Raw genomic sequence first — 57,671 nt, forward strand, 5'->3', positions numbered from 1 at the left:
CACTACCGCAGGCTCTGTCGCATTTAATCAGAACTATCCGGAAGGTATTCCGTCTCAGTATTGCGGCCAAGGTTCAGCACTCGCCGACAACGGTGTTTATTACTTCTCCTGGTCCGGTTCCAGTCAGTTCACCCATGCATTAGATGTCAGTGATTATCCGTTGAGCCTAACAGGTTTACTTTTTGATGAACCTAATGACGGTCTGGTTTCAACTTGTAGCTCTCATTTAGGTCTAGTCATCAAAGATAACTATAAAATGAACCACTTAGATGAGGTGAATCAGACTTTCGGCTTGGTAAGCTGGTTTGAAACGAACCCTGTCACAGTATACAGACAGCACTTAAGCCGTTTAGCCCAGCTAGGACTCTAATCATGAATAACAGAACTAAGCCAAGCCAACGATTCACTAAGCCCATAGGTATATTTGTGCTGATATCGTTAATTTTACTCACCCTTGGCTTGGTTCTGTATCCAGCTTTCACTGCAGAACATCGAAGCTCGTCACCAAAATTAACCAGTAAAACAGGGCAAGAAACCCCATCACTTAAATCACACTCAAGAGATGTTAAACCATCACTGCCGCCTCAAGATATTAGGCATCCATTGATATTGGAGCTGGCGCTAAGATGGACCTTTGATGACATCATCCTAGAGTATCAACAGACTCAAATCCCCCTAGAGCCTAGGCTCATTCAGCTAGCTCAAAGTCTAGCGTTAAACTCGACAGATCAAGCCTATCTTTTAGCCCTATTTTGGCGTTATCGTGACTATCAACTGGCTCTGGTCGAGATAAAAAATCTCAGCCCCAGCATAGATGAAGATATGCAGATTTCCCAGAGCTATGACTTTATTGAACTAACTCATGATAGCCAGTATCGATTTTTCAATGACGAGGAGATTAATGCCTTCTTCGCACAAGACAATGCTTACGACCGACAAGCCATAGCCAGAGTGGCTATCAGGCAAGATACCTCTCTAACCTCGGAGCAAAAAAAGCAATTGCTAGCCCATCAAATCAGTCAGTTAGATGCGTCTGAGCAACAAGCATTACTCCCCAGTCTCCAAGCCGATAAAATTGTCGCATTACTCAATAACAATCAAGTTCAACCACTGGAGATGACACCGGAAGTTTCAGCCAGAGTAGAGAAAGTAAAAATCACAGAAAAGCAATGGAAAGCCCGAGTCAAAAACTATCAAAATTTTCAGCAGACATTAAAGAAAGACTATGAGAATGTGGATGTAAATGCAGAGGAAGATGAGATAAAGATTGAAGCATATCTTAAGCAACATTTTACTTCACAAGAGATAAAACGATTGCAGGTTTTTTTAAGACACCCCAGTCTTCTTGATGCCAGCTAAGCATTTGGTCTGCCCAATATGAAACAAGCCCTTGCGGGCTTGTTTTGCGCTAACAGAGATAACTTATGATTGGTATTAGTCTTTGTCGGCAGGTTTCTTGCCCATTATATCCAGTTTACCTTTCTTGGAGAGTCCGGCAACAGCCATGGTCTGACTACCGACGCTGTCATAGGTAAAATCGATAGACTCGAGCTTAGTATCACCTTTAGGCACACTGATACTGCGACTCGACAGTCCTTTGGTCAATATACCTAAATTGTCCACGGTCTTGCTGGTACCATCACTCATTTTTAATACGACTTTATGCAGGTTCACCGAACCTTGAGTGCATTTTAGCTTGATATGAGTGACGCTTTTCTCACTATAATGAGGAGTAACCGTATCGGTTTCAGTCTTATAATCGACTGTCTTATCTGCAATTTTAACCCACTCTGCAGATGCTAAGCCTTGAAACGAAATCAGCGCTAATGCTAATACTAAGATTCGTGTCATTGAAAATTTCAAAATCCTTCTCCTAAACTTCTATCTTTAAAATTAAACGTTAGGAACGCTTCCCAACATTAAAGAAATAAGTTCATCAAAACGTTGCTGCCTCTGTTCACCAGACTGTTTAAAATCAGTAAAGCCCTGGGCTAATACCCGCCAAACCGGCTGTAACTGATTAGGCTTGAAAAGTGCCACCAGCACGGAACCTTTCTCATACTGTTCGGTGTCGATACCAGTAGTCGATAAGCCAGCCACTAAACCGGCTTTCTTCAAAATTTCGGCATCACTCATATCGGACTCGAGTGCTAAACCAAAACCTAACAGCAAATCTGGAGACTCATCAATAGACACGAGTCGATAACCTTTAGACTCCATCATTTGAGTGATCGCAGTTCGCATATGACGAACGACTTCTTCACTGTCAATTCTCTCATCCGCAACCACATTTTCCAATGAAGGATGCCAGGCAAAACGAGAAGTTTTGTCAGAAATGAAACCGAGATCACCCGTTGTCACCATAGTCGTGCGCATTGGGCTAGTTTCAACGTGGTCAACAGTGACGCAGGCCGTCAAAAATGTGATTAAAAATAAGCAAATTAGTTTTTTGATAGTGAGGTTCCTTTTCGATATCAGCGCTAGGCACTCAACAATTTTTCAATGCCTCAACAATAACCTAGCAAAGGTTAACCTAACCTGACTCATAAGTAACCAAAATTGAAAACATTTGCCCATGGCCTATCTAGAATAATAATCTTAAAATACTGGGCTTAGGATGCTTCACTATAAACCAGATTAAGAAAATGAGTCCCAGTTGCAAGTTTAGCTTCACTGTCTCACCAATTTAGCTAATATAGTTTCCCTGTTTACCCTACAGGTCATATATGGAACTCATTTTAGCTATTGCTCTGTTTGCCTTTTCGTCCGGAATAACCCCGGGCCCAAACAACGTCATGTTGATGAGCTCAGGGGTCAACTTTGGTATAAAACGTAGCTTGCCGCATTTAATTGGCATCTGCCTCGGCTTCCCTTGTATGGTACTCGCCATAGGTTTAGGCATGAGCGCCCTATTCCAGACCTATCCGGTGATTCACTTAGTCATCAAATATATAGGGATAACTTACCTGCTCTACCTCTCATGGCTAATCGCCAATAGCAGCAGTAAAATGGAAGGGAAAGAGACATCGAATCCATTGAGCTTTATACAAGCGGCCGCCTTTCAATGGGTCAATCCAAAAGGCTGGATCATGGCCGTGGGTGCTGTAGCGACCTTCACCAATCTTGATACGTCCTTAACCCCTCAAGTATTAACTATCGCAGCCGTCTTCCTCGGCGCCGCCTTTCCTTGCGCCATCACTTGGCTAGGTTTTGGGGTCGCCCTTAAACGTCTACTCAAAAATGAACGACAACAGAAAATGTTCAACATCTCCATGGCACTCTTACTCGTGGCATCAATTATCCCTATGATCATGCCATAACTGCATGGTGCCTTTAAAAGGGAGATGAAAAGCAAGCTTGCACCTGGCAAGTTTCCTCCTTATCCTTGCCCATCGATGCATCATCAAAACAGATTAAGGCAAGCCCCATGTCACAGCACGAACAAGACAAAGAACTTCAGCTCATCGCTCAACAGACTCAGAATTGGGTAGAGCGGGTAATAATGAAGTACAACATCTGTCCGTTCGCTCGCCGGGAAGTCGAACGGGGCAGCATACGCTACTCGGTCATAGACGAGTCCAAGATGCATAATGTGCTCGAAGCCTTAATAAAAGAGTGTAAGCGGTTAGATGACAATCCAGAATTAGAGACCACACTATTTATCGTCCCCCGTGGTTTCGAAGGCTTCTACCCTTACCTGGATCTGGTCGATGTCGCCAATGACCTACTCATAGAGCAAGGCTATGAAGGTGTTTATCAACTGGCCAGCATGCATCCGGATTACTGTTTCGATGGGGAGCCTATGGATGAGCCATCTAACTATACCAATCGCTCTCCCTACCCCTTGTTGCATATCATTCGAGAATCTAGCATGGAGCAAGCACTAGCCAGCTATGACGATCCGGAATCCATTCCCGAACGAAATATCGAATTTACCCAGCGTAAAGGCAGTGATTTTTTTGCCAAGCTGCTCTCCCAATGCATGGAAAAGTAAGTTTCACAGAGATTCACCAATGAGCGCATAATCTGCTGATAAAATATGCGCTCAAAACCTCTTAATTTAAAAAGTTAGCCGAGTGAAGACTATTTATTGTAAGCCTGCAAGCATTCGACGATAAGCTCCACAAAACCGTCACGATCCACATCGAACAGCACCTTGGCATTAGGCTTATTGCCCGTTAACTGATATCTGTCCACCACTGTCATGCCTTGGGTATACTCTCCCTTAGTCTCTATACCGACCCACACATCTTGGGCAGTAAACAGCTCAGGTTTCAGCAGCCAGGCTATGGTGCAAGGGTCGTGCAGAGGTGCGCCCTTGAGTCCCCACTTAGGATCCTGATGATAGATCATGAAGAAATCCAATAGACCCGCGACGCACTGAGCCACCGGATTATCTATGGCGCGAATTCGTTCTATATCTTGATCCACGATATAAGCTTGGTGAGTCACATCCAGCCCACACATGACGATGGGAATACCTGATTTAAACACCATATCGGCCGCTTCAGGGTCGACAAAAATATTAAACTCGGCGGCCGGCGTCCAGTTACCCGCAGCCGCAGCGCCCCCCATCAAGACAATGCTGTCTATCTTAGCGTGCAATTCGGGGTGGCTGGCTAACAGCAAGGCGATATTGGTCAAAGGGCCCGTAGGATTGAGGATCACCGGCACCTTAGTGGCGCGAATTTTCTGCGCCATTAACTCCACCGCATTGAGCTCAACCGGAGCAAAACCAGGATCAGGTAACTTAGGGCCATCTAGGCCTGACTCGCCGTGCACATTGTCGGCAATGATCAACTCCCTCGCCAAAGGTTTAAGCGCGCCACCAGCCACGGGCACCTCATATTGCCCCAGTAAAGTCAGTATGCGCAGCGCATTATTGAGTGTCTTATCTGGTGTCTGATTGCCGGCACTCGTGGTCACTGCCAACACATCCAAGGCTCTAGTACTGAAAGCAAGAATAAGGGAGATGGCATCATCATGGCCTGGATCGCAATCACAGATAATGGGACGACTCGTCATATTATTTACTCCTGAAAAATCAAAGTGAATCTAGCTGAACGAATAGTAACATTTTAAGAGTTTACCTAAGGTTAAAGATAATTCAGTGAGTCAGCCAGCAACCTAAAGAGATATGAACTAATCCGAGTCATAATGATTTAGTCATAGGAATACACATAAGGTCGATACCACTAGGATGTCGCCATTGAGTCTCATCTCCGGCGATATAGCCTAAATTTTGATAAAAACCAGCTGCATTTAATGAAGAGGATAACGATAAAGTCTTCACGCCCGCTTTTTTAGCCTGCACTTCAAGCTTGGCGGCGAGTAACTTACCTATGCCCATACCGACGGCCTCCGCGTCAACAAAAACAGCCTCTAATCGACATTGGGCAGCATCGACAAAGCCAAACCCAAGAACCCTCTCTTGAGTCTCTGCCTGAGTACCACTAACACTTTTACCCAGACACTCAGCGCCTTGTTCTCCGTTTGATGAGTCAAGCGTTTCAATAGCAACTATTCCGCCGAGAGATAACAAGATCTCAGTGAAGGTTTCCGGCATAGATGAACTGGCCCAAGTTTCACATTCAAACTTGGTATAGTGGCTCGCGCAGCCCACTAAGATTGCGCTGGTCCTTAGTTGCCATATACGCTGTATGTCATTTTTGGTCACGGCTCGCGTGGTGATCATGGCTTCTCCTTTAGTTGACTGCTTTTTAACTGAATATAAAAAGCTTAGGAGCTTAATTTCACAGCTATTCTCATCTGAGTCAATCTAGCGCCTAGTGAACTCGCCCATTAAAATGCAGTAAGATTGCGCAAACTATCTCAGTCTTATGGCTTCTTGCCTCTGATTAGGTGACTTTTGCGCTGGGTAACCGTAGTATTTGCCACAATATATTTTCTTCTGTTCAACAACTTCTTTGATTAAAAAAATAGAGTATCAAATGGCTAAAAAGTTTTATGTGGTATGGGTAGGACGTGAAACAGGGATTTTTACTACTTGGGATGAAGCCAAGCGCCAGGTCGATAAATTTCCTAAGGCTAAGTACAAATCCTTTAAAACAAAAGCCGAAGCCGATGCCGCATTTTCAAAAGGTGCATCGAGCACCTATGCTGCTAAACCAGCTAATACCTCTAGCCCAAGTAAGAGTCACAGTGCACCAACAAGCAAAACATCAGCCTCTAACGCTGACTATGATGTGGTTATCTACACCGATGGTGGCTGTGAGCCCAACCCAGGTAAAGCAGGCTCTGGCGTTGCTGTGTATAAAAATAATGAATTATCTGAACTTTGGTACGGTTTATATAATAGCTATGGCACCAATAATTCCGCCGAACTCAACGCACTGCATCAAGCACTATTAATTGCAAAAGAGAACTTGGCAGCAGGTAAGTCAGTGCATATCCGTAGTGACTCCCAATACTCAATCAATTGCATCACTAACTGGGCCTATGGCTGGAAAACCAAAGGCTGGAAGCGTAAGACTGCCGGGGACATTAAGAACCTGGAGATCATTCAGGCATCACATGCCCTGTATGAAGAGCTTAAAGAAAAGCTGGTGATCTCCCATGTGGCGGCCCATATTGGCATCGAAGGTAACGAACTAGCCGATAGAATGTCTATCTATGCCATAGATAAAAAAGATGTTGAGTTTTGCCGCTATCCAGAGCCAATAGAACTTACTGGGATCCTAAGTTTACGCGCGGGTTAATCCTCGCCACTTTAAAATACAAAGTTAATCCAAAAGAGCCCAATCAAGTGACAGAGCAAAAAGTTTTTATCATAGGCCTACCAAGAACGGCCACCACCAGCGCCTGTGTCGCCACCCTTTCTTTAGGGTTTAAGACCGCGCACACGGCCTATACCCAAAGGGCCATGGATGAGGCTCAGATCATCGCCGATACTCCGGTATTTTGTGATTATCAGCAACTCGATAAAACCTATCCAGATGCTAAGTTTGTGTACCTTACCCGTGAGTCTGATAAGTGGCTGCCTTCTATTCGTCAGCTTTTAGAACGCATGCATAACAATTTACAGCGCAGCGATGGTGGATTTAACCCAGTATTAAAACGTTGCTATAACGAGACTTTTACTCCGCTGACCTTAGATAATATTGCCAAAGACAGTTTTCTGCTTGAATGTTATCGGCGCCATTTCCAAGGCGCTTTGGATTATTTTAAAGGCCGTGAGCAAGATCTGCTGATGATAGATGTCGCCGATGCTGGAAGCTTTCAACGACTAGCCCACTTTTTAAGCATCACAGATATCGACCCCTCGCAGAATTTTGAACACATCAATATTGGCGGTAAGGTCACTGCCTGGAAAAAGATAAAACACCCGTTGAAAATAGAAGCGACCGAGAAGGGTAAAATCGACAGCGTTAAGCGATGAGGCAGCTTCTAATGAAACAGTCACTAGGTTAGTGCTTTGCTACTTGGCCTAACTTAGGTAAAATGCCGTTTTTTCTCGCCGAGAGCACTTATGTTTGATTTGAAATACCACACGCCGTTTACGTGGACCGAAAAGGTATTAGCCGATTTCGATACCTTTTTACAAGATCATGCTTCGGCAGAAAAGAAAGCCTCTGGCATGGCCATGTCTATGTTGTCTCATTATCCCCAGCATAAGAAACTGGCACGTGCGATGACAGAGCTAGCTCTCGAGGAGCTGATCCATTTCAAGCAGGTATTAAAGCTTATTCATGGCCGTGATAATGAACTCGGCCGCGATCAGAAAGATGAGTACATCACTCAAGTTCGCAAGCTTCACAGGCACCCAAGCGATCAACTGTTTTTAGACCGCATGCTTATCGCCGGCGTTATCGAAGCCCGCGGTTATGAACGTTTCTCTCTCGTTGCCGAGGCGCTTGAGCCGGGTAAAGAGAAAGACTTCTATGAAGCCATCGCCAAATCGGAAGAGAAACATAAAGAGATGTTTGTCGAACTGGCCTATGAATATTTCGATAAAGAGGTCGTCGACACGCGCCTGGAAGAGCTGCTTATCGATGAAGCCAAGATTTGTGAGAGCATCCCTTTCACCTCTGCACTGCATTAATTCATCATGATGACAACAAGCCCATTTTTAGGGGCTTGTTGTCAGCACTTAACCAACAAACATTAATGAATAGGGCTAATCCACGGGCACTAAGCGTTTGATATCCTCTTGCCATTGCTCTGCGATAAAGTCGATAAACTGTCTCACCAAAGGTAACTGATAACTGCGGGACAGATAGACGGCCCATAGTGCGCTCGCTGAAGTATGATAATCCAGAAGTATAGGGCGTAGCTGTTTAGCTGCAATGGCAGGATTGGCCAGATCGCAGGGTAACCTGACAACGCCTTTTCCTCGACTGGCTGAGCGAAGCAACAAGCCCACATCATTACCTTGAATATTACCTTTCACCGTCACCGAAATTTGTTGGTTATCACGAATAAAGCGCCACTCAGACATGCCAAGATGCACTAAACAGTTGTGCTTTGTTAGCTCAGCGGGTGATACAGGCTCTCCATGCTGTTTAAGGTACTCATCGGACGCGCACAACACAGAATCTATCGAAAACAATTTACGGGCAATAAGGTTATCATCGGGTTGCTCGGTATATCTAAGGGCTATATCTATGCGCTCATCCACTAATTGCGAGTAAGTATCCGAGGCCAGAATATCAATATTGACCCATGGGTGACGCTCGGTAAAATCTTCCACCAGGTCAATCAACATGTTTTGTGAGAGCCCGATTGGTGCGGCAATCCGAATCGTTCCCGATAGCTTATCAGCCTGAGATAACGCCTCGACCTCTAACGCTGCGGTTTCATCTAAAATTCGCTCACAACGCTTGATTGCAGCTTCACCAGCATGGGTCAAACTCACCTTTCTTGTGGTGCGATGCAACAATCTCTGCTTCAACCAGGACTCAAGATCTTGTACATGCCGAGACACCTGCAATCGGCTCAGGCTCAAATTATCCGCAGCCTTAGTGAAACTGGCAGTATTTGCCACCTCGACGAAACTTCGCATCGCAGTAAACCTATCCATTGCACTCACCATTAGCATCCTAGATAGATACAATCTACATCACTAATCGATATTTATCCCGAATTACCTGACTAGTAGACTGTAATGGTTATCAAAACTGAATACTTATACCGATTGGTATTAGATTAAAAAGAGGGTTTAACATGAAAATTGCAGTCATAGGCGCATCGGGTTGGATTGGCAGCCATATCGTTACAGAAGCTAAAAGCCGAGGCCATCAAGTTATCGCCTTAGTACGAGATCCAGCTAAGATCACTGATATCGACGTTGAAGTTCGCCGCTTCGATCTACTCGACAACCAAGCAGATTTAGTCACAGCAGTAAACGGCGCCGATGTGGTCATATCCGCTATCGGCGGCAGAGCCGCCGGCAATCATGGGATAGTTTCAAAAACGGCTGAGAAGCTGCTGGCCGAGCTAGCTAAAACCCAGGTTGAGCGACTCTTATGGGTTGGCGGCGCAGGCTCATTGGAAGTCGCTCCTAATATGCAGCTTGTCGATACGCCGGAGTTTCCAGCAGAATATCACACTGAGTCAATAGAGATGGGTAAGGCACTGGAGGTATTTCGTCAAAGTACCAGCCCCATTAACTGGACGTTTATCAGTCCAGCGGCGCTGATTTTTCCCGGTGAAAAACAAGCCAAGTATCGTGTTGGCGCAGAGCAGTTACTCGTCGATTCAGAGGGAAATAGCAAGATATCGGTTAGTGACTATGCACTCGCCATGATCGATGAGCTAGAAGCCGCTAACTATCCCCAGCAACGCATAGGTGTTGCTTATTAATTGACAAGGATAGAAATAAAAAGGTCAGTGGATTGTTAATGTAGAAAACCGTAGAAAACACACTGACCTTTCACTCTTCTCGATAACGATTTGCTAATCACTGTTAACCCATTGCATCAGCTAATGGCTACTGAGAAGTAAGTCAGCATGCCGACTTACTCATCTAAACCTCCGATGGCTTGATAAACGACACCATTCTTCAGCCCGCTAACACTGGCAGCATAATAGGCAGCAAGCTCATTGGCTGGCATACCAGTACTGCTGTCCATGCCGAGCATCTCCATGGTTTCTTTGACGAAACTTGGGCTCACAGCATTAAGCCTTTTGCCATCAGTCAATTCAAGTGCAGCAGCCCCTACGAAACCATTGACCGCAGCAGTTGCCATAGAGATAGCAGCAGTCCCAGGCGATGGATTATTTGAAGACTGCCCCGATGTTAAGGTGATCGAGCCGCCCTGATTAAGGTATTCCAATCCTATTCTAACCAGATTGACCTGCCCCATGACTTTACTGTCCAGCACCGTCTGGTAACCAGAGTCAGGCATATCCGCAAGGCTGCCCATGGCACCATTTCCCGCCATGCTCACCACCGCATCGACCATGCCGACTTGCTCAAACAGGGCTTGAATAGATTCTTTACTCTGGGTATCCACTGTTACCGCTCCGCGGCTATGGCCCACAGAGATAACATCATGGAGTTGTGATAAATGCTTCACTACTGCCTGACCAATAACACCGTTTGCACCGATTGCTAAAATTTTCATCGTCTTTGCTTCCTTTTCTCATGTAATTTTTAAATGTAATTTTATTAACGTGACTTTTGTAAACATGCTTTTTAAACGAAACAGCCTTATGTGACTTACTTACTTAGGTTGCTGACTCATTGCTATAGCCGAAACTAAAATGCCGTTTGTTGCAGCCAGTTAGCGACACTCGATGCCAGCTGGCGAGATTGATCTTCCTGTAGAAAGTGCGAGGCATTTTCTATGGTGGTATGGGGCTGCTCTGCTGCGCCACTGAAGTTCTGCTGAAATTTAAGGTCATAACCTTGCCCCGCTAAGAAGGGGTCTTTATCACTAAACAAGGTCAAAATTGGCTTATTCCATTGCTTGAGTTTCTGCCAGTCGGCATTGACCTGATTAAGCTCAGAGGCAACGATTTGAGGCATTTTGCGCGGTCCGGCATAGTACTTTTCTGAGGGGAATGGCGCATCATAAGCTTGCATCTCGGCTTCACTCAGATCACGAGTCGTCAATGTTTGGATAATTTTTCCAACTTCTAAGCTCGTTGAATGCTTAAAGTAGCTGGCCCAGTTGCCATAGTTAATGTGATTTGAAAAGGTATTTAAGCTTGGTTTACCTGCCTTTGCAGCGAGAAACTTGAGCACCTTTGGCACCATAAACTTTTCCAGACTATTCATCTCAGCCAGCGCCGTGTTGGCTAATACCAAACGGTCTAACCATCCAGGCTCTTGTGCCAAAACTCTTAGGCCAATCATGCCGCCCCAGTCCTGCATAAAGGCACTGGCATGCTTAATCCCAAGTTGCTGCACAAAACTGCGCATCCATTTGACGTGATTGCCATAGGTATGCGTCTCGGAACTCATTGGCTTATCTGACTTACCAAAACCGATTAAGTCGGGTGCAATCACTCGATATCCGGCATCAACCAAATCTGGGATCATATGCCTGTACAGATAGCTCCATGAGGGCTGGCCATGCAATAAAAAGATGGTTTTATCATGGTCTTGTCCTGCGTCGATATAATGAAGTCGCATACCATCGACCAGCATATAGTTTGCAGCAAACGGATAATCCTTCAGTCCGCCAAAGGCTCCATCAGGCGTTCTCAAGGTATCTGTTTTTAGTGGGAAACTTGTCTGCTTCATGTTGTTGCCCTTTTGTTCTCTTGGATTGAAGGTCTGCTGACTGACATATATTCAGTGAGCGTGTTCGAATGAGATAACTTTAAGGCAACACTTGTTCACAAAAAAGCATAGCTTTTAGCACTAGATGGTCATATTATTAGACCATGGTGAATTTAGAACATCTTCAGGTTATCAATACCATCTGTGCAGAAGGCAGCTTTCAGAAAGCCAGCGAGAAACTGCACAAGGTGCGCTCGGCTGTGTCCTACTCAGTAAAACAAGTAGAAACCTATTACGATATTCAGATCTTTAATCGTCAAACCTATCGACCAGAACTCACTGCAGACGGCAAACTCTTAATCGTAAAGATTCGCCAGCTACTCAAGCAGGCTAGTGATTTTGAAACCTACGTTAATGAGCTAAAGGGTGAGTGCGAGACTGAGCTACGTCTAGGCGTTAGCTCCAACTTCCCCCTAGATAGGATCACAGAACTACTGCTCGAACTAAAACAGGACTTCCCTAGCACCACGATTCATCTGGAAATTGAAGTCGCATCCGGTGAGAGAATGCTACTGGATGAAAAGGTCGATATTGCTATCTATGGCACCCCTTTTAAAAACAAAGCGGTGGACTATAACTTGATTGATACTATGAATATCCCCCTACTCATCTCTACACAGCTGCCACTTAAGGATACGAGTCATGTCACTGAGGAGGAACTCACAAGCTATCCTCAGGTCATCGTAAAATCCACAGATAACAGATCGCCAGATACCAGTATTATTGATGATGCATTGAAGTGGTATGTTACAGATCTCCATACTAAAAAGACCTTAATCACTCAAGGCCTTGGCTGGGGACGTTTACCTGAACATATGGTGGAGGAAGAGTTGAAATCTGGGGAGTTAGTTAGCTTAAATACCTTAGGTGATTTTAAGCTTCCTATGTATATCGCTAAGCTAAAAAATAGGGCCCTGGGACCAGTGGCTCTTAAAATCTGGAACGATTTCCAGTAAGTTTAATAGCTTAACTTAACTCATAAAGAAAGAGACCAATAACATATGCGTCCAACGGTTTGGCTAAAGCCCGGTATGCTAATTATTTATGGCGCAGCCCTCGACGCAGCACCCCATAAGCATCATGCCATTCAGCTGATATGGCCAAGCAATGACTCAAGTTATCGACTCAATGGCAATGTCGCTGCAGGCGCATTGTTAATCGATGCTGACGTAGAGCACCAACTTTCAATGAAAGCGGGTTGGATAGTCCTGATAGAACCTCTGAGTTATTGGGGCAAGACCTTACAAGCTCAACTTGCTGGTCGGTCAATACACCAACTAGCACTGCTCGGCTTCGCTAAATCGGTCACTAAGCCAGTAACTAAAGTAATGGAAGCAGAGCCCTTTTCTTTGTTAGCCCCACTGTTTGAGTCCTTAGAAATAGACTTGAGCGCCTCTCCTCTTTCTCGGCCACACTCAGATCAAAGAATTCAAAAGCTCATTTCACAACTCGATAGCTGTTTTGATGGTGATTGTATCAAGCCCAGCAGTTGGCGAGCTGCAGAAGTTGCAGAGCAACTCGCCTTGTCCGAAAGCCGTTTTCTGCATCTTTTTCGAGAGCAGATGGGCATAGCCTGGCGCCCCTATCTATTATGGCGTCGAATGTTTTGCGCCGTAATAGCCCTTAAAAATGGCAACAACGTAACTCAAGCAGCTTACCTAGCAGGTTTTTCTGACAGTGCTCACCTGAGCCGAACCTTTAAAAATCAATTCGGCATGACAATTCGTCAAGCGTTAACCCTATTCCAACTAAAATCCTCATCTAGCTAAAGTCAGTAAACACAATACTCACTCAAGTTAGCCAGTTTATTCAATTTATCAACCGCGCAAACTCCTATTATCTGCACATAGACACTAAATCAATAAACACTAAGCCGATAAACGCTAAGTCAAAACGATGCCGATAAGAAAGCTTGAATCAGGAGTTACCCATGAAAACACTAATATCAAAGCACAGTGAAATAACCAAACAGCACTTACAGACCACTGCTATGTTAGATTTTGAGCACCCAAGCATTCAAAATCTCGTCGATAAACGTGGCTGGGCGCAGCTAAGTCAATATGATGCAATAGGGGCAATTTATACCTATGTGCGCGATGAGATCCGCTTTGGCTATAACGCTGATGACCGCCTCAGTGCCAGCCAAGTGTTAAAAGATGGCTACGGCCAATGCAATACCAAAGGCACCTTGCTTATGGCGCTATTAAGAGCCGTTGGGATCCCCAGTCGTTTCCATGGGTTTACCATCTTTAATGAGCTGCAACGCGGCGCCATTCCAAATTACCTATTTGCGATAGCACCGCAGCGAATTATCCATAGCTGGGTGGAAGTCGAGCTAGATGGCGGCTGGATTAACTTAGAGGGTTACATTATCGACCGAGACTACCTGACTCAGGTACAGCAAAGCTTCAGTCAGCAGTGCAAGCAATTTTCAGGCTATGGTATCTCAACTAAATGTCTTTCAAACCCAGATATCGATTGGAAAGGCCAAGATACCTATATTCAAAGTGAGGGGATAGCTGATGATTTTGGTTTGTATATTCAACCCGATGACTTTTATGTTAAATATGGCAGCAACCTAAGCGGAATAAAGAAATTCCTATTTCGTTACCTGCTACGTCACCTGATGAATCGCAATGTTAACCGTATCCGAGCTAAAGGCATCTAAAACTAATTCACATGATATTAGCCTAACGCTCTAACGTGTCGACATCCCAACTGGGGATTGTCGACAGCTGATAGCCCACTAGCTAATCCGCCGAGCAAGGTCTTCAACCGCATTGAGTGCCTGTTCCAGCTGATGATTAGTCACATAAGGCGCTGGGCCAAACCTGAGTTGATTGCCACGGCTATCACATAAAATCCCCAGCTGACCCAGTTCTGCCACCCATTCACTCGCTTTAGCTGTGGTCAGTGCTAGAAAACCAGCATTATCGGCAATAGCATGTGACGGTAAGCTTAGGCATTCATGACTAAGCCCCATAGCTTCAATCCCTTGCCATAGCTGGCTTATCTGCCGCTGACTCACCTCTCTGAGCTTAATATCGGTAAGGTTTTGAGCCTCAAAAAAGTCAAACACTTCTGCGGCACGGTAGTGGCTGCTAGGATCATAGGTTGAGCCTGCAAATGCACTCTGCCCAGGACCAAACCCGACTTTACCCGGCGCTTGGCTGAGCACATCAAACTCGGTATACCAGCCAGTAATAATCGGGCTGCCTTGATAGTTTTTCGGGATCCGCATCATGCAGTTTCCCTCACCTGCCTGGCAGTACTTATAGCCACCCGCCACCACAAATGCCGACGCTAACTGCCACTCATAGAGATTAAAAGGCACCACATTCAGTGCATGATAGGCATCGACTAAACAGGGAATATTAAGGTTATCTGCCGCTTTGGCGACTAAGCCAACATCCCTGAATATCTCACTGGTACCGAAGAACACAGCTGAGACCATCACGGCATCGGTTTTATCATCTAGATGATTGATAAGACGCTCGGCTAAGGTGCTGCTAGGTTCAACTGGCACAACCTCAATATTGACATTAAGGTCTTTTAAGCGGTTTAGCTGACGACGCAGCGAGTGAAACTCACCATCTGTAGTCACTATCTTAATTGGCCTACCCAGCGATTGTTTAAAGCAGTTTAAATCTGACAAGAAGCGCAATAATAACTCATGGGTAGAAGCACCTAATGCGATCTGCCCCTTAGCCTCACCGAGTAAACTGCGGTAAAAGTCCCGCACTCTATCGGCCTTCTCAAAGGCTGCCAGCCACTTATCATCGATATGTGTTGCCGCATCATCGAAGCATTTTAGTAAGCCTTGTTTTGCCACATCTGGCCAGGCTTGATGAGAGTGACCCGAGAGTAAGATGCGTTCGCTGACCTTAAAGCTTTCATAATGGGGCTGCAGTGTTAGCGCGTTACCTTGGCTCATACTTTCCTCTCTTTCAAAGCGAGTGTTGTTATCATTTATGTTGAAAAAGCATTTTTATACATGAGTTTATACGTGAGCTTACAAATGAGTTCTAAGCTCAAACAGCTCAGGGAAAAAGCTAATATCCAGGGCTTTTTTCAAGAACCCGACACCCGTTGAGCCACCAGTGCCCATCTTGTTGCCTATAATTCGCTGCACCGTATACATGTGTTTGAAGCGCCATTGCTGAAAACTATCTTCAATATCTATTAGTTTTTCCGCTAATTCATAGAGTTGAAAGTGCTCATCAGCATTCTGATACACGCTTAACCAAGCTTGAAGCACTGAGTCGTTGCTCTGATAGGCTTGACTGAAGTCTCTACTTAGCACATCGGCGTCTATAGAAAGACCATTATCATGCAATACCTTAAGGGTCACATCATAGAGACTTGGCGCATCTAGGATAACCTTAAGCTCCTGATGCACCACAGGGTCACTTTCATGGACCTTGAGCAGAGACGCATTTTTATTGCCCAGTAAAAATTCGACTTTACGGTAACCATAGGACTGAAAACCGGAAGAATGCCCCAAGGCATCACGAAACTTAAGATAGTCCACAGGCGTCAATGTCGACAAAATATTCCAGGACTGAGTCAGCTGATTGAGGATCTGTTTCACCCGAGAGATAACTTTAAACCCATGGCCAAAATCTCCCTCTTGAATATTCTTTACCGCGCTACTCAATTCATGTCCCGCCAGCTTGAGCCACAGCTCACTTGCCTGATGGATCACGATAAACAGCATCTCATCATGCTGATAAGATAAAGGCTGTTGCGCCGTTAACACTTGATTTAGTTTTAGATAGTCACCGTAGGACATGTCATCTTTAAAATCCGTATGAATATCATCTTCCATGGCTCGGTAGTTATTGTGGGGACAGCTCATGCTCAAAGCTCCAATTTACTTTATAATTGTTGTTATAAAATGGTTATAGCTATTGTTATAAAATAGCCATTTTATTTAAGCATGAACATAAGGTGAAATCAGGCACGGCTACATATTAAAAAAAGCAGACCTGTATACAAAAGTTAACAGCATGTAAACAAGTGAGGGCAGGACGTAACCGATCAATATAGGACGGTATTGCAGGAGATTAAGAAGTCTGCATCAAATCTGATGTGAGTGGGTTGTCGGCAAATTTCGTCTTCCACACTCGCGGCGTGAGTTCTTCAACTTTCGAAGCTGGCTGCTGGCTGACGCGTTGCAGGACATCGACGAGGTAAGTGTAAGGATTAATCCCTTGCAGACGGCAGGTAACCAGTAAACTTTGCAGCATCCCCAACTGCTCCGCCCCCAGTTCGGTCCAGCAAAATAGATAATTTTTCCTTCCCATGGGTATGACTCGTAAAGCTCGCTCCAAGTGATTGGTATCGATAGGCACAGCTGGGTAACTCAAGAAGACCTTAAGTTCTGTTTTTCTATCAAGTGCATAACTAAGGGCCTTGCTTAACGGGTTGCTCGGTAAAATCTCTGGGCGTTGCCGTTGGTCATAGAGCCATTTGAAGAAGCTATCGACGATGGGCTCACTCCACTTTTGCCGATAAGCGAGGATTTCATCGCTGTAGGTCAGGTTATCGCGGATGTGTTTTTCGATTTTGTAGAGCTCGGCGATTTGCTTTAAGGCCTCTTTAGCCAATTCCGGCTCCATGAGTAAAGATTTATCGAAGTAGCGCCTAGTATGAGCCCAACAGGTGGCATGGATGATGTTCGCTTCGTTATCACGATTAAGTGCTTTTATCACATTGGTATAAGCCTGGTAACCATCACTGAGCAGTACACCGGTAAAACCTGTTAACTGTTCCTTGGCGTGCTTAGCTCCACGGCTTGATGACCAGGTGAAGGCGACTTCATCATCTTCACCGTAGATGGGCCAAAAGTAAGTCTGTTTCATCCTACCTTTCGCTTTACGCCCTGCTTTCATCGGTACTTCATCCATGGCCAGTGTAGAGCTGGTGAGGATATGCTGTAGCTGAGCTCGGTAGATAGGCGTTAACAGTTCGATGCCCCGTTTTACCCAGTTAATGAGAGTAGCCCGGCTGACCTGAACGCCGCTATCAAGCATTCTTTGGTGCTGGCGATACAAGGGTAAATGATAGACTCCCTTGTCGACCATGATGCCGGCGATAACAGAGACATCAGCAAAACACCCGTCGAGCACGTTATCGGGTGCAGGTTGTACGCTAAGGCAATGCTCAGTTTTGTGACGGACGACGGAACGCTTGTAGATAAGAATGGTGTAGCTGCCCGGCTGTTGAGCCAAGCGATGAGTCTCTTTATAACCGATAACCTCATACTGCTCAGCATCGTCACCTTCTAGCTCTGGCGCCTTAAGTTCAATAACCTTAGTAGGTACCGTGTCATCAAAGCGCAAGCCGGTGTCATTCACTTCATTGCCGGTGCGTTTTTTTGCTGAGCGGGTATAGGATATCTGTTGCTTGTCTTCAGGCTCTTGCTCCCCAGACTCAAGGCGGTCAAATAAGACTTCTTGATTGGGATTATCCTCTAACAGCTTTTCAGACTTGCGGCCAAATAACTGGCGCTTAAACCAGTCGAGTTGCTGTTGCAGCGTGAGCACTTTTTCAGACAGCTCAGAATTTTGAGCGTTTAGCTGCTCAATTTCTTGTGATAACGAAGCTGTCTGGATAGTTGTTTTCATGGCTGATATTATATCAAAAACAGCCAGTTATAACGAACTAAACCGTTTGTTTTTCACTTGTTTTTGCCAATTAATGCCTTCGATGAGGCACTGTAGTTGAGTCCAGGTGAGATTGATTTTATCCCCGTTACCCTCAACGTGATGAAAGCGGCCTAACTCAAGCCGCTTACTCCACAAACAGTATCCTCCGCGACTGAAATACAGCACCTTCATCATGGTCTGCTTGCGATTAATGAACACAAACAGCTCACCACTCATGGGAGAAGCGTGGAGTTGGTGCTTAGCTAATACGATTAAGCCATCAAACTGCTTGCGCATGTCCACGGGTTTGGCATACAACCATATGCGTAAATCCGGACTGGGCAATAACATCAGTATCGTAGTCGTAAAATGACATCACCAGGGAGCACAAGCTCAATGTTCCAGTTTGGTTTTGGGTCAGGTAACACGGGAAGCTTATCTTGCTTAGCGGGCTCAAGCGCTATCCAGTCGGCTTCGGTAGCCTGGATTTCTGGAGGAACCGTTAACTGCTGGCGCCAACGATTGAAAGAAGAAGTTGAAATGTTCTCCTGATGACAGAAGTCCTGCATAGATAAAGGCGTTGTGCACCACTTGTCCAGGAGGGTAGATTTTTGAGCGTCGGTGAGATGAGGTTTAGCCATGAGCATTCTCAGTATTAGGTTTACCCTGAGAGTAGCCACATCAAATGATCTTAGGAAGACGTCCTATATTGATCGGTTACATAGCAGTGACAATTCCCGCCGCTCCGTGACACCATTGCACCAGCAGCTTTTCAATATTAGGTTTACTGCACAGGATCCAGTTGATTAATTTAACCTCTCTTTTCGCTGCGCCTTCTCTTTTTGCCGAGCTTCCTTTCTTTGCCGAAATAGTTAGCGTGCTAGCCGTGCGCTCTAATATCAATTCAGTCAAATCATCCGGGAGCAGATCAACGCCTTGCAAGAGAATGTTGGCATTACCTGTGATGCCATGACAGGCACCGTAATAGTGCCGTTTAGGGCCAGACTCTGCCACAGCCATTCTCGGGTTTCTGCGTCTTGCCTCCAATTGTCCATCAGCGACTTGGCACCTTTGACGTATACATCTTTCCAGCGAGCTTCGCCGGTTTTACGATACAGTGCTAGCGCCGCATGCATCATGCCACTCTGCCCAGATGTTATCTCATACAGGGGCAGATCTAACGTAGCTTCCATGCACAATAACAGTTTGTCTGATAACTCTCGATTATCTGGCTGAGCTAAAACGGCTGGCATGAGTATGCCTATCTCCCCAAGTTGTAAACCAGGCTCTACTGACACATCAGGGGCTTTCAAGAAGGCTTGATGAATATCAGGTAATAAGTGAGACAGGTCTTTAAGAGGATAGCCGTTCACTTGATAACCATAGCGCTTGAGGATCTGTAGAGCATGTACACATCCTGCCGCGCCTGCGTATGCCGACCATTTAGGCCCGGAGTTAGCATAACTTTCGGCGTCGAGGGGATGCGTCGGCCAACTGGCATTAGGTAAAACTGATTGTTCAATATCATCAAGGATTGATGCTATTTCTGACTGAACACGATCTTGCTGCCATAGCGTTTCGGTAAGCAATTCGTGACGAGATGGTTCAAATAACATCTGTGCTCTTTCCATAGAGATGATAATAAAACTGGCACAGCAGTGAGCAAGCAGAGCTCAATTAGCGAGCCTTAAGAAATGCTTTCATTGACTGATAATATTTAGGATATTGGGAAATATCATTGTGCCCAGCATCTTCTATAAAGACCACCTCTGGAGCGCGATTAACCAATGACTCTATTAACTTGTCAGTGTGTTGGCGGCGAACTATTTTGTCACTCTCAGCCGCTAAAATCAGAGTGTCGGAATGGATGTTCCCAGCACGCTCTACCGAGTTGAACTTGTCTTTGAGTAATATAGACATGGGATAAAACGGAAATTGCTTTTGGGCAATACTTTGAATACTGTCAAATGGCGTCACTAACACCAACTTCTCCACCGGACGCTCCGATGCGATATAAGATGCAACTCCGCTGCCTAAGCTTCGACCGATAACGAATACACTCTCATGGGTCAATACCAGATGGTCATACAGCGCCAAGGCATCTGAGAATAATGCCGTTTCGCTTGGGGTGCCTTCACTACTACCATAGCCTCGGTAATTGACCAGATATATCGAATAAGGCGACGACTCTACTTCTAAGAATTCTGCTTCTAATGCCGGTTTAAATGCTTGTTCAAATTCAGGTGCAGTAAAGGCAACATTTTCGGCATTACCTCCAAAATAGATAATCGCCTTTTTCTGCCCCTTGTTTAATAAGATACTTGTTGTCGATGCGCCATCATTTTCAAAGATGGCTTCATTGAACCTATGCTCCACAGCTCCTGTTGGAAAATAAATAAAGCTACGCTGCATCAAGTAGAGCATGACTCCAAGTCCAACATAAGTGACGATGATTAACATTAAAATTCGATTCATATTTTGCCTTTCCCTAAGATGATGGCCACCTAAGTATTTACCTAACTTTCAAACCGTTTAAGCTCATTTAGCTTGGCCTACCCATCAAAGGAATAGCCAAGCCGATACGAGTTTTAGGTTAACAGCCCCCTTAATAAGCAGTGAGAAACAAAAAAAGGATTAATACATCCTGCGGATGTTATCGGCAAAAAATCACGATAAGTTAAACATTTAAATTGTAAATATCCTTGATATTAACTTGGGAGTCTTTTACCTTCCGAATCAATCATATGATGAAGGTTACATAGTGTCACATGATTGATTTTGTTCTAGTTAAATATACCACTAATTTATTTTAAGTAATATTGTGCAACAAAGCATAAATTACACTCACTACCAAGGATGGCAGTACATTTCCCTTTATATAGGGAGTCGTAACGCCGACATTATTATGCAAAAAAAAATCTTACCTCGCTCTATCATCGCCAGCATCATATTTTCTACCGGTTTGCTAACTTCACCAGCTCATGCAAATCCAGAGAGCGATAGGTTAATTGCGAATGAACCTCTTCAAGTTACGGTAAATAGTAATCCCATTGTTACCGACACTTATAGAAGTTCTATCTTTCTAAATCGAGGCCAAAGAAAGGTGATTTGGAATACGTTTAAACGACCTGCAGATTATGATCAATTAGCCGCGTTCGTTGCTATTTCTTATGGGGACTTATTGAGTGTATCATGTAAAATATCTCTATTTGATGGTAACAATGCACAGCCTTTTAAGGTGCTCGATTGTCGCCGTAGTCAGCAATGGAATCCAACCACTCCAGATGTACCTGTCTTCAACACCTCATTAAGAGCTAAAATTGAGCTTTACAATGCTGATTTCACCAAATCAGGCAAGCGCGTTTCGCTTATATTGACGCCTAATTTTGCCAATCAAAATGACATAGACCAAGACGGTTTACCGGCTTGGTTTGAAATGTTCCATGACCTATCTGACAATGATGCTGCATCCGATATAGATCAAGATAGTTATACCGCACTTGAAGAATATCTTGGTGGTTCAAATCCATTAGATGCTAACAGTGTTCCAGTTAATCCTTAGTTACATCTTGTATACCTATGAATTATGTCAGAGTCACTTCATTCAGCCTGATTGACAGAGTTATTAATGGCAGTGCTATTAAAGACATAGATATACAACAATCACTTTAAGAAACAGGGTTCCTGCGAGCCCTGTTTCAATTATTTAAGCATTACCCTCTTCATATTCGCCCGTTCTAGCCACAACCGATTACCATCATTATATGACCTATGTTCATAGCTACTGACCAGGTATATCCATCAAGGGAACGGCTGAGATATTGCCATTATCGGCAGTGATTTCAGCCATGAGTTCAAAGTGAAATAGATCAATCGGGTGCTTCAATTTCATTGATAGTTCAAACACCCGTTTAATCGATTTAGCGCGTAAGTACCATAACAGATATTGCTGCCCTTCAATCTCAATCTTAAACCAAGACTCAATCTGTACTTGCTCATCTTTTAGCGTCGCCGCAGCTTCACCCAGCCTTGAAGCGATTACGCTTATCCACTGCTCGACTTTAGCTTCGCTGTTTGGCTTAAGCTTGATTACTCCTGATGCATATTCCATTCGTTAACTCTCATCAAATTTACATTCACCTAACTTACTCTCACCTAATTAGCTTGCGTCAAAACCGCTAATTTTTGTTCTATCAACTTAGGCTGACGAGCACTGGTTAGCCCATGCTTTAGGTAACGTAAGGCTTGCTCTTGTTTATCTAGTTTTAAATAGGCATCTGCAATGGCTATATATGAACGAGTATGAGTAGGCTCAATAGCTAGCGCTTGTTGAAATTGTTCAATTGCAAGCTCGCTATCATCCATTTTTGCTGCAATATAACCGAGATAAAACCAGGCAATAGCTAAATTATGACGTTGAGCAAGGGCTTTATTAAACAATTTCCGCGCTTTTTTATAGTCAGACTTTTGTATTTGCAATAAGCCATAGTTGAAATAAATATCGGCAGAAGTCGGCAATAGCACTAATGCTTGTTGAAAATAACGTTCAGCTTGTTCGGTTTTCCCCTGCCCAAGCATGACAATACCATAAAGCTGCTTAGCTTTAGGGTTGTCAGCTTCTAGTTTTAACGCTTTTTGCAAGGTTATTTCAGCTTGCTTAAAGCGTTTCAAACTTATCTGGGCATTGGCCAACGTTAGCCAGGGAGTGATCTCTTTGATGTTAGCTCTAGCTAATTCTGCTGTTAATTTATCTACCATACTCGGAGATTTATAAGTGTGTAATACCGACACCGCTTTATACACCTCTCCTTCAGCATTTTTTGGTGATAATTCAGGAAACAGAAAATCAAGGCCATTGATCCTCGGCGGTATTTTTTCAATTGCAGCCAAACGCGCCTTGGCTCGTGTGGTATTAATTTGAATGCGATGATCTGTCATTACTGCATGGACAACGTCTTGGGTACGCCTTTTGGGCATATGGCAAGCTGTGCAGTCATTACTGTCTGCAACATCTTCAGAGATCTTAGCTTCGTGGGGAATATGACAGGTCTTACAGACTGCTGAGAAATGCTCGGCTCTGTCTTCCTGTGACACCTTTTTATGGGGGTCATGGCAACTGATACAGGCTAATTTGCCTTCACTTTTTTGAAAGCACTCACTTTGCAAGAATCGATACCCATGATGATTGATTTCAAAACGATCTTTTTTAGGTAATTCAGAGTCAACAACATCCACATGCAACAGATAATCATTGAGTATTTCACCAGGCCGGAATGAATATACCGGACGCTCAAACCGCCTTTGGCCGACGATTGCCCCAGAGGGCAGTAAATGACATTGAAAACAGACAGAATCGCGTTGCTTATCAGGTAATCGTGCAGGATTGGTAATAGCAGACCTAATTGACTCAGGGCTGGCGACGTTTAATGCTTGACCCATATGCTTAGCACCTGGTCCATGGCATCGCTGACACCCGGTGCCGTGGGGTAAGTCTTTAGGGAAAGTATGTGGCTTCCAAGCAATATCACTGCCAGTTTCAACTTGCGGAAATGCATTATGGCAAAACATACACTCACGATTGACTTGCCTTAATACGCCTTGATGGTTTTTAGCTTCAAAACCTGGATGCATCTGCCACTGTTTCGTTTCGGAATACCAATCAAGAGGAAGTAAAAACAGTTCGCCATTATTAGTTTGATACAGATAACTTCGCACTTTATTGCCTGAACCCAAAAACCAATCGACCTTTTGTTCAACGAGATTAATAACATTCCCGTCAGCATCCCGTTGGTAGCGCTTGAAGACAATATCTTTACCCACTATCCGCATCTGATAATAGCGTTGACTAGCAGCATGAAACAGCGGCTTAGCATTATAATCGGCAAGAGTATGTTCCAAAGAGGCCGCTTTGAACGACATCGCCATACCCACACTTTGATAGGATTGATACAAGTCGTTATGGCAGACGGCGCAAGCTTTATCATCCACATAACCTACAGCAGCGCCGGTGCTAACGGGGAAACCTAGGGGAGCGTCTTGTCTTGTATCTATGTGATTATTGTTTACTGGAGCAGTGCCAGAGTAACTAGAGAGACTGATAAGCAGTAAGCTGATCAATACTAGCAAACAGAAAGAAAGTTTATTCATCATAATTGTTGTTATTTTTTATTATAGAAAGCTAAACCATTGTCCGTTAATCGAACTAGTATTCCTATCCATATGAAGTTACAGTAATTAATGACACCTCTCAATAAACGAGAGAGATAAAACAACAAGTTTCTAACACAGGCTTATAGTAAAGTATCTCAAACACTTGATTTATTCGGCCAAGAGGGTCAATTCGCTTCAAGTTAATGTTTCTCTATTTTATTGCCACTACGAATCTGACATTGCCACGTTTATCATGAGTATCGCAGTCAAGATTTTTAAGAAACTCATCATAAAAATCGGAGTACTCTTCACCTAAAAGCGCCTTTAGTTTTTTCATTCTTCCAAGCCTTGCTGACCAGCCTTCGATAACATCTGCTGACGCTACGCCAGAAAAATTAAGTTCAGGATCAGTAACATCTTCATCCACATGAACAATATCAAACCCAGCCTGCTGCAACATAGCTTGCATCTTAGTGCCGAAATCAAAGTCATATAAACCAGAGCGATATGATGACAATTCAAACGCCACGACCCTTTCGTAATACTTACTGTCTTTGGCAAGGTTACCTGAGATAAAGCAGGACACATCGAGCAAGGCAATCCAGCCTCCTTCATTCAGTACCGAATATAATGATGTTAGATAACTGAGTGGATCGCTTAGATAGGACAAAGAGTAGCTCGCCCAAACACCGTCACCTCGCCAAAAGAGCGCTGTATTTCAAGATAGTCGATATTTTGAAAGTCACTCACTACAAAGCTTTGGTTGCAGGTTTTTCTGGAATCACAAAACGCAATAAACTCACTGTTGATATCAACCCCAACCACATGCTTCACTTGTCTGGAAAACATCCGCGAGACATCGCCGACCGAACAACCAAGATCAACAATAGTGTCGTTAGCTGTTAGCGGAATAAACTCAACAAAGCGCGCCCAATCTCTCCACCCCTGCTGTTTTTCATACTCTTGAAATAGGTTCAATTATGACTCAGATAACGCTATGGGTAGATCACTTTTTAACACCAGCACAGCAAGAAACACGAAATTGAGTGGCGGAAACAGTGACAATGCGGCACCGACAAAACCTACCATCTTAGGGTTTGTGGTTTTCTTCTTACCCACCTTGTAGCAGATAAAGCTAAATACTGGGATCAGTAATAAAATAATAAAAAATACTTGCCCAATTAACGTCGCGTTAATATTCAATTTTAACTCCTTTTTAAATTGATAATGACTTTCAATAACATAACACGATGATCGTGGATTTAGATACTCATATAGAATTGATGGCCGATCGTTTTTGTTGAAGCCCATGACCCAGACTCTGTACATGTAACTTCGCTGGAAAGTCACAGTGGTGCCCCCCCCTAGAAAATAGGAAAGTACTTTGCGGCTAAATCGTCGAAATGTTCTGCTTGTTAACCTCCTGTGTAGAAAATGCGGCTGTGACCGTCCGTGCCATGGCCAAAAATGTTCCCTATATTTTCTGGCATTCCCCGAGTCAGATGTCATCGTAGAGCCCTGGTGGCCAATTTTGTTCCATACAACATTTGGCATTTCCTCCCCCCCTGGAGGTCAGAAGTGCTTGAGACGTGTCACTGAAGCGTCTGCACATGCCGGGCAGGCGTTAAGGGCCATGAAGGTGCGACCTTACAATAAACCACTAACCACTAACCAGCTAACCAGCTAACCAGCTAACCAGCTAACCAGCTAACCAGCTAAATGAAGCAAATTCACCAGACAAAAAATGGAATCAAGCTTCATTCGAAGCTAACTCTCATCTGGTATTCGCACCCATCCCTCCATCAAGATTCTGGCACTGCGGCTCATAGATGCTTTAGTCACTGTCCATTGGTCATTAACTTGCTCAGCCTCTGCGCCCACTTTTAATGTTCCAGAGGGGTGGCCAAAGTTAACCGCTTCACGTGGCATGATGCTACTAGAGCTAGAGCCACTATTAGCCGCCAGATTCACTAAGGTGCCGGGAACCGCTGCTGCTGTGCCTATGGCAACGGCCGCCGTGCCCATCATAGCGTGATGTAGCTTACCCATAGACAGGGCGCGTACATTAAGGTCGATGTCACTGCTCGCAACTTGCGTACCGCTGGATGAGATGTAATCCATAGCTGGCGAAACAAAGGCGATTTTGGGCGTATGTTGACGAGATTGAGCCTCATCGACATGGCCAATTAAGCCCATCTGCACCGCGCCTATCGCACGCAGTGATTCAAACATCTCCAGCGCCTTGGCATCGCCGTTTATCGCTTCCTGCAACTCATCACCTTGGTAACCAATATCCTCGGCGTTGACGAAGATCGTCGGAATGCCGGCACAGATCATGGTAGCCCTAACTTTTCTTACATCAGCGCCCTGATTGAAGACGCCAACTGGCAAGCTTATCTCATCAACCAAGTTACCCGTTGGGAACATCCCCGGCTCACCGGGTTTTGGTTTGTCTGCAGGGTCGATGAAATCGACGCCAATTTCTGCAGCGGCAAAGGTGACACCGTCTAACTCAAAATCACCGGTTTCCTGCACTTCACCATTAGTTATCGGCACATGAGCAATAATGGTCTTACTGATATTGGCCTGCCAAATCCGTATCACCGCAATGCCGTTCTCTGGAATGCGACTAGCATCGACAAGGCCTGCATGAATCGAAAAAGCGCCGACGGCGGCAGACAAATTGCCGCAATTACCGCTCCAGTCGACAAAAGCCTTATCTATCGCCACTTGGCCAAATAGATAATCCACATCGTGATTATCCTGAGTGCTTTTCGACAGAATCACAGTTTTACTGGTACTGGAGGTCGCCCCGCCCATGCCATCAGTCTGCTTGCCATAGGGATCTGGACTACCTATAACTCTCAGCAAGAGTGCATCACGAGCCGCCCCCGCTTGTTGAGCAGCAAGAGGCAGATCCGTCAGCGAGAAAAACACGCCCTTACTGGTGCCACCACGCATATAGGTGGCTGGCACTTTTATCTGATGTTTATGGGGCTTGTGCCCAGAGGATTTACGCTCAGAAGACTGAGTCAATTCTGGTGTCATTACAAAACTACCTTTTTAAGAAAGCTTTTTAGTAAAGCCTTTAAATAAACAACTTAAGCTCAGATAAACCACAAACTATTAAATACTTTATGTTTTACCTGAGCTTTATTAAACCCGCTTAAAAGTCATTATGTTAATTTACATTTGAGTCCAGAAAGTCTTGGGCGAAGCGTTGTAGAATTCCACCAGCCTCATAGATTGATACTTCTTCAGCGGTATCTAGACGGCACTTAACTGGCACTTCAACCTGATCACCATTCTTACGAGTGATGATTAGCGTTAATGCAGCCCCTGGCATGCGCTGACCAATTACGTCATATGTTTCGCTGCCATCGATGCCATAAGTATGACGGTTCTCACCACTAGTGAACTCCACGGGCAGTACTCCCATACCGACTAAGTTGGTGCGGTGAATACGCTCAAACCCTTCGGCAACAATCACTTCGACACCCGCAAGGCGTACGCCTTTGGCGGCCCAGTCACGAGATGAACCTTGACCGTAATCTGCACCAGCTATGATGATCAACGGTTGTTTGCGCTCCATATAGGTCTCGATAGCTTCCCACATGCGAGACTCGAGCCCTTCGGGTTCGATACGGGCGTATGAGCCTTGCTTAACTTCAGCCTTGCCATTCTTACCAAGCTGAGTCACCATCTCGTTAAACAACTTAGGATTCGCAAAAGTAGCTCGTTGGGTCGTTAAATGATCGCCCCTGTGGGTCGCATAGGAGTTAAAGTCCACCTCAGGTAAACCCATTTTATCCAAATAAGCACCTGCGGCACTCTCAAGCATGATGGCGTTCGAAGGAGACAAGTGATCGGTAGTGATGTTGTCACCAAGTACTGCCAGAGGACGCATGCCCTTCATGGTACGCTCGCCCGCGAGTGCGCCTTCCCAGTAGGGAGGACGGCGAATGTAAGTACTCTGTGGACGCCACTCATATTGCGGGTCGTTGTCGCTGCCATATTCGACTTTAATATCGAACATAGGCTCATAGACCTTACGGAATTGCTCAGGTTTAACACTTTGAGCTATGACCGCGTCTATCTCTTCATCACTGGGCCAGATATCTTTCAAAGTCACATCATTGCCCTGACTGTCTTTGCCAAGTACATCTTTTTCGATATCGAAACGAATAGTACCGGCAATGGCGTAGGCTACGACTAAAGGTGGTGATGCTAAGAAAGCTTGTTTGGCGTAAGGATGGATGCGGCCATCGAAATTACGGTTACCCGAAAGTACCGCCGTGGTGTACAAGTCTCTGTCGATCACTTCTTGTTGAATAACAGGATCTAACGCGCCGCTCATACCATTACAGGTGGTACAGGCAAAACCGACGATACCGAAACCGAGTTGCTCCAACTCTGACAATAATTTGGCATCTTCAAGATAAAGCTGCACCGCTTTCGAGCCAGGTGCCAGTGAGGTTTTCACCCAAGGCTTACGGGTTAACCCTTTAGCGTTAGCATTACGGGCGATAAGGCCTGCAGCAATAACGTTACGGGGATTTGAAGTGTTAGTACAGCTAGTGATGGCGGCGATGATACAGGCGCCATCTGGCATCAACTTACCGTCTTGTTCCACTTTTCCTGTGATCCCAGCAGCCGCCAGTTCACTGGTGGAAACACGCTTATGAGGGTTTGAAGGTCCGGCGATGTTACGACCAACCGATGATAAGTCAAAACGCAGTACACGCTCGTACTCGACATTTTCTAGCGTGTCAGCCCACAAACCAGCTTGTTTGGCATAGTTCTCGACCAGTTTTACCTGGCTATCATCCCGGCCTGTCAGCTTGAGATAATCTATGGTCATCTCGTCGATATAGAACATGGCGGCAGTGGCGCCAAATTCCGGGGTCATGTTAGAAATAGTGGCGCGATCGCCCAATGTCAGCGCTCTGGCTCCTTCACCGAAAAACTCTAAATAGGTCGATACAACTTTCTCACCACGTAAAAACTCGGTGATAGCAAGGACGATATCCGTCGCGGTGATCCCGCTCTGGCGTTTACCCACCAGCTCAACTCCGACAATGTCCGGCACACGCATGTAAGAAGGACGCCCAAGCATCACACTTTCAGCTTCAAGACCGCCCACACCTATGGCAATAACCCCAAGGGCATCCACATGTGGCGTGTGGCTGTCTGTACCGACTAAGGTATCGGGAAATGCAACACCATCACGGGACTGGACAACCGGTGACATTTTTTCCAGGTTAATCTGATGCATGATGCCGTTACCCGGCTGAATAACATCTATGTTTTTAAATGCCGTCTTAGTCCAATTGATAAAGTGAAATCTGTCATCGTTGCGTCTGTCTTCGATGGCACGATTCTTCTCGAAGGCATCTTTCTCAAATCCAGCGTGTTCCACCGCAAGCGAGTGATCAACAATCAGCTGAGTCGGTACAACAGGATTCACTTTAGACGGATCGCCGCCCTTCTCGGCAATAGCATCACGCAAACCAGCCAGATCGACTAACGCCGTCTGACCAAGAATATCGTGACACACCACGCGAGCCGGATACCATGGAAAGTCCAAATCTTGCTTGCGCTCTATGATCTGTTTCAGTGAATCGGTCAGTTTAGCAGGCTCGCAGCGACGAACCAGGTTCTCGGCGTAGACACGAGAACAATAAGGCAGCTTGCTATAGGCACCAGGAGAGATAGCATCGACAGCAGCTTGGGTATCAAAAAAATCGAGGGAGCTGCCAGGAAGCGGTTTACGGAATTGGGTATTCATATGCGTTTCACTTATTTAAATAAGGAACTAGGCCCTAAAACCTAGCTCCTAAACAGCGTGCTTATCTTGCTGCGATTGGCGTGACTTTACGTGGCTCACTGCCTGTGTAATCGGCGCTCGGGCGGATAATGCGATTATTGGTACGCTGCTCCATCACGTGTGCCGCCCAGCCCGTTAGGCGTGAACAGACAAAGATAGGAGTAAACAGCTTAGTGGGAATACCCATAAAATGATAAGCCGAGGCATGGAAAAAATCCGCATTACAGAAGAGTTTTTTGCTGTCCCACATAAACTCTTCACAGGCGACTGAGATATCATAAAGGCTGGTATCACCATGCTCCAGCGCTAGTTTCTCAGACCAGGCCTTGATGATCACGTTACGTGGATCTGACGTGCGGTAAATCGCATGGCCAAAGCCCATGATCTTCTCTTTACGCTCAAGCATTCCCGCCATCTGCACCTTGGCATCAGCTGGTGAACTGAAGGTTTGAATCATGTCCATGGCCGCTTCATTGGCGCCGCCATGTAGCGGACCACGCAAGGTGCCTATAGCACCGGTAATACAAGAGAACATGTCTGATAATGTTGATGCACATACACGAGCGGTAAAGGTCGAGGCGTTAAACTCATGCTCAGCATACAGAATGAGCGATACATCCATCACGCGACGATGTTGCTCAGAGGGGGCTTTGCCATTGAGAAGGTGCAGAAAATGACCGCCGATAGAGTCTTCATCGGTGACACAATCTATCTCAACCCCTTCATGGGAGAATTTATACCAGTAACACATGATGGCAGGAAAAGCAGCGAGTAAACGATTAGCTGCGCGGTTTTGCTCAGAGAAATCATTCTCTGGTTCTAGATTACCTAAAAATGAGCAACCAGTTCGCATCACATCCATAGGATGCGCATCTTGTGGTATGCGTTGCAGCACCTCTTTTAGCGCCTGAGGAAGATCGCGTAGGCTGTTAAGTTCAGCCTTGTAGGTCGCCAACTGATCGAGTGTTGGCAGTTCGCCGTTAAACAGCAGATAAGCCACTTCTTCAAATGTGGCGTTATCGGCGAGATCTGATACATCATAGCCACAATAGGTTAAGCCACTACCCGATTTACCCACTGTACAAAGACTCGTTTCGCCAGCACTTTGACCACGTAGACCTGCACCACTTAATTTTTTATCAACCATTGCTCTAATCCTCAATTTGTTTATTGTGACCTCGCCTCTGCATTTCCTTCACAGAGTTTTGATAACGGGTCATCTATTTTTATCATGCTTTTTGTAAGGTTTTATGACGTTCAATCGCCCAGCGAGCAGTTAATCAATCAACACTCGCCAGGCTTATCAGCTAACTTAGTTTACGATTGATTACTTGTTCTTACCTTCGCTAAAGAGCACATCTAACTTCTGCTCATAATCGTGATAGCCCAGGTAATCGTACAGCTCCATACGGGTCTGCATCTTGTCGGTAACGGCTTTTTGATCGCCATCGGTAAGAATAGTTTGATAGACCATTTCCGCCGCCTTGTTCATGGCGCGAAATGCCGATAGAGGGTAGAGCACCATGGCGCAGCCCCACTCACCTAGCTGCTCTTTATTCCATAATTCGGTCTGACCAAATTCGGTGATATTTGCCAAGATAGGCACATTTAATGCTTCGGAGAATGCACGGTAATGCTCCTCAGTTTTTACTGCTTCAGCAAAGATACCATCAGCGCCTGCAGCTACATAAGCCTTGGCACGCGCAATAGCCGCTTCCAAACCTTCCTGAGCGAAAGAGTCGGTGCGGGCCATAATGAAGAAGTCTGGATCCTTGCGGGCATCGACAGCCGCTTTAATACGATCGACCATCTCATCGGTAGAGACAATCTCCTTGTTCGGGCGATGACCACAACGCTTCTGAGCGACCTGATCTTCCATATGCACGGCTGCAGCGCCTGCTTTTTCCATATCACGTATGGTCTTAGCAATATTAAACGCCCCGCCCCAACCTGTATCGATATCGACCATTAAAGGTAAGTCACAAGCCGCAGTAATGCGCTGCACATCGACAATGACATCGTTCAGTGATGTCATGCCTAAATCGGGCAAGCCATATGAGGCATTAGCCACACCGCCACCGGAAAGGTAGATAGCCTGATGACCAATTTGTTTTGCCATCATGGCGCTGTACGCGTTAATGGTACCCACTATCTGTAGTGGCTGATTATCGGTTAATGCCTGACGAAACTTCTTGCCTGCGCTCATCATTCCCTCTCTTATATTGCTACTTAATGTCTAAAATGCCCGAGGCCGTCTTAATTAACGACTTTGGGATAAATTTTTCTCTACGTTATTTTTCGAATACATGATGTGGCGGCGCATCAAGATCTCAGCGAGTTCTTCATCACGGTTAGAAATGGCTTGTACGATATGCTTATGCTCATCAAACGCTGTTGTCACTCTCGGCCCCGCCATGCCTAGCTGTACTCGGTACATGCGAACTAAGTGATAGATGCCATTGATGAGCATTGAGATAAGGTGCTTATTCTTACTGCCGACTATGATGCGGTAATGAAAGTCGACATCACCGGCTTCTTGGTAATAAGACTCCCCACTTTTGACTTCATCAAAGTGAGAATTTAACAGCTGATTTAGAGCATCTATCTCACTTGTGGTCATATTCTTAGCCGCTAATCTGGCCGCCATCCCTTCTAAGGATTCACGTACCTGGTAAAGCTCAACTAAACCTTCATTGGTGAGGGAAACCACACGGGCACCCACATTGGCTTTACGCTCAACAATATGACAAGAGGCTAAGCGGTTAATGGCTTCACGAATAATGGCTCGGCTAACGGCGTACTTTGTCGACAACTCAGTTTCACTCAGCTTGGTCCCTGATGGGATCTCACCTTCAACAATATCTTTCCTTAATTGAATAAAGGTCTTATCTGCCGCTGTAACTGGCTGTTCGCTAAAAAATGTCATACCTTTAATTAGAGCTTCTTTTTATTAGATTGTCGACAATATAGCCAGCTATGCACCATTGGTCAATTAAAAGACGTTAGATTGTCGACAAAACATCTGTAGTTAGAGGTTTACATTAAACACGACACAAGGTTTATGTTGCCTTTGAATAGCGAGATTGAATTCTATGAAAAAACTTGTGACAAATGCTTGCAACAAAAGCACTATCGCCTCTATCTCCATAGGGTCGCCTATGAGACAATCCGCGCCATGAAAATCTATGCCCATGCTCACAAAGCCCCAGTACGCGTATTTCGCATCGGTAGGAAGCGATTCTGGATGCGTTTAAAACGCGATATGCTCGTTTTGAAAGACGCCTTATCCCAAGAGAAACAGGAGACCAAAGATATGTTGGTCACCTATAAGCGCTACACAAAAAAACAGGCTAGCCGAGAAGAACTCAATGAAGCCAACAAGCAATTTGCCGATCTGTTAAAGGGGCTAAGTCTGGGTGTGTTTGCGGTTTTACCCTTTGCGCCAATCACCATTCCTTTAGTCGTTAAGCTTGGGAAAATGGTTGGTGTAGATGTATTGCCAAGTTCATTTAATAATCTGTCTGAAATGAAAAGAAAACGCTCAAGCAGACTCGCTAAGAATGAGAAGTAGCGCTTACGCCTACAGCCCTTAAAACTCCCCGTATTCCTTCTTTCCCTTCCCTAATGCACCTTTTATGCAATGCCATTGCCTGTTACCCTAGTAAGTCGAATTAGAATAACCCTCCTCAAATTGATATAAGCAGCAGCGAGCATAACTCCAACATGACTGAATTATTGATCTCAGGTGTCGAAGGCACCCCTCTCACCATATTACACGCAGATGCATATGCAGCTTGGCTAGCCGAGCAAGATGTACAAACCACTAACTGGTTGTCGACAACTCAATTCGATGGCAAAGGCATGAGCATCATTCCAAACAGCTCTGGTGAGCTATCTCAAGCCATTTATGTGACCAAAGAGACCGAGTCATACTGGCTATGTGGCGACTTAGTCAATCAGCTTCCGGCTGGCCGGTACTCGATACAAGGCACCGATGAGCAAGTCAAAGTCGCAGCATTCAGCTGGGGGCTCGGTGCGTACAAGTTCGACCGTTACAAGAAAAATGAAAAAAACTATCCACTACTTGTATTACCCACACAGGCTCAGGTTGATGAAACCCAGAAGCTAGTTCGCTCAGTCTCTATCGTTCGTGATTTAATCAATACGCCAGCCGCCGATATGATGCCCCAGCATTTAGGTGAAACTATGGAAGCGCTAGCGGCCGAGTTTGGCGCCCAAGTGACTCAAATTGTTGGTGATGAATTGCTAGAGCAAAACTACCCAACCATTCATATGGTAGGCCGTGCCAGTGAAAACCTGCCACGTCTTATCGATCTCACCTGGGGTGATGAAGATGCACCAAAAGTCACCTTAGTCGGTAAAGGCGTGTGTTTCGACTCTGGCGGTTTAGATTTGAAACCAGGCGCAGGCATGCGCTTAATGAAAAAAGACATGGGCGGCGCCGCACACGTTATCGGTTTGGCTCACCAGATAATGGCAAGTAACTTACCTATTCGCCTGCGTGTATTAGTACCTGCGGTTGAGAATGCGGTATCGGCAAATGCATTCCGTCCTGGCGATGTGATTAAGACCCGTAAAGGCATCACTGTCGAGATTGATAATACCGATGCTGAAGGTCGCCTGGTACTGTGTGATGCCTTAGCCGAAGCTAACAATGACAAGCCTGAGTTGATGATAGATTTCGCAACCCTAACCGGTGCAATGCGTATCGCTCTGGGTACCGAGCTACCCGGCTTCTTCAGTAATGATGACCAAGTTGCGTTAGACATGACTCAATCAGGCCTAAATGTACAAGATCCTATTTGGCGCATGCCGCTACACAAGCCGTACTTTGAGCTAACTTGTAGTGATATTGCCGATTTAGCCAACTGTGGCCGTGTACCTCAAGGCGGCGCCATAACTGCAGCCCTTTACCTTGAAGCCTTTGTTGATGAAGATATCAGCTGGAGTCACTTCGATGTGATGGGTTGGAACAGCCGTAAATTGCCTGGCCGCCCTGTCGGTGGTGAATCTTTTGGCATCCGCGCCGTATTCGACTACCTGCAGACGCGTTTCGACAAATAGTTAATAACAAGACCCACCAAATATTACCACCGACAATGACCCAATATCGTTAGTCGGTGGTAACCCACAACTGTAGCTAAAACCCCCTCTAGTAAAAAAGCAAGCTGATAATGCTTAAATAACAAACGAAACTAGCTCAAGAGCACACCTAAATGTAATAAAGCGAGATAACTGACTAGAATTTTCATTATTTATTCGTATAATCCTTTCCCGGCTTAAGGCTCAATGCTGTTGCCACCTAATACTGGCTGTTACAAGGATATGTGATAGACCCACGGAGCTGGACCGGCAGGACTTTTGCGGGTTTATAGATGACTCCACCCTTGTAGTTTAGGCCGGAATACCCATCACTCAGTATTCTCTGTTCACGATCTCTGCCATTTTCCAACATCTGGCAGCTGGCCGACACTTCAAGCTCTGATTCATCTTCGACTCGCTCTCTATAGATCAGATTTGGATAAATAATGCAGTTGTTAATTAGCTTCGCCGGAATATTTTTTCTCCTATTCTGTGGTTGGATTTTCTCAGAAAACCGCAGAGCAATTAATTGGCGTACCGTCATCGGAGCCTTAATTCTTCAGGCTGGATTTGCAGCCCTTGTCTTGTATGTTCCCATGGGGCAACAGGTGCTAGGCTCAGTGAGCCAGGGAGTCACGGCTATTCTGGGCTTTGCCGACGAAGGGATCCAATTCATGTTTGGTCCTCTGGCAAATAACGGTTTCGTGTTTGCCATTCGGGTCTTGCCTCTGGTCATCTTTATCAGCGCACTAATCTCTATGTTGTACTACTTAGGCATAATGCAATGGGTCATCAAGATCATAGGTGGCGGCCTGCAAAAACTATTGGGGATCAGCCGCGCTGAATCTTTGGTAGCCACAGGTAACATCTTTCTCAGTCAAGGTGAGTCGCCTCTGCTGGTTAAGCCTTTTCTACCTAAGATGACACGCTCGGAGCTGTTCGCTCTGATGACTGGTGGCATGGCTTCTGTAGCTGGTAGTGTCTTGGGGGGATATGCAGGCCTAGGAGTAGAATTGAAATACCTGATTGCAGCCAGCTTTATGGCCGCACCAGGCAGCTTGCTGATGGCCAAACTTTTGGTACCTGAGGTTGATACGCCTGTAAGTAACCAAAGCGTCGATATGAGCCGCAGTGAAGATAATAATGTTGTCGATGCTCTGGCAACTGGTGCCATGAACGGTATGCGGGTTGCTGTTGCAATTGGCACCATGCTAATCGCCTTCATCAGTGTCATCGCCATGTTCAACGCGGGCCTAGAACAAGTGGGTCAGTGGTTCAACTTCGAAGGCGTGACCATGCAAAGCATACTGGGATACATCTTCGCCCCAGTAGCCTTCATCATAGGTGTCCCCGCCAATGAAATGATGCAGGCCGGTGGCTTCATAGGCCAAAAGCTTATTCTCAATGAATTTGTAGCCTTCATGGATTTCGTGTCGATAAAAGAACAACTGTCGAACCACAGCCAAGTCATCATCACCTTCGCACTCTGTGGCTTCGCTAATATAGGATCTATTGCGATTCAGTTAGGCAGTATTGGAGTTATGGCTCCCGAACGCAGCGCCGAAGTCGCTAAGCTAGGTTTTAAAGCGGTATTGGCTGCAACTCTGGCCAATCTGATGAGCGCCGTGCTGGCGGGTATCTTCATCAGCTTTTAACAGAAAGTGTTCAGGGACTTGAGTCCCTGTACAAAAAAGCCCGAACTCAGTTCGGGCTTTTGGGATAAATCTATTTAGCCTAAGCAGGCTTAGAGAGGCTTAGCCTTCGACACCTTTGCTTTTAAGGAACTCATCATAAGTTCCCTTGAAGTCATTGATGCCATCTTTAGTCATCTCTATGATGCGGTTAGCAACTGATGATACGAATGCACGGTCATGACTGACAAAAATCAGGGTACCTTGGTAGATCTCCAGAGCATTGTTCAATGACTCGATAGATTCCATGTCCATGTGGTTAGTCGGTTCATCCATTACCAAAATATTTGGCTTCTGCATGATAAGCTTGCCAAATAACATACGACCCTTCTCACCACCCGAGAGTACCTTAACCGACTTCTTGATATCGTCAGAGCTAAACAGCATGCGACCTAAGTAACCACGAACTGACTGGTCGTCATCTTCCGGCTTACGCCACTGACTCATCCACTCGAACAAGGTCATGTCATTTTCAAAGTCTGATTCATGATCCTGAGCATAGTAACCTATAGATGAATTCTCAGACCATTGAATGGTACCGCTATCCTGGGGAATATCATGAGTCAAGGTACGCAGTAAGGTTGTCTTACCGATACCGTTCTCACCTAAGATGGCGATACGCTCACCCACTTCTACCATCAGGTCTAACTTGTTGAACAATGGCTCATCGAAGCCCTTGCTAAGCTCTTCAACGATCAAGGCGTTACGGAATAACTTCTTTTCTTGCTCGAAACGAATAAACGGATTAACACGACTAGAAGCTTTCACTTCATCAATCTTGATCTTATCGATGAGCTTAGCGCGTGAGGTGGCCTGCTTAGCCTTAGATGCGTTAGCAGAGAAGCGAGCAACGAAGCCCTGAAGCTCGGCAATTTGCGCCTTCTTCTTGGCATTATCAGACATCAAGCGCTCACGAGATTGTTGAGCTGCCATCATGTACTCATCATAGTTACCCGGGAAAACACGTAACTCACCGTAATCCAAATCAGCCATATGGGTACAGACTGAGTTCAAGAAATATCTATCGTGGGAGATGATGATCATAGTGCTGTTACGCTGGTTCAGCATCTCTTGCAACCAACGAATGGTGTCTATATCCAAGTTGTTGGTTGGTTCGTCGAGTAGCAGTACATCAGGATCAGAAAACAGAGCTTGTGCCAGCAAGATTCTAAGTTTGAAACCTGGGGCGATGGCGCTCATAAGACCAAAGTGTTGGTCAACAGGAATACCCACTCCCATCAGGAGTTCACCGGCACGAGACTCGGCGGTATAACCATCCATCTCGGCAAATTCCATCTCTAGATCAGCAACCTTGATGCCATCCTCTTCTGTCATTTCTGGCAGAGAGTAGATACGATCGCGCTCTTTCTTGACTTCCCAAAGCTGTTCGTGGCCCATGATAACGGTATCGATCACGCTAAACTCTTCATAACCAAACTGGTTCTGACTCAGTTTACCGATACGCTCGTTGATATCCAAAGAGACATTACCCGCAGTCGGCTCCAGATCGCTACCCAGAATCTTCATAAAGGTTGACTTACCACAGCCATTCGCGCCGATCAGACCATAACGGTTGCCGCCGCCGAATTTAACTGAGATGTTTTCAAACAGTGGCTTAGCGCCAAACTGCATGGTGATATTAGCTGTAGTAATCAAGTGTTAGATCCCAAAATTTGTTATGCAATGTGATGTATAAACGAGCAAAATCAAGCGCGATATTATAGCCAGCAGACCACGAACAATCAACTAAAACGAACCTAGAGGCCGCAGGACTTTTCGTTACAGGAAGAATAGATGGAAGAGCCCAGTAGGTTTGATTCGGATTGCCGAACCTAAATAAAACTAAATTAAATTAAATTAGTGAGTTAACTTCACGTACCTTAGCCTGATAGCGTTAGTCACTACTATATAATGAAGACAAAGGGCTCTGTAGCAAAGATCGTCGATTCAGTTAAACTCCTCTTTTACTTTAGGCTAGCGACTTCATGACACTCTTTAAGTTCCGATAATTTTCCCATGACATTATCATTTAGGCTGTCCGTTGGTATTGTAAATATGGGGCCAGCGTTATGCGCCAGAAATAGAAAAACGATTAAGATGGTATTGGAAGCCCAAGGCGGGATTGAGCTGGAAGGTCGATGAAACCTACATAAAAGTGAAAGGGCAATGGGTGTATCTGTATCGAGCTGTAGATAAACAAGGTCATAACGTTAATGCCGATCACTTAGTCACTATTTTGCATACATAATCACTTTTTATTCACTTTCTGAATTAACGGAATTTGTGTAGCAATCATTGACTAACAGCAGAACGAGTAAGGGCTACAGCCAGATTTAGATTAAATCCCCTGTAGCCCTTATTTTATCAATATTTTTTCTTAACTTACCGGCATTAAGGTCATAACGTAGACTTTTATTTATCGTCCAGACGTCATGCTAAAGCAGCGAAACCGTTTTTGGTAAAGCTTTGAAAGGGCTAAAATGCTGGGAGTGTCCCGTCGCCATCAATACCGACAAGGCCGCCTCTTACGGTCTAGCCATTCCGGAATTAAAGCAAGAAGGCAAATTAAATACCTAAACAATGTGGTAGAAGCCGATCATAGAAAGTTGAAAGGCTCATAAATCCAGTACGGGGATTCAAATCGATGAAGACAGATTATGCCGCTATCAAAGGGTTTGAAGTGATACTTATGTTTAAAAAGACAGTTTAATACTTGGTTATTCGGCCAAGGGATAGAGCCGGACTGGAAGCGATTTAAAGTAAAACAAAAGGAACAGAGCGCCACTTTTAGCTAATCTACTGCCGCCTTCACTTGCGCTAACAACGCATTAACCGCTGTGGTTCGGCTAGAATCGGGCTCCGCTAAATAATGTAAAATCTTTGCTTTTAATGTTTCAAGATGAATTTGGTTTTTCTCTTGATGGAACTGTATCAATGCCCTATCAACTTGCTTAATTCTATTGCGTGGATTGGTGAACACCCGCCCCTTAGTGGTACTAATTTGAATGAAGCTGTCGAGAGGCATTATTCTATCAATGGCCTGCTGACTCTGGCTCTTTTTGGCAACTATCGGCCCGAGTCTATCACTAGCCGAGCTAAAGTTTTCGATAAAGCTATCGAGTTTAGGTACCTTAAGTTTTTTACTCTGTTGATTAACCAAGTCAACTTTAGCGAGTGGCTTACTCCCCCCCTCATCAAGATTGACTGCGACCAGTTTATCGTTTTCGGCGAGTATCTCTCTAAACTTCACGATATCCATATCAACCTTAACCAGCTTATCTTGATTCTCCCTGTAGGACTCTAGCAGAGTTTCAATATTCCATTTGTGGTTAAACTGCTGCAGAGCATCATTAGTGTCAGTTTCACTCATTTGAGACATCTCTAATCGGTAGAGAGTATCCTTATAAGTGATAAGCGCGATATATTTCGACTCTATCCCGTTTATCAATGCATTAGCTGATTGATACTCCTCCGCAAGTAAGTTCAAGTGAGTGATAACCTGAGCCTGCTTCTCATTAAGTGATATAAGCCGAGGCTCACCGCCACCATAAATATATTCATCGGACTCAAGCAGTTCTGTGGCTTTATCACCTTTATGAGTTTGACTCGGAACTGACAACGTATCGCCCTTCATTCCTAGCTTACCAGGCTCACCCATGGTTAACTGACCATCAGTACTGCCAAGCTTACCCTGCATCTGATACTCACCTAAGTTCCACTGGCCAAACTTATATTGATAAATCGTTTTCTCATAAAACATCAGCGCCTTGCCCTTGAGCTTAAAATTGACCGATGCGGTGACCGACGCGCTACAGTCATAATCCAGCCCAAAAGGTTTCTTGGGATCTTGTTTAAACGTCTTCGAATCTTTATCAAAGTATGCTCCTCCACTGATGTTAGCATTAGCATCAACAGCCGCCTTTCCTTCAGCCGAAAAACTCGCCTCTAAAGCAGCGACTAAAGGTGTTCCAGCAACCGCTTTAACACCTGCCTCGACGCTTGCCTCCCCTTTAAGTCCTCCTTTACCCGATATCTGCCACATATTCTCATCATGCTTGCCAGCTAGTGCTGCTGAAAAACCGATACCCGCATTAACTCTAATAAATGCGCCAGCACTTAGCATAGGAAACACGGGAACAGTAACACTCACCTCTGTTAGCGATGGGCTTAAGTAATCAGTGAGCTGAAAAGATTTATCTCCATTTAAGTATGCACTATAGGTTTCGAAATCAACTCCGCCTTTAATGCCAAAAGCATTAAAGTCTATCGGGGGGATTTCAGGCTTAAAGCCGGTAATTTTAAGCCCTGACTGGGTCACACTAACGCCTGTTACCGAGAACTTAAGGGCTTTGGCGAAAGGCAGGAAATCAAATAAACCACTGCTTGTCTGTGTCACAGCTGCAACTTGACTATCACTCACCTCATCTCTCGACGACCCTAAGGTTATTGAAGCACTGCCAATCTCAAGCCCCTGCTTGTTAGCCTTCACACTCGCCATGGCTAATGCAAAGGCACTACTTGTTACCTCTAGCTTTTGTAACTCGCCACTATAATCCCCTTTAGCAAAGGTCAGCGTGATAACTTCCGCTTTACATGCCACATTCATCGCACTTGAGGAGAGCGATAACCCTGCACTAGCAGATAGCAAATACCCCTTACCGCTCTTTACAATGGCAAAGTTAGGGTTTTCTAATTCAAAGCCACTAAAGGGTGATATCGTGCCTTTATATGCCACTTGGGCTTCTGTAAAGCTTATCCCTTCCTGACTGATCTCGACACCGGATACCTCGGCAGTGGTATCAATAGCTTTTATCTTAACAGTGGCTTTCTTGACCGTGAACGTACCCGTCTGATGAGTATATTCCATCTCAGATGCACTCAGAGAAAATGCATCAAAGTCTGACTCAAAACGCCCCTCTTTTAGATTAAGGTCGAAACTGTCTTTACCCGATGCCAGATGTTGGTAGCTAACATCAAACTTACCTTGCGCCGAATCTAAATGTGGCAAGCTCATGTTAAGCTGAGCGCTGGCCTTGACGCCCCAGCCATCATTATTGATCACCATTGCTCCAGTCACATTGTCCAGCACGACCTTGTTACCAAATAGCTCAATCCTGTTTGAGGTAAGTTGACCTTTACCCGTAGTCTTACCCGCTTTACGCTGCAAGCTCGCCTCAGCTCTTAGATCTATACCGGTCGACTCAGGGAGGGTGATGGACGCTTTCTCTATACTGGCTTGATCTTTATCTATGCAGGCACTTTCAACCTTAAACATCCCAGATGACTCTTTAAATCCGGAGAGGGATGCCGACTTGAAACTATTATCGGTAGCAAACGCTAACTCAGCTTTACTTGCCTCTGCGCTCCAATTAAACACTTGAATCTTAATAAGGCTAGATTCAAAGGCGACAGAGCCACCGGAGTATTTACCTTCTAGCTCTTCTATTATAAAGTGGTCATCGGCCACACCTAACTGCGCTATACTCATCTTCAATGTTTTAAGTGACTTACCCTCAAGCAGTAGCTCATTAAGCTGAAACTGTTTAAGGCGTAAAATTGGAGGGATTTCCATAGTATTAATGATGGTTAAATCCTCATTTAGATGCACAATAGAGGGACCATCCCAAGGCAGAATCATCTTCAGGTTGCCGCTGTCACCCACTGTGGATTTACGGCCAAACATATCGATCCACAGAGCAAAGCTCGCATGCAGCCCTCCTTTTTCCTCCGGTTTAATCGGCGACTTCCCTTGTGGCTCCTGCTGTTTCTGTAACTTGAGCTTTTTTACATCGAGTCCAATGAGCTTTAGATCGATATTAGCCACATCCTGATCATCTGTTTGTGGTACTGACTTTACCCCAGCCTGCTCCTTTTTCTCGCCATAACCCAACATATACTTGGCAAAACCAAATGCTGAGCTCACTGGACTGGTATAAGCTGTAATAGCTAACCCAAGTGCTTTAACAATCCAAGCTATAGTGCTTTCAGACGGATCTTGGTCTAAACCTACCACCAAAGCCTCCCTGCGATTTGCTGCATGGGCCCCTAAAGCCTTACCTGCGAGGTAGAGTAAAATGGTGCGTACAGGAGCAGGCACTAGATCCCAGATGTTGAGTAAATTTGTCAGTAGCGCCTGAAGATTGGTCATCGCTGCATAGATTTTCTCCATATTATCGATGGATTGGATCTTATTGAGCACATAGATGTCGCCAGCCTTTAGCACGCTATTAATCGAATGGGATTTGAAGAAATTCCATAGAGAACTCATCATCAGATCGCTTGCCATCGCAAGCTGAATTGTTTCCATCTTAGCTTGTGCGCTGGCATGACTTTCTGGGGCGGTAAGCAGTAGCGTTCTATCAGAAACACCTTGAAAGCTTAACGCTTTTTCGCCCATTTTGTCAGCTTCATCCTCAAGAGATTGGTCATTATTAATAGCAAGTCCATTGCGCTCAATGGTAGGCTTTACACGCCCCTGCTTTTGCTGAACAACATGCCAAGCTTCATGAGGTAAGTGCTTCTCTTGACCTGAAGCTAGATGTATTTGACTACCTTGAGCATAGGCATGAGCATTAAATTGAGCGGGTTTAGAGGACCCTTTATGAACCGTAACATCCCCCATATCAAAACCTGACAGAGCCTCTATTCCACCACGTAGCTGCGTAGGCAAGCCATTGGGACGATTATCATGTGGCATCTCTGGTAAGCTACTGTCATACAACTTTGCATTGAATTGTGTGGCCTCACCACGCTTCGCGATATCTTGTAATACCATTTGTGCTGGGGACACGGGACGCCCATCACTAATCACCGCTCTCGAAAGAGTTGGTTTTGGGCTGTGAGGGGTGAAACTAGCATTAACTTGAGTATTATTATGATTTTTATCGGCGTGAACTTTACTCATCAAACAGTCCCTGTTTGGTCATCGCTTGTGATTTAACTTTATGATTAACTCAACCTATCAGGTCGTCGATAAATGTTCAAATAATGACTTTTCCATTTCACCTGATGCTTAGATAACTTCAGCTAAAGAGTTTCTTCGTCAATATAGTGGTATTAAGCGGGTGTTGGGATGCAATGTGTGAGTTTATAAGTGCAGGCATCTACAGCTATGAGTAGTAATACGCTAAGCCTGTTCGCAATTATAGCGCCACAATCATTCATCTTTAGACCGGTTTTAACATCCCTAAAGCTTTCTTCTATCTGCATTCTCGTTCTGCACAGGCTTGAGACCGTTTGCTTCGTCTGGATTCTACATCCGTCGCAGTTTTATCTTTTCGCCCTTTATCGTTGTGCTTGTAAATGACTAAGTAAAATAGGAAAGACGTCACATGTCTTAGCCTGTTAGCGTTAGTCACTACTGTTAATGAGGACAAAGCCATCGCCGCCCTGCAATCACAGGGCTAAGCAATATGCCAGTTAGGAGGAATAGAACGCCGGCTGCCACTGGTATGCCCAAAGTGTTATAGATGCATGACAATCCGAATAGGTTTTATTCGGATAGGCTTTATTCAGATTGTCATGCGCAAATTAAATTAAGCTAGCGAGTCAACTTCACATGTCTTAATCGATTAGCGTTCGTCACTACAGTCAACGATGAAAGTGCCATCGCCGCCCCTGCAATCACAGGGCTAAGCAATATGCCTGTGAGTGGCAACAAGACGACTGCAGCGACTGGTATTCCCAAAGAGTTATAGATACATGACAATCCGAATAGGTTTTATTCGGATTGTCATGCGCAAAACTAAATGAAGCTAGCGAGTCAACTTCACATGTCTTAATCGATTAGCGTTCGTCACTACAGTCAACGATGAAAGTGCCATCGCCGCCCCTGCAATCACAGGGCTAAGCAATATGCCAGTTAGGGGGAATAGAACGCCGGCTGCCACTGGTATGCCTAAAGAGTTATAGATAAACGCGCCGAAGAGGTTCTGCTTGATGTTCCTCATGCTGGCATTAGCCAAGGCAAAAGTATCCGCCAATACTGACAAACGACCGGTAAGGAAGGTCAAATCGGCGCTCTCGATGGCGACTTCCGTGCCATCTCCCATGGCGATACCTACATCGGCACTCATTAAAGCGGGGGCATCATTGATACCATCTCCTACCATGGCCACGACTTCTCCGCTCTCTTTAAGTTCGATAATCTTCGCCTGTTTTTGCTCAGGCAGGACTCCGGCAATCACTTCCTCTATGCCCACTTCATCGGCAACGGCCTGCACAGTCTCTTGCTTGTCGCCGCTGAGTAATATCACCCGTTTCCCAGCACGCTTAAGTGCGGCAATGGCATCTTTTGCATCAGATTTCACTGGGTCGCTGATTGCAATAACAGCAACTAAGCGTCCTTCTTGTGCCACATAAACCGGAGTTTTACCAAGCTGAGCTAAGGTCTGAACCTCATCTTGTAAAGCATCGACACCCGATATCTCCTCCATTGTCATCAAGCTCATATTACCTATGGCTAACTCGACACCAGAGACCATGCCCACTATGCCTTTACCTTGAATATTGTTGAAACGTTCAGGTTCGACCAAGCTTAGGTCTCGCGTCTTGGTTGCATCCAGCATGGCCTGGGCCAATGGGTGCTCTGAATGTTGCTCGAGACTCGCCACCAGAAATAACAGCTGCTCAGATGCAGTGTCTTGACTGCTTCTTTCATCGTCATAGTCACCGTCAACTAGGTGAATATCGGTTACCGATGGCTTACCCGCTGTAATGGTTCCAGTTTTATCTAGTACTACAGTGGTAACCTTACTCGCAATTTGTAGCGCTTCACCATTTTTAATCAAGACTCCCATCTGTGCGGCTCGTCCAACTGATACCATGATAGACATAGGTGTCGCTAATCCTAGGGCACAGGGGCAAGCGATAATCAGCACGCTGGTGAGCACGACTAAAGCATGTGATATCTGAGGTGCAGGTCCCGCTAAATACCACACTATAGAAGCGACCAGAGCAATAATCACCACAACAGGGACAAAGTAAGCCGATATCTTGTCCGTGAGCCTGCCTATGGGCATTTTTGACGTTTGCGCCTGTTGAACCAGGCCGATGATTTTAGATAATCGCGTATCGGTTAACCCAGCAGTCACCCGATAGATGATGCTGCCATTACCGTTGACCGTGCCTGCACTGAGCGTATCACCAAGGCTTTTGGACACAGGAATAGGTTCACCGGTTAACATGGACTCATTGAGATTCGACTCACCACTCAACACCTCACCATCCAAGGCGACTCGACTACCTGGTTGTAGTCTCAGCTTGTCACCGATCTGTATTTGGTCAATTTCAACCTCCTCATCACCTGAGTCGCTAAGTCTTATTGCGGTCGTGGATTGTAATCCTATAAGGCGCTGCACCGCTTCACTGGTCTTGCCCTTAGCCCTGAGCTCCAACGCATGGCCTAAGTTAATCAAACCCAGAATCATCACGCTGGCTTCAAAGTACACATGACGGGTCTCGGCCGGAAACCAAGAAGGCATGATCACCACCAGCATAGAATAGGCCCATGCTGTTGTGGTGCCGAGCACTATCAAGGTGTCCATGTTGGCACTGCGGGCCTTAAGAGCACGCCACATCCCCTTATAAAAATGTCCACCCGTGGTCACGAGTAGGATAAAGGTGACAATACCCATGCCCCCCCAGACCAATTGCTGGCTGGGGTTATTAACCATCATCTCGCCGCCCAATAGCCCCCACAGCATCATGGGAATACCAAGACCCAACCCAAACATAGATTGGATGATGCGGGTGCGGTACTCGATTCGCTCAGCCTCAATTTTATTCTCGCTGGCAAGCTTAGCATCCAGTACCAATTCGCTGTCATAGCCGACACTGGCCACAGTCGCTATGGCAAGTACACTGCTAATATCACCCTGGATTTGTACCTGCTTGTCGGCCAGATTTACCCGTGCAGCCACACTTGGCAGTGATAATTTTTCGAATGCACCTTCAATTTTGGCGACACAACTGGCGCAGTTCATTTGCGGCACATATAAGGTCATGCTATTGATATTTTTCATGATCATTGATTCCCCATACTCAAGACATTGAGTCTCGATCAAATCTGTTTTAAATAGGTTGTTCCCATTTCACTGCACTTAGGTTAATGTCTCCCCTTATGGGAGAGTCAAACCCTTATTGATAATAAATTCACTTTATTAATTTGGCGCCCGCTCGATTCCCTTTGAGCATGCTGTGAATGGCTAAATGACATAGGAGAATTATGATGAAAATTGGTGAAGTGGCAAAAAAGACTGGTCTATCGGTTAAGAGTATTCGTTATTACCATGACATAGGACTTATCTGCGCCGCGAGGGGTGAGAATGGCTACAGAGAATATGATAAGCCTCAGATTGATTCCCTTAACTTTATCAGCCACAGTCGCGACTTAGGTTTCTCTTTGGATGATTGCCGCTCTCTGCTCGATCTTAAGCTCAACCAAGAAAGAGATGCCGAAGATGTAAAACGTCTGGCTAAGACTCATCTGGACATGGTGAGCGAGAGAATAACTAAGTTGCAGGCACTCGAGAGCCAGTTAAAACATTTAATCAAAGATTGTCGAGGCGGCCATCAACCAGACTGCGCCATACTGAGCGGACTCAGTGAATAAGCAGACTTATCCGGTCCATAGCAGGCCATCTAATGGCGGTTTAATACCATTTAGTGTCTCTTTAGCCGATGAGCATTCTCAATTTTCAATGTAGGAATATGACCTGCGGGCGTGAAACCAAACACCTTGCCATAAAAATAGAGCTCGGCTTCGATAGCGGTCATTTTATTTTCCGGATCCCTCAGGTTATGCCCCTCTCCCTCGAATTCAAGATAGGCTGTGGGGATCCCTCGCCTTTTAAGCTCATTAAATACCTTAGTGGATTGCTTAGCCAATACCACAGGATCATCACCTCCTTGGATCAGCAACAAGGGTTCCTTTACCCCGTCGAGATGATGTAATGGAGAGCGTTCACGATACACGTTATTCTCTACAGAATTTTTACCCACTAGCAATTCTAAATAGCTCGACTCAAATTTATGGGCATCTCGGCTCAATACTTCCATATCACTGATGCCCGCATAACTCACACCGGCTTTAAACGTATCATAAAAAGCCAGTGCCGATAACACGGTAAGGCCTCCTGCACTGGAGCCTCTCATTACAAGCTTAGTACCGTCCACCCAACCTTTATTAACCAGATATCCGGCCGCTCGCACGGCGTCTTCCACATCGGCAATGCCCCATTTCCCATACAGACTTTGGCGATAGGCCCGTCCAAAACCTGAACTGCCACGATAGTTGAGATCAAGCACTGCAAAACCACGGCTGGTCCAGAACTGAATATCACGCCTAAATGCTAGGCTCGCTTTGGCTGTAGGGCCAGAATGCAACATGACAATCAATGGAGGACGCATATCATTTGGAGCGATATAATCTGGGTTTTTAGGTCCATAAAAATAACCGTAAATAGTTTCGCCATCATTTGAGTTAAAGCTGATACTCTCGGCCCTGGAAATATAACGGGGATCAATCACGGGGACTTTAGGCGAATAGATAAGATCCGTACCGCGACCATTTACCCTGTAGATGCCTTTCTCCGGAGTCACCTTATTACCGACAAAGTAAATCCCACTCTCGCCTTTAACCACTTGAGATATCTCGCCAAAATCCACGGCTATGGATTCTGTGATACCAGTATCGAGAAAGATTCTAATCAGTGAAGCTTGTCCTTTATCACTGTAGCTGGCGATGATGGTATTGTCTGACTCGAAGGCATAATTATGGTTGCCAAGCTTCCAGTCTGGTACGGCAAATTCAGCATCTTTATCTAGCACCTGCTCCAGCTTCCCCGCAGAATTGATGCGATACAAGTTCCACCAATTATCAAAATCTGCCACAAAATAGAGCTGACCACTGGGGCTAAATAATACCTGGGTAATAGAGCCATGTTTATCGGACAGTAATCGTTTGGGGTTATGCACGCCGCCCTTGGGATCTAAGTCACCGATCCAAAGCTCAGTGTTATCCCAAGGCATGTTCGGGTGCTGCCAGGCAATCCATGCCAATGTTTTCATATCCGGTGATACTCTTGGGGATGAATAAAAATCATCTCCCTCGATGAGGGTCTCTCCTTCACCGGCAAAATTAAGGTTAAGCGCCACTAAGCTTGAAGTCGGCTCTTCGCTGTTTCTATGGTCTTCACGTACACAGATTATTCTTGAACCTTTCGAATATGACACACAATCTGCGTGGCGTGTGCCTGACAGAGTTAAAGGGACGGGTTCTTGGTTAGGCGCGATGCGATAGAGGAGCTGATCTTCGGCTTTAGAGACAAAAATACTCTTACCAATACCTAGAAATGGCGATCCGCCGTATTCATGCACCCTAGATCTAACATCGAATTGTGATGTGACAGCGGTGGTAATTGTCGTATCGTCTTCGAGACGCTTTATTCCTACTCGCCCCGCTGCAGCGGAATCTGTTTGAACAAAATATAAGGCGCCATTAACACTCTGTAGTTCACCAAAGTCATCTGATAAGCCATAAACATCTTCAGCCGTGATAGGCGAAATCCAGCTACCATATGGGGTAATCTTAAGGCCGCTTTGCTTATCTATTACAGGCTTAGGTGTGGAATTATCGCAACCCGTTAGCAAGGCTAAAAGTACTGCAGAGAAAATACCAACAAGATAGAATTGGTGTCTCATTGTTTTCTCCTCTTCTGGCATAGTTGGATGTGTCGGCTATTATTTTCTGACAACTTTTTTCTTAAACCATTCAATAACTTTTAACTGTTTTTCCCGGGTCAACCCATAAAAAACACATATCCAGGGAGACAAGAGCAGATACCAAGGTAATATAGAGGTATCTCGCCCACTGATGAGTAAATACAGAAACCCCGAATAGATAATCAGGACTCCGACTCCCCCGACTAACAGCATTAAATTTCTAGTCACTTTTTCCAGCCAAACCATCTTTTTATCGAAACTCAATCCAAGCTTCCCCCAAACATTAACTTCCAGCATTATCACTTATCATAAGCGCTTATGTAAGTACTTGTGTGAGGATCTATGTTAAATGCTGTTAACCCCAATAACCTAATTCCCTCCCATAAAAACAAAAACGGGCCTAAGCCCGTTTTATTACTATCATACTTGTCTTAGAAACCAGAGCCTAAAAACTCGCTCTCAAGTTCTAAACAAAGTCTAAATTCTAATGCCACCATCGATTTCGAATACACGACCGTTAACGTAATCATTCTCTATGATGAACTTCACCGTCGATGAAATCTCTGATGGTTGACCTAGGCGTCCAACTGGCACCATCTTCTCCATACGCGCTAACGCTTCAGGCTTCATCGCAGCCGTCATTTCAGTTTCAATCACACCTGGCGCTACCGCTGCGCTACGAATATTGTACCTTGCCAACTCTTTCGCCCAGCCAACAGACATGGCAGCAACACCCGCTTTAGAAGCTGAATAGTTAGTCTGACCCATGTTACCCGCCTTGGCTAAGCTAGAAATGTTGATGATCACGCCTTCTTGCTTAGATTCGATCATCGCTACCGCAGCTTCGCGTCCACATAGGAATGAGCCGGTTAAATTAACGTTAATCACTGCCTGAAACTGCTCATATGACATACGGTCAGTCACCTTGCCTTCTTTGGCTTTGACTAGCATGCCATCGAATAAAATACCCGCATTGTTGATAAGCACATTAACTTGTCCAAAATCTTCCAGAATATAACCGAAACCCGCCACCACATCTTCTTCATCTGTGATATCGAAGGCATAACCTTGCACTTCCGCTCTGTCACCAATATCGGCACAAGCACGTTCAAGCTTCTCTTGATCTACATCGATAAGGGCCAATTTAGCGCCAGCTTCGGCTAAATCCAGCGCCATAGCCAAACCAAGTCCACCAGCACCACCAGTAATGACCACTACCTTATCTTTTAAATCCATCGTATTACCCTTTACTTTTAATTTGTTGAATATTAGTAATCTGTTGAGAATGATTAAACTGTTCAAAAATACTAGAAAAATCTCGTGTACCATTGCCTTGACGAGCATGGTTCACATATAAACTGCGTGCTAGCGCACCCATTGGCGTACAGGAATTAGTCAGTAACGCCGCCTCTTGGGATAGGCCAAGATCTTTAACCATAAGATCGACCATAAAGCCGCCCTGATAACCATTGGATGACGGTACAGACTCCATCACATCCGGACAAGGATTATATTTATCTAGCGTCCAATTACCACCACTACTGACCTTCATTATCTCAGAAAGTACTGTTGGATCTAATCCATGATCTATGCCCATCTGCAGAGATTCACTGGTACCTATCATCAACACAGACAGCAGCATATTATTGCAAATTTTAGCCACCTGCCCAGCACCGGGTCCGCCGGCGTGTAAAATATTGGCTCCCATATGGCTTAGCACTTGAGAGGCTTGCTCAAACCCACTGTCGCTGCCACCACAGATAAAGGTTAATGTCCCGGCCGCCGCGCCTGCTGTACCACCAGATACGGGAGCATCGATAAACTCCAGTCCCTTACTTGCTGCGGCTGTGGCAACTTGTTTCGCACTCTGGGCATCTATGGTTGAACAATCGATCAGTAAGGTGCCTTCGGCCACCACATCGAGCAAGCCCTTATCGGCGCTGCCTTCGCCTAAGTAAAGTGAGCGAACATGCTTACCGGCAGGCAACATGGTTATCACCACATCGGCACCGGATGCTGCTCCGCAGGCACTCTTTGCCGCAAGTGCGCCAAGCTCAGTCAGAGACTTCATCGCCTCGGGGACGAGATCAAACACCTTAACCATCACGCCTGACTTTATTAAATTGGCCGCCATTGGCGCGCCCATATGTCCTAATCCGATAAATGCGATACTTGTCATCTAACACTCCTAAGCTAAAGTAATTTATTCCCTGGGACTCATTTCAAGCTTTTTGTTTTACTCTCATCTGCCTAACTGTTTTCAGGTTAGCCCTCTTGCAGTTAAGCCTTCTCCAAATGAACTAAGGGATGTGAGGCTAGAGACCAAGGAGAGCTAAGCATCTGCTCAATTAAGCTAGCTGGGACATCCGACACTTGGTTAAACTTCCACTTGGGATTACGGTCTTTATCGATAAGCAGTGCCCTCACCCCTTCAGAGAAGTCTCCCAAGGCGCAGCAGTTAACACTCAAGCCCAGTTCGAACCTAAATACCTCGGCCAGACTCAAATCTGTGCCTAAGTGAGCTTGGCGATAAATGAGTTGCAAGCTAATGGGACTGCCAGACAACATGGTCTTGATGGGACGCGCTAACCAAGACTCTTTAAGCTCTAATTCACCGACTCGAGTCATGATCTCGTTAAGCGTGCCTGACATCAGTGCATTAATTTCAGCACTCTGGCTCTCTAGGTTACCTGGCTGTAAGCTAGTCGTCGCTTGCTCACCGCAAGTATTTAGCACATCTGTTAGCAGTTGGTGATTGATAACAGCATCATCTCCCCAACTTAAAGTGGCTAAGCTATCGAGCAATGGCTGCTTATCATCATCTTGAATATAATGATTAGCAATCCCCACGTGCTTAGCATCTGCAGCATTCATATTGTAGGCTGTCAGCCCCAGAAACAGACCCAGCTTCCCCGGCATGCGATTGAGAAAGTAACTGCCACCCACATCGGGATACAGGCCTATGGTGACTTCGGGCATGGCAATACGTGAGTTCTCTGTGACTACTCTGTGGCTTGCGCCCATCATCAGGCCGAGACCCCCTCCCATAACGATGCCATTTCCCCACACTAAAATCGGTTTCCCATAGGTATCGATTAGATGATCGAGTCTGTATTCCTGCTCAAAAAAATTCGTGGCCAGTGCGGTAAGCTCACCCGGGTTCTCAATGGATGCCTGATAAATAGCCCTAACATCGCCACCGGCACAGAAGGCTTTCTCGCCAGCACCATCTAACATCACCATGGCGATAGCATCATCATCTTGCCAGCGCGTAAGCTGAGCGAGCATCAACTGCACCATCTCAAGATTAATTGAGTTAAGGGCTTTTTCCATATTCAGAGTCATGACCCCGATCTGCTTGCCAGAGGCTGTGCCTAAAGTTTGAAATACCACACTGTTTGTTGAATTAGTCATTAGCAGTTCTTCCAATTAGCCTTACGCTTTTCTAAGAAAGCCGCTACACCTTCTGCTTGATCTTGAGTATCAAACAGGTCTGCAAACAGCTCGCGCTCTATGGTTAAGGCTTGATTTATAGGCATATTTCGCCCAGCTTGAATAAGCGTCTTACAGGCTTTAATACTACTTGGGCTCTGGTTAGCCACCTTGGCGGCTAACTGCATTGCCCCATCGAGAGCGGCTCCGGTGTCGACCACCTCTTCAACCAGCTTTAGCTGCAGCGCTTGCTCCGCACCCAGTCGCTCACCACATAAGATCATCCGCTTAGCCCAGCCTTCTCCAATGAGCGCCGCCAGATTTTGTGTTCCCCCTGCACAAGGTAACAGACCTACGGTAGCTTCGGGCAAGGCCATCACAGCTTGAGACTCAGCGATGCGTATATCGCAAGCCAAAGCCACTTCTAAACCGCCGCCCATGGCATAGCCATTGATTGCTGCAATAGACACGCCGCGAAATGCACTTAACGCTTCGAATGCTTCACCGAAACAGTTTGCCATATTGGCAGCATTCTCTTTATTGCCATCGGCAAACAACTTGAGATCGGCACCGGCGGAGAAAAACTTGCTACCTTCACCAGTGATCACCAGGGCATAGACTTCCGGGTTCTCATTGAGTGCCTCAACTTTCTGTTTCAGCAATTGCAGACTCTGGGCGGTCCAGGTATTGGCCGGTGGATTACTCATGGTGATCACTGCGGTATGTCCAACAATCTTTTCTATCAGGGCTGTCATCTATCGCTTCCTTTTAAATCGAATCTGGCTTTCTACGTTAATAACTCTCGTTTGGTTACAGTGCGCTAGCTACAAGATCTGTCCGGCGCTCTCATCAAGCAAACGGCGGGCGATAATCAAACGCATGATCTCGTTAGTCCCTTCCAATATCTGATGTACCCGAACATCACGCACATGACGCTCTAAGGGATATTCACGAATATAGCCATAACCGCCATGCAGTTGCAACGCCGCATCACACACTTGAAAACCGATATCGGTGGCGAAACGTTTCGCCATGGCGCAGTAAGCAGTGGCTTCGGGATCATCCATATCGAGTTTAAAGGCCGCTAAACGCACCAATTGCCTTGCCGCCACTAACTCAGTCGCCATGTCGGCAAGTTTAAATTGCAGCGCCTGAAACGCGGCAATGGGCTTACCAAATTGCTTGCGCTCATTCATATATTGTGTGGCTCGCTCCAGGGCTGCTTGGGCGGTGCCCACAGAGCAGGTAGCAATATTGATGCGTCCGCCGTCTAAGCCCTTCATCGCAAAAGTAAAGCCTTGGCCCTCTTCACCTAATAAGTTTGCTACAGGTACCCGCACCTGCTCGAAGGTAACCTCACGGGTCGGCTGGGCATTCCAGCCCATCTTATCTTCAGCCTTGCCGTAGGTGATACCTTTGGTATCGGCGGGCACCGCGATGGCAGAGATGCCTTTAGGGCCATCTTGTCCGGTACGGCACATGACCACCAACATCTCTGTCGCCCCCGCACCTGAAATAAACATCTTGGCACCCGAGATCACATACTCATCGCCTTCTCTCACAGCTTTGGTCTTAAGGGATGCAGCATCGCTGCCCGCACCCGCTTCGGTTAAGCAATAAGAGGCCAGTTTCTGGCCAGTAGTTAATGACTCGGACCACTCTTGTTTCAAGGATTCGGTGCCGAAACTTGTCACCATCCAGGTCGCCATATTGTGTATGGTCAACATGGCTGTGGTTGCCGTACAGCCCATGGAAAGTTGCTCGAAGATAATCGATGAGTCGAGGCGAGAGAGTCCCATGCCGCCTTCACTTTCAGGTGAATAGAGCGAGCAGAAACCTAGCTCACCGGCGCGTTGAATGACATCTTTAGGGAAGTGGTGTTCTTTATCCCATTTAGCTGCAAATGGGGCAAGTTCGTCTTGTGAAAACTGCTGGGCTAGATCGGCAAATTGGCGCTGATCATCACTGAGGTTAAAATCCATCGATGGTCTCCTAATTCGTTTTTTATTCTTGTTTTTCGTGTTGCTAGAAACTCAGTATCGAGGCTTGAGTGCATAGCTATGCTTAACTTGCAGGTTAAATGAAAGCCGTTGCTTCATTTGCGCTTATCACCTGCGGTGAGCTTATGTGCGGATACTGATGCGACACGCTGTAAATATATCCCTATACGCTCTGCGGTTTCATCCATGAAACCGAAGGTCACAGCCGCATCTACACCGGGTTACTATCTCTTCGATTGTGCTTTTTCGAAACTCATAACATGCCCAATAACTAATAACCCTCAGCTTTTACTTACCGCTTACAATTTACGGCTTAAAGCTAATAGCTCGCAGTTAAAATCGCCTATTTCAGGGTAATCGTCATGTTGGGCGCAGCATGCTCGGCGTCACTGATCTGTGACTCGAACCAACGCGCCGTAATGGTCTTAGTTTCGGTATAAAAACGCACCGCCTGCTTGCCATAGGCATGCTGATCGCCATAGAAGCTGCCCTTCCATCCTGTAAAGGAGAAAAATGGCAGTGGTACAGGAATAGGCACATTGATCCCCACCTGACCCACTTCTATCTCGTGCTGATATTTACGGGCAACCGCGCCACTGGCGGTAAAGATTGAAGTGCCGTTACCATAAGGGCTGGCATTGACTATCTCGATAGCCTCTTCCAGCGTCTCAGACTCCATGCAGCACAACACAGGGCCGAAGATTTCCTCTTTATAGATGGTCATTTCAGTAGTGACCTTGCTGAACACAGTCGGCCCGACCCAGTTACCGGACTCATAACCAGGCACAGAAAATTCAGAACCGTCCAGCAGACACGTAGCGCCCTCAGCCTTACCTTGTTCGATAAGCGACAACACTCGCGCTTTGGCTGCTGGGCTGATAAGTGGGCCATAACCCGCCTCTTTATCATCCCACAGACCGGGTTTTACCTTAGCAATGGCTTCCTTGAGTTCAGGGATCCACTCTTTAGCCGCGCCGACAAATATTGCTACAGACAGTGCCATGCAACGTTGACCCGCCGCGCCAACTGAGGCTCCGACTAAGTTATTGATCACTTGCTGCTTATTAGAATCTGGCATAATAACGCAGTGGTTCTTAGCGCCAGCAAAGGCCTGTACACGCTTAAGATTATCAGTACCCGTCTTGTAGATATATTGACCCACGCCCACAGAGCCTACGAAAGAAATCGCCTTAATATCCTGATGGCTAAGCAGCACATCCACTGCCGTCTTGTCACCGTGTACTAGCTGCAGCACGCCCTTAGGCGCACCAGCCTCTTCAAATAGTTCAACCAGACGCTGAGGCGTCATGGGATCTTGCTCCGAAGGCTTGAGTACGAAGGTATTACCGCAGGCGATAGACAAGGGGAACATCCACAACGGGATCATGGCAGGGAAATTAAACGGCGTGATACCGGCACAGACGCCCAGAGGTTGGCTGTAACTGTATGTATCTATACTTCTGGCCACATTCTCGACGGTTTCACCCATCAATAAAGTCGCGATATTACAGGCATGCTCGGCCACTTCTATACCACGCCAAACATCGCCTTTAGCATCATCAAACGTCTTACCCGTCTCCTGAGCCAGAATAGTTGCCAGCTCATCATGGTGTTCTTTCAGCAGATGCTGATATCTGAACATCACCCGTGCACGCTCAGAAACAGGCACTTCTTTCCAGGTTTTGAAGGCAGATTTTGCGCTGGCGATAGCTGTTTCCACCTCTTGGACGGTAGCGGCGTTAATCATAGCTATGGTTTGATTATTGGCTGGATTCGTTACCGAGATCTGCTGTTCAGAGATGCCGTCTATAAATTGGCCGTCGATATAATGCTTCACTTGAGTGGTCATATTGCTTCCCATTAAGACTGCTTATTTACTCACATAGTGTTCTGTTTAGTGTTCTGTTATTGGCGTTAATAACCAATAAAAAAGGCTTGTCTCTTCAGACAAGCCTTATGGTTCAACTTAAACTTCGATTGCCATGGCAGTGGCTTCGCCACCACCGATACAGAGCGATGCGACACCGCGCTTGAGTCCGCGGGCCTTGAGCGCATGTATCAATGTCACTAACAAGCGCGAACCCGAACAGCCAATAGGATGACCCAGTGCACAGGCGCCGCCATTGACGTTGACTTTAGATGCATCGAGTGAGAGTTCAGAGATGGCTAACATGGTCACCATGGCAAAGGCTTCGTTGATCTCAAACAGATCCACATCATCCTTATTCCAATTCAGCTTATCGAGCAGTTTATTCATGGCACCAACTGGTGCTGTGGTAAACAGTGATGGCTCTTGAGCATGAGTGGCATGACCCTTAATGCTGGCAAGTATCGGCAAACCCTGAA

The 57,671-nt window shown here is 45.7% G+C and carries 53 protein-coding genes and 4 pseudogenes (2 of these 57 cut by a window edge); 18 read left to right on the top strand and 39 right to left on the bottom strand.

Annotation, left to right across the window (positions count from 1 at the left end; translation table 11 throughout):
* Both sps_RS09790 and sps_RS09795 read left to right on the top strand, forming a co-directional pair.
* On the top strand, nt 1-370 hold the end of the coding sequence (locus sps_RS09790) for an esterase/lipase family protein (RefSeq protein WP_077752358.1). The gene continues 560 nt to the left of window position 1, outside the view; 370 of the gene's 930 nt are visible here — the last part of the coding sequence; its start codon lies off the left edge, out of view; its stop codon occupies nt 368-370.
* Nucleotides 371-372: 2 nt separating this feature from the next.
* Nucleotides 373-1,359 (top strand): lipase chaperone family protein, encoded by a 987-nt coding sequence (locus sps_RS09795; RefSeq protein WP_077752359.1) that lies wholly within the window; start codon nt 373-375, stop codon nt 1,357-1,359.
* A 75-nt stretch (nt 1,360-1,434) separates the two neighbouring features.
* Here sps_RS09795 and sps_RS09800 read toward each other — a convergent pair whose 3' ends face one another.
* Both sps_RS09800 and sps_RS09805 read right to left on the bottom strand, forming a co-directional pair.
* Nucleotides 1,435-1,863: a hypothetical protein gene (locus sps_RS09800; protein ID WP_077752360.1), complete on the bottom strand. Its 429-nt coding sequence runs from the start codon at nt 1,861-1,863 to the stop codon at nt 1,435-1,437.
* Nucleotides 1,864-1,893: 30 nt separating this feature from the next.
* Nucleotides 1,894-2,376: a DUF4136 domain-containing protein gene (locus sps_RS09805; RefSeq protein ID WP_237158043.1), complete on the bottom strand. Its 483-nt coding sequence runs from the start codon at nt 2,374-2,376 to the stop codon at nt 1,894-1,896.
* 350 nt (nt 2,377-2,726) lie between these two features.
* On the opposite strand from sps_RS09805, the gene sps_RS09810 reads away from it, so the two are divergent.
* Together sps_RS09810 and sps_RS09815 are read left to right on the top strand one after the other, a co-directional pair.
* Nucleotides 2,727-3,320 carry a LysE family translocator gene (locus tag sps_RS09810; RefSeq protein WP_077752362.1) on the top strand — a complete coding sequence of 198 codons (594 nt, stop codon included), beginning with the start codon at nt 2,727-2,729 and terminating at the stop codon, nt 3,318-3,320.
* A gap of 107 nt (nt 3,321-3,427) precedes the next feature.
* Complete coding sequence (locus tag sps_RS09815; RefSeq protein WP_077752363.1) at nt 3,428-3,994, top strand: DUF1415 domain-containing protein; 567 nt, start codon at nt 3,428-3,430, stop codon at nt 3,992-3,994.
* 89 nt (nt 3,995-4,083) lie between these two features.
* Here the strand turns inward: sps_RS09815 and rihA are convergent, their stop codons facing one another.
* Together rihA and sps_RS09825 are read right to left on the bottom strand one after the other, a co-directional pair.
* On the bottom strand, nt 4,084-5,025 hold the full coding sequence (gene rihA / locus sps_RS09820; RefSeq protein WP_077752364.1) for a pyrimidine-specific ribonucleoside hydrolase RihA: 942 nt from the start codon (nt 5,023-5,025) through the stop codon (nt 4,084-4,086).
* 127 nt (nt 5,026-5,152) lie between these two features.
* Nucleotides 5,153-5,695, bottom strand: coding sequence for a GNAT family N-acetyltransferase (locus tag sps_RS09825; protein ID WP_077752365.1), 543 nt, complete (start codon nt 5,693-5,695; stop codon nt 5,153-5,155).
* 256 nt (nt 5,696-5,951) lie between these two features.
* Between sps_RS09825 and sps_RS09830 the strand changes: the two genes are divergently transcribed.
* From sps_RS09830 to sps_RS09840, 3 genes are all read left to right on the top strand, one after another.
* Entirely contained in the window at nt 5,952-6,719 is a 768-nt protein-coding gene (locus sps_RS09830) for a ribonuclease H1 domain-containing protein (protein ID WP_077752366.1), read from the top strand.
* Nucleotides 6,720-6,766: 47 nt separating this feature from the next.
* Nucleotides 6,767-7,399 (top strand): sulfotransferase family protein, encoded by a 633-nt coding sequence (locus sps_RS09835; RefSeq protein ID WP_077752367.1) that lies wholly within the window; start codon nt 6,767-6,769, stop codon nt 7,397-7,399.
* Nucleotides 7,400-7,489: 90 nt separating this feature from the next.
* Complete coding sequence (locus sps_RS09840; protein WP_077752368.1) at nt 7,490-8,062, top strand: tRNA-(ms[2]io[6]A)-hydroxylase; 573 nt, start codon at nt 7,490-7,492, stop codon at nt 8,060-8,062.
* Nucleotides 8,063-8,137: 75 nt separating this feature from the next.
* Here the strand turns inward: sps_RS09840 and sps_RS09845 are convergent, their stop codons facing one another.
* Complete coding sequence (locus sps_RS09845) at nt 8,138-9,040, bottom strand: LysR family transcriptional regulator (RefSeq protein WP_077755627.1); 903 nt, start codon at nt 9,038-9,040, stop codon at nt 8,138-8,140.
* 143 nt (nt 9,041-9,183) lie between these two features.
* Between sps_RS09845 and sps_RS09850 the strand changes: the two genes are divergently transcribed.
* The gene (locus tag sps_RS09850) at nt 9,184-9,822 is read left to right on the top strand and encodes an NAD(P)-dependent oxidoreductase (RefSeq protein WP_077752369.1); all 639 of its coding nucleotides are present in this window, start codon (nt 9,184-9,186) and stop codon (nt 9,820-9,822) included.
* A 155-nt stretch (nt 9,823-9,977) separates the two neighbouring features.
* On the opposite strand, the gene sps_RS09855 is transcribed toward sps_RS09850, so the two are convergent.
* Nucleotides 9,978-10,586, bottom strand: a complete 609-nt coding sequence (locus tag sps_RS09855) for a short chain dehydrogenase (RefSeq protein WP_077752370.1) — start codon at nt 10,584-10,586, stop codon at nt 9,978-9,980.
* A gap of 134 nt (nt 10,587-10,720) precedes the next feature.
* Nucleotides 10,721-11,710 carry a haloalkane dehalogenase gene (locus sps_RS09860; RefSeq protein ID WP_077752371.1) on the bottom strand — a complete coding sequence of 330 codons (990 nt, stop codon included), beginning with the start codon at nt 11,708-11,710 and terminating at the stop codon, nt 10,721-10,723.
* A 143-nt stretch (nt 11,711-11,853) separates the two neighbouring features.
* Between sps_RS09860 and sps_RS09865 the strand changes: the two genes are divergently transcribed.
* The 3 genes from sps_RS09865 (at nt 11,854) to sps_RS09875 (ending at nt 14,417) form a co-directional block, all read left to right on the top strand.
* The gene (locus sps_RS09865) at nt 11,854-12,705 is read left to right on the top strand and encodes a LysR family transcriptional regulator (RefSeq protein ID WP_077752372.1); all 852 of its coding nucleotides are present in this window, start codon (nt 11,854-11,856) and stop codon (nt 12,703-12,705) included.
* Between the two features lie 45 nt (nt 12,706-12,750).
* Nucleotides 12,751-13,518, top strand: a complete 768-nt coding sequence (locus sps_RS09870) for a helix-turn-helix transcriptional regulator (RefSeq protein WP_077752373.1) — start codon at nt 12,751-12,753, stop codon at nt 13,516-13,518.
* A gap of 161 nt (nt 13,519-13,679) precedes the next feature.
* Entirely contained in the window at nt 13,680-14,417 is a 738-nt protein-coding gene (locus tag sps_RS09875) for a transglutaminase-like domain-containing protein (RefSeq protein ID WP_077752374.1), read from the top strand.
* Between the two features lie 78 nt (nt 14,418-14,495).
* Here sps_RS09875 and sps_RS09880 read toward each other — a convergent pair whose 3' ends face one another.
* The 8 genes from sps_RS09880 to sps_RS09915 all read right to left on the bottom strand — a co-directional run bounded on the left by sps_RS09880 (nt 14,496) and on the right by sps_RS09915 (nt 20,874).
* Nucleotides 14,496-15,683, bottom strand: a complete 1,188-nt coding sequence (locus sps_RS09880) for an aminotransferase class V-fold PLP-dependent enzyme (protein WP_077752375.1) — start codon at nt 15,681-15,683, stop codon at nt 14,496-14,498.
* 78 nt (nt 15,684-15,761) lie between these two features.
* Complete coding sequence (gene kynA / locus sps_RS09885; protein ID WP_077752376.1) at nt 15,762-16,607, bottom strand: tryptophan 2,3-dioxygenase; 846 nt, start codon at nt 16,605-16,607, stop codon at nt 15,762-15,764.
* 208 nt (nt 16,608-16,815) lie between these two features.
* The gene (gene tnpC, locus sps_RS09890) at nt 16,816-18,378 is read right to left on the bottom strand and encodes an IS66 family transposase (protein WP_077751526.1); all 1,563 of its coding nucleotides are present in this window, start codon (nt 18,376-18,378) and stop codon (nt 16,816-16,818) included.
* A gap of 27 nt (nt 18,379-18,405) precedes the next feature.
* A complete protein-coding gene (tnpB, locus tag sps_RS09895; protein WP_077751064.1) occupies nt 18,406-18,750 on the bottom strand; it encodes an IS66 family insertion sequence element accessory protein TnpB in 345 nt (114 codons plus the stop codon).
* A complete protein-coding gene (tnpA, locus tag sps_RS09900) occupies nt 18,750-19,040 on the bottom strand; it encodes an IS66 family insertion sequence element accessory protein TnpA (protein ID WP_077751527.1) in 291 nt (96 codons plus the stop codon). Before tnpA ends, tnpB begins: the two co-directional genes overlap by 1 nt.
* Before the next feature lie 76 nt (nt 19,041-19,116).
* On the bottom strand, nt 19,117-19,311 hold the full coding sequence (locus sps_RS28485; protein ID WP_077752377.1) for a hypothetical protein: 195 nt from the start codon (nt 19,309-19,311) through the stop codon (nt 19,117-19,119).
* Complete coding sequence (locus sps_RS09910; protein WP_077752378.1) at nt 19,308-20,015, bottom strand: glycoside hydrolase family protein; 708 nt, start codon at nt 20,013-20,015, stop codon at nt 19,308-19,310. The genes sps_RS28485 and sps_RS09910 overlap by 4 nt, the downstream gene beginning before the upstream one ends.
* A 61-nt stretch (nt 20,016-20,076) precedes the next feature.
* Entirely contained in the window at nt 20,077-20,874 is a 798-nt protein-coding gene (locus tag sps_RS09915) for an alpha/beta hydrolase (protein ID WP_237158044.1), read from the bottom strand.
* Nucleotides 20,875-21,304: 430 nt separating this feature from the next.
* Here sps_RS09915 and sps_RS09920 point away from each other — a divergent pair, with 430 nt between their 5' ends.
* Nucleotides 21,305-21,961: a hypothetical protein gene (locus sps_RS09920; protein ID WP_077752379.1), complete on the top strand. Its 657-nt coding sequence runs from the start codon at nt 21,305-21,307 to the stop codon at nt 21,959-21,961.
* 219 nt (nt 21,962-22,180) lie between these two features.
* Here sps_RS09920 and sps_RS09925 read toward each other — a convergent pair whose 3' ends face one another.
* The 10 genes from sps_RS09925 to sps_RS09965 form a co-directional block, all read right to left on the bottom strand.
* Nucleotides 22,181-22,510, bottom strand: coding sequence for a DUF6176 family protein (locus sps_RS09925; protein ID WP_077752380.1), 330 nt, complete (start codon nt 22,508-22,510; stop codon nt 22,181-22,183).
* Nucleotides 22,511-22,554: 44 nt separating this feature from the next.
* Entirely contained in the window at nt 22,555-24,549 is a 1,995-nt protein-coding gene (locus sps_RS09930; RefSeq protein ID WP_077752381.1) for a tetratricopeptide repeat protein, read from the bottom strand.
* A 211-nt stretch (nt 24,550-24,760) separates the two neighbouring features.
* Complete coding sequence (locus sps_RS28780) at nt 24,761-25,219, bottom strand: class I SAM-dependent methyltransferase (RefSeq protein WP_237158045.1); 459 nt, start codon at nt 25,217-25,219, stop codon at nt 24,761-24,763.
* Nucleotides 25,207-25,527, bottom strand: coding sequence for a class I SAM-dependent methyltransferase (locus tag sps_RS28785; RefSeq protein WP_237158046.1), 321 nt, complete (start codon nt 25,525-25,527; stop codon nt 25,207-25,209). The genes sps_RS28780 and sps_RS28785 overlap by 13 nt, the downstream gene beginning before the upstream one ends.
* Complete coding sequence (locus sps_RS09940) at nt 25,528-25,752, bottom strand: hypothetical protein (RefSeq protein ID WP_077752382.1); 225 nt, start codon at nt 25,750-25,752, stop codon at nt 25,528-25,530.
* A 564-nt stretch (nt 25,753-26,316) separates the two neighbouring features.
* Nucleotides 26,317-27,597: a 2-methylaconitate cis-trans isomerase PrpF gene (prpF, locus tag sps_RS09945; RefSeq protein ID WP_077752383.1), complete on the bottom strand. Its 1,281-nt coding sequence runs from the start codon at nt 27,595-27,597 to the stop codon at nt 26,317-26,319.
* 133 nt (nt 27,598-27,730) lie between these two features.
* Entirely contained in the window at nt 27,731-30,337 is a 2,607-nt protein-coding gene (gene acnD / locus sps_RS09950; protein ID WP_077752384.1) for a Fe/S-dependent 2-methylisocitrate dehydratase AcnD, read from the bottom strand.
* A 61-nt stretch (nt 30,338-30,398) separates the two neighbouring features.
* Nucleotides 30,399-31,523: a bifunctional 2-methylcitrate synthase/citrate synthase gene (gene prpC / locus sps_RS09955; RefSeq protein WP_077752385.1), complete on the bottom strand. Its 1,125-nt coding sequence runs from the start codon at nt 31,521-31,523 to the stop codon at nt 30,399-30,401.
* Nucleotides 31,524-31,703: 180 nt separating this feature from the next.
* Nucleotides 31,704-32,582, bottom strand: a complete 879-nt coding sequence (gene prpB, locus sps_RS09960; protein ID WP_077755629.1) for a methylisocitrate lyase — start codon at nt 32,580-32,582, stop codon at nt 31,704-31,706.
* A 54-nt stretch (nt 32,583-32,636) separates the two neighbouring features.
* Complete coding sequence (locus tag sps_RS09965) at nt 32,637-33,302, bottom strand: GntR family transcriptional regulator (RefSeq protein WP_077752386.1); 666 nt, start codon at nt 33,300-33,302, stop codon at nt 32,637-32,639.
* Nucleotides 33,303-33,551: 249 nt separating this feature from the next.
* Here sps_RS09965 and sps_RS09970 point away from each other — a divergent pair, with 249 nt between their 5' ends.
* From sps_RS09970 to sps_RS09980, 3 genes are all read left to right on the top strand, one after another.
* Nucleotides 33,552-33,947, top strand: a complete 396-nt coding sequence (locus sps_RS09970) for an LETM1 domain-containing protein (protein ID WP_077755630.1) — start codon at nt 33,552-33,554, stop codon at nt 33,945-33,947.
* A gap of 152 nt (nt 33,948-34,099) precedes the next feature.
* Nucleotides 34,100-35,461 carry a leucyl aminopeptidase family protein gene (locus tag sps_RS09975; RefSeq protein ID WP_077752387.1) on the top strand — a complete coding sequence of 454 codons (1,362 nt, stop codon included), beginning with the start codon at nt 34,100-34,102 and terminating at the stop codon, nt 35,459-35,461.
* 464 nt (nt 35,462-35,925) lie between these two features.
* A complete protein-coding gene (locus sps_RS09980; protein ID WP_077752388.1) occupies nt 35,926-37,134 on the top strand; it encodes a NupC/NupG family nucleoside CNT transporter in 1,209 nt (402 codons plus the stop codon).
* Nucleotides 37,135-37,233: 99 nt separating this feature from the next.
* On the opposite strand, the gene sps_RS09985 is transcribed toward sps_RS09980, so the two are convergent.
* On the bottom strand, nt 37,234-38,826 hold the full coding sequence (locus tag sps_RS09985) for an ABC-F family ATPase (RefSeq protein ID WP_077752389.1): 1,593 nt from the start codon (nt 38,824-38,826) through the stop codon (nt 37,234-37,236).
* Nucleotides 38,827-39,226: 400 nt separating this feature from the next.
* Between sps_RS09985 and sps_RS09990 the strand changes: the two are divergent.
* Together sps_RS09990 and sps_RS09995 are read left to right on the top strand one after the other, a co-directional pair.
* A pseudogene (locus sps_RS09990) lies at nt 39,227-39,385 on the top strand (DDE-type integrase/transposase/recombinase); the annotation flags it as partial.
* Between the two features lie 180 nt (nt 39,386-39,565).
* Nucleotides 39,566-39,880: pseudogene (locus sps_RS09995) on the top strand (DDE-type integrase/transposase/recombinase); the annotation flags it as partial.
* An 81-nt stretch (nt 39,881-39,961) separates the two neighbouring features.
* Here sps_RS09995 and sps_RS10000 read toward each other — a convergent pair.
* The 4 genes and pseudogenes from sps_RS10000 to sps_RS10010 all read right to left on the bottom strand — a co-directional run bounded on the left by sps_RS10000 (nt 39,962) and on the right by sps_RS10010 (nt 47,198).
* Nucleotides 39,962-44,074: an eCIS core domain-containing protein gene (locus tag sps_RS10000; RefSeq protein ID WP_077752391.1), complete on the bottom strand. Its 4,113-nt coding sequence runs from the start codon at nt 44,072-44,074 to the stop codon at nt 39,962-39,964.
* A 203-nt stretch (nt 44,075-44,277) separates the two neighbouring features.
* Nucleotides 44,278-44,495 (bottom strand): annotated as a pseudogene (locus tag sps_RS10005) (IS4 family transposase); the annotation flags it as partial.
* Between the two features lie 215 nt (nt 44,496-44,710).
* A pseudogene (locus sps_RS29225) lies at nt 44,711-44,890 on the bottom strand (hypothetical protein); the annotation flags it as partial.
* A gap of 34 nt (nt 44,891-44,924) precedes the next feature.
* Nucleotides 44,925-47,198 (bottom strand): heavy metal translocating P-type ATPase, encoded by a 2,274-nt coding sequence (locus tag sps_RS10010; RefSeq protein ID WP_077752392.1) that lies wholly within the window; start codon nt 47,196-47,198, stop codon nt 44,925-44,927.
* 197 nt (nt 47,199-47,395) lie between these two features.
* On the opposite strand from sps_RS10010, the gene sps_RS10015 reads away from it, so the two are divergent.
* Nucleotides 47,396-47,782, top strand: a complete 387-nt coding sequence (locus tag sps_RS10015) for a MerR family DNA-binding protein (RefSeq protein WP_237158047.1) — start codon at nt 47,396-47,398, stop codon at nt 47,780-47,782.
* Between the two features lie 50 nt (nt 47,783-47,832).
* Here the strand turns inward: sps_RS10015 and sps_RS10020 are convergent, their stop codons facing one another.
* The 9 genes from sps_RS10020 to sps_RS10060 all read right to left on the bottom strand — a co-directional run.
* On the bottom strand, nt 47,833-49,872 hold the full coding sequence (locus sps_RS10020) for an alpha/beta hydrolase family protein (RefSeq protein ID WP_077752394.1): 2,040 nt from the start codon (nt 49,870-49,872) through the stop codon (nt 47,833-47,835).
* 39 nt (nt 49,873-49,911) lie between these two features.
* On the bottom strand, nt 49,912-50,190 hold the full coding sequence (locus sps_RS10025) for a hypothetical protein (protein WP_149027255.1): 279 nt from the start codon (nt 50,188-50,190) through the stop codon (nt 49,912-49,914).
* A gap of 180 nt (nt 50,191-50,370) precedes the next feature.
* Nucleotides 50,371-51,129, bottom strand: coding sequence for an SDR family oxidoreductase (locus sps_RS10030; protein ID WP_077752395.1), 759 nt, complete (start codon nt 51,127-51,129; stop codon nt 50,371-50,373).
* A gap of 4 nt (nt 51,130-51,133) precedes the next feature.
* Nucleotides 51,134-52,072, bottom strand: a complete 939-nt coding sequence (gene mmsB / locus sps_RS10035; protein WP_077752396.1) for a 3-hydroxyisobutyrate dehydrogenase — start codon at nt 52,070-52,072, stop codon at nt 51,134-51,136.
* A gap of 101 nt (nt 52,073-52,173) precedes the next feature.
* Complete coding sequence (locus sps_RS10040; protein WP_077752397.1) at nt 52,174-53,307, bottom strand: enoyl-CoA hydratase/isomerase family protein; 1,134 nt, start codon at nt 53,305-53,307, stop codon at nt 52,174-52,176.
* On the bottom strand, nt 53,307-54,080 hold the full coding sequence (locus sps_RS10045) for an enoyl-CoA hydratase (RefSeq protein ID WP_077752398.1): 774 nt from the start codon (nt 54,078-54,080) through the stop codon (nt 53,307-53,309). The genes sps_RS10040 and sps_RS10045 overlap by 1 nt, the downstream gene beginning before the upstream one ends.
* Nucleotides 54,081-54,149: 69 nt before the next feature.
* Nucleotides 54,150-55,307: an acyl-CoA dehydrogenase family protein gene (locus sps_RS10050; protein ID WP_077752399.1), complete on the bottom strand. Its 1,158-nt coding sequence runs from the start codon at nt 55,305-55,307 to the stop codon at nt 54,150-54,152.
* Between the two features lie 361 nt (nt 55,308-55,668).
* A complete protein-coding gene (locus sps_RS10055; RefSeq protein ID WP_077752400.1) occupies nt 55,669-57,174 on the bottom strand; it encodes a CoA-acylating methylmalonate-semialdehyde dehydrogenase in 1,506 nt (501 codons plus the stop codon).
* 117 nt (nt 57,175-57,291) lie between these two features.
* Nucleotides 57,292-57,671 carry the 3' portion of a thiolase family protein gene (locus sps_RS10060; RefSeq protein WP_077752401.1) on the bottom strand. The gene runs 811 nt beyond the window's last position, so only the last 380 of its 1,191 coding nucleotides appear in the window; the start codon falls outside the window, past its right edge — the gene reads right to left on this strand; its stop codon occupies nt 57,292-57,294.

Source organism: Shewanella psychrophila (genome assembly GCF_002005305.1).
In the GTDB taxonomy this organism is placed as follows: domain Bacteria; phylum Pseudomonadota; class Gammaproteobacteria; order Enterobacterales; family Shewanellaceae; genus Shewanella; species Shewanella psychrophila.

Excerpts from the sequence above, each read along its gene's own strand:
- sps_RS09920 (WP_077752379.1), top strand. The coding sequence starts at position 21,305 with ATGCAAAAAAAAATCTTACCTCGCTCTATCATCGCCAGCATCATATTT.
- sps_RS10040 (WP_077752397.1), bottom strand. The coding sequence starts at position 53,307 with ATGACTAATTCAACAAACAGTGTGGTATTTCAAACTTTAGGCACAGCC.
- sps_RS09925 (WP_077752380.1), bottom strand. The coding sequence starts at position 22,510 with ATGGAATATGCATCAGGAGTAATCAAGCTTAAGCCAAACAGCGAAGCT.
- kynA (WP_077752376.1), bottom strand. The coding sequence starts at position 16,607 with ATGAGCTGTCCCCACAATAACTACCGAGCCATGGAAGATGATATTCAT.
- prpC (WP_077752385.1), bottom strand. The coding sequence starts at position 31,523 with ATGGTTGATAAAAAATTAAGTGGTGCAGGTCTACGTGGTCAAAGTGCT.
- sps_RS09850 (WP_077752369.1), top strand. The coding sequence starts at position 9,184 with ATGAAAATTGCAGTCATAGGCGCATCGGGTTGGATTGGCAGCCATATC.
- sps_RS09805 (WP_237158043.1), bottom strand. The coding sequence starts at position 2,376 with ATGCGCACGACTATGGTGACAACGGGTGATCTCGGTTTCATTTCTGAC.
- sps_RS09810 (WP_077752362.1), top strand. The coding sequence starts at position 2,727 with ATGGAACTCATTTTAGCTATTGCTCTGTTTGCCTTTTCGTCCGGAATA.
- sps_RS09830 (WP_077752366.1), top strand. The coding sequence starts at position 5,952 with ATGGCTAAAAAGTTTTATGTGGTATGGGTAGGACGTGAAACAGGGATT.
- tnpA (WP_077751527.1), bottom strand. The coding sequence starts at position 19,040 with ATGGCTAAACCTCATCTCACCGACGCTCAAAAATCTACCCTCCTGGAC.
- sps_RS09930 (WP_077752381.1), bottom strand. The coding sequence starts at position 24,549 with ATGATGAATAAACTTTCTTTCTGTTTGCTAGTATTGATCAGCTTACTG.
- sps_RS09875 (WP_077752374.1), top strand. The coding sequence starts at position 13,680 with ATGAAAACACTAATATCAAAGCACAGTGAAATAACCAAACAGCACTTA.
- sps_RS10015 (WP_237158047.1), top strand. The coding sequence starts at position 47,396 with ATGATGAAAATTGGTGAAGTGGCAAAAAAGACTGGTCTATCGGTTAAG.
- sps_RS09965 (WP_077752386.1), bottom strand. The coding sequence starts at position 33,302 with ATGACATTTTTTAGCGAACAGCCAGTTACAGCGGCAGATAAGACCTTT.
- sps_RS09915 (WP_237158044.1), bottom strand. The coding sequence starts at position 20,874 with ATGAATCGAATTTTAATGTTAATCATCGTCACTTATGTTGGACTTGGA.
- sps_RS09980 (WP_077752388.1), top strand. The coding sequence starts at position 35,926 with ATGCAGTTGTTAATTAGCTTCGCCGGAATATTTTTTCTCCTATTCTGT.
- sps_RS09840 (WP_077752368.1), top strand. The coding sequence starts at position 7,490 with ATGTTTGATTTGAAATACCACACGCCGTTTACGTGGACCGAAAAGGTA.
- sps_RS09975 (WP_077752387.1), top strand. The coding sequence starts at position 34,100 with ATGACTGAATTATTGATCTCAGGTGTCGAAGGCACCCCTCTCACCATA.
- sps_RS10000 (WP_077752391.1), bottom strand. The coding sequence starts at position 44,074 with ATGAGTAAAGTTCACGCCGATAAAAATCATAATAATACTCAAGTTAAT.
- tnpB (WP_077751064.1), bottom strand. The coding sequence starts at position 18,750 with ATGTTATTGCCCAGTCCGGATTTACGCATATGGTTGTATGCCAAACCC.
- sps_RS09845 (WP_077755627.1), bottom strand. The coding sequence starts at position 9,040 with ATGGATAGGTTTACTGCGATGCGAAGTTTCGTCGAGGTGGCAAATACT.
- sps_RS10010 (WP_077752392.1), bottom strand. The coding sequence starts at position 47,198 with ATGATCATGAAAAATATCAATAGCATGACCTTATATGTGCCGCAAATG.
- prpB (WP_077755629.1), bottom strand. The coding sequence starts at position 32,582 with ATGAGCGCAGGCAAGAAGTTTCGTCAGGCATTAACCGATAATCAGCCA.
- sps_RS09870 (WP_077752373.1), top strand. The coding sequence starts at position 12,751 with ATGCGTCCAACGGTTTGGCTAAAGCCCGGTATGCTAATTATTTATGGC.
- sps_RS10050 (WP_077752399.1), bottom strand. The coding sequence starts at position 55,307 with ATGGATTTTAACCTCAGTGATGATCAGCGCCAATTTGCCGATCTAGCC.
- sps_RS09910 (WP_077752378.1), bottom strand. The coding sequence starts at position 20,015 with ATGTTATTTGAACCATCTCGTCACGAATTGCTTACCGAAACGCTATGG.
- sps_RS09880 (WP_077752375.1), bottom strand. The coding sequence starts at position 15,683 with ATGAGCCAAGGTAACGCGCTAACACTGCAGCCCCATTATGAAAGCTTT.
- sps_RS10030 (WP_077752395.1), bottom strand. The coding sequence starts at position 51,129 with ATGGATTTAAAAGATAAGGTAGTGGTCATTACTGGTGGTGCTGGTGGA.
- acnD (WP_077752384.1), bottom strand. The coding sequence starts at position 30,337 with ATGAATACCCAATTCCGTAAACCGCTTCCTGGCAGCTCCCTCGATTTT.
- mmsB (WP_077752396.1), bottom strand. The coding sequence starts at position 52,072 with ATGACAAGTATCGCATTTATCGGATTAGGACATATGGGCGCGCCAATG.
- sps_RS10045 (WP_077752398.1), bottom strand. The coding sequence starts at position 54,080 with ATGACAGCCCTGATAGAAAAGATTGTTGGACATACCGCAGTGATCACC.
- sps_RS09970 (WP_077755630.1), top strand. The coding sequence starts at position 33,552 with ATGAAAATCTATGCCCATGCTCACAAAGCCCCAGTACGCGTATTTCGC.
- prpF (WP_077752383.1), bottom strand. The coding sequence starts at position 27,597 with ATGACACCAGAATTGACTCAGTCTTCTGAGCGTAAATCCTCTGGGCAC.
- sps_RS09825 (WP_077752365.1), bottom strand. The coding sequence starts at position 5,695 with ATGATCACCACGCGAGCCGTGACCAAAAATGACATACAGCGTATATGG.
- sps_RS10020 (WP_077752394.1), bottom strand. The coding sequence starts at position 49,872 with ATGAGACACCAATTCTATCTTGTTGGTATTTTCTCTGCAGTACTTTTA.
- sps_RS10055 (WP_077752400.1), bottom strand. The coding sequence starts at position 57,174 with ATGACCACTCAAGTGAAGCATTATATCGACGGCCAATTTATAGACGGC.
- sps_RS09855 (WP_077752370.1), bottom strand. The coding sequence starts at position 10,586 with ATGAAAATTTTAGCAATCGGTGCAAACGGTGTTATTGGTCAGGCAGTA.
- sps_RS09815 (WP_077752363.1), top strand. The coding sequence starts at position 3,428 with ATGTCACAGCACGAACAAGACAAAGAACTTCAGCTCATCGCTCAACAG.
- tnpC (WP_077751526.1), bottom strand. The coding sequence starts at position 18,378 with ATGAAAACAACTATCCAGACAGCTTCGTTATCACAAGAAATTGAGCAG.
- sps_RS09795 (WP_077752359.1), top strand. The coding sequence starts at position 373 with ATGAATAACAGAACTAAGCCAAGCCAACGATTCACTAAGCCCATAGGT.
- sps_RS10025 (WP_149027255.1), bottom strand. The coding sequence starts at position 50,190 with ATGCTGGAAGTTAATGTTTGGGGGAAGCTTGGATTGAGTTTCGATAAA.
- rihA (WP_077752364.1), bottom strand. The coding sequence starts at position 5,025 with ATGACGAGTCGTCCCATTATCTGTGATTGCGATCCAGGCCATGATGAT.
- sps_RS09860 (WP_077752371.1), bottom strand. The coding sequence starts at position 11,710 with ATGAAGCAGACAAGTTTCCCACTAAAAACAGATACCTTGAGAACGCCT.
- sps_RS09865 (WP_077752372.1), top strand. The coding sequence starts at position 11,854 with ATGGTGAATTTAGAACATCTTCAGGTTATCAATACCATCTGTGCAGAA.